General features: G+C 73.3%; 57 protein-coding genes and 1 tRNA gene (1 of these 58 cut by a window edge). 32 read left to right on the top strand and 26 right to left on the bottom strand.

The window, feature by feature from the left end; translation table 11 throughout:
- Positions 1 to 1860: the 3' portion of an RNA polymerase recycling motor ATPase HelR gene (helR, locus tag HH311_RS28450; protein ID WP_169187094.1), read on the top strand. The gene continues 306 nt to the left of window position 1, outside the view; 1860 of the gene's 2166 nt are visible here — the last part of the coding sequence; its start codon lies beyond the left edge, outside the window; it ends in the stop codon at positions 1858 to 1860.
- Here the strand turns inward: helR and HH311_RS28445 are convergent.
- On the bottom strand, positions 1847 to 2311 hold the full coding sequence (locus tag HH311_RS28445; protein WP_211190929.1) for a hypothetical protein: 465 nt from the start codon (positions 2309 to 2311) through the stop codon (positions 1847 to 1849). The genes helR and HH311_RS28445 overlap by 14 nt on opposite strands.
- A gap of 78 nt (positions 2312 to 2389) precedes the next feature.
- Here HH311_RS28445 and HH311_RS28440 point away from each other — a divergent pair, with 78 nt between their 5' ends.
- Positions 2390 to 3034 carry a TetR/AcrR family transcriptional regulator gene (locus tag HH311_RS28440; RefSeq protein WP_169187093.1) on the top strand — a complete coding sequence of 215 codons (645 nt, stop codon included), beginning with the start codon at positions 2390 to 2392 and terminating at the stop codon, positions 3032 to 3034.
- 138 nt (positions 3035 to 3172) lie between these two features.
- Here the strand turns inward: HH311_RS28440 and HH311_RS28435 are convergent, their stop codons facing one another.
- Complete coding sequence (locus HH311_RS28435; RefSeq protein ID WP_169187092.1) at positions 3173 to 3901, bottom strand: transporter substrate-binding domain-containing protein; 729 nt, start codon at positions 3899 to 3901, stop codon at positions 3173 to 3175.
- Between the two features lie 1441 nt (positions 3902 to 5342).
- Between HH311_RS28435 and HH311_RS28430 the strand changes: the two genes are divergently transcribed.
- Positions 5343 to 6974 carry a DUF6777 domain-containing protein gene (locus HH311_RS28430; RefSeq protein WP_169187091.1) on the top strand — a complete coding sequence of 544 codons (1632 nt, stop codon included), beginning with the start codon at positions 5343 to 5345 and terminating at the stop codon, positions 6972 to 6974.
- A gap of 108 nt (positions 6975 to 7082) precedes the next feature.
- Positions 7083 to 9017 (top strand): acetoacetate--CoA ligase, encoded by a 1935-nt coding sequence (locus tag HH311_RS28425; protein ID WP_169187090.1) that lies wholly within the window; start codon positions 7083 to 7085, stop codon positions 9015 to 9017.
- Between the two features lie 273 nt (positions 9018 to 9290).
- Here the strand turns inward: HH311_RS28425 and HH311_RS28420 are convergent, their stop codons facing one another.
- Entirely contained in the window at positions 9291 to 10400 is a 1110-nt protein-coding gene (locus tag HH311_RS28420; protein ID WP_211190928.1) for an LLM class flavin-dependent oxidoreductase, read from the bottom strand.
- Positions 10401 to 11012: 612 nt separating this feature from the next.
- Between HH311_RS28420 and HH311_RS28415 the strand changes: the two genes are divergently transcribed.
- Entirely contained in the window at positions 11013 to 11468 is a 456-nt protein-coding gene (locus tag HH311_RS28415) for a RidA family protein (protein ID WP_169187089.1), read from the top strand.
- A 497-nt stretch (positions 11469 to 11965) separates the two neighbouring features.
- On the opposite strand, the gene HH311_RS28410 is transcribed toward HH311_RS28415, so the two are convergent.
- Positions 11966 to 12820: a polysaccharide deacetylase family protein gene (locus tag HH311_RS28410; protein WP_312030468.1), complete on the bottom strand. Its 855-nt coding sequence runs from the start codon at positions 12818 to 12820 to the stop codon at positions 11966 to 11968.
- Between the two features lie 260 nt (positions 12821 to 13080).
- On the opposite strand from HH311_RS28410, the gene ygiD reads away from it, so the two are divergent.
- Positions 13081 to 13947, top strand: a complete 867-nt coding sequence (gene ygiD / locus HH311_RS28405) for a 4,5-DOPA dioxygenase extradiol (RefSeq protein WP_312030467.1) — start codon at positions 13081 to 13083, stop codon at positions 13945 to 13947.
- A 263-nt stretch (positions 13948 to 14210) separates the two neighbouring features.
- Here ygiD and HH311_RS28400 read toward each other — a convergent pair whose 3' ends face one another.
- Entirely contained in the window at positions 14211 to 14735 is a 525-nt protein-coding gene (locus tag HH311_RS28400; RefSeq protein WP_169187088.1) for a hypothetical protein, read from the bottom strand.
- Positions 14736 to 15498: 763 nt separating this feature from the next.
- Here HH311_RS28400 and HH311_RS32295 point away from each other — a divergent pair.
- Together HH311_RS32295 and HH311_RS32290 are read left to right on the top strand one after the other, a co-directional pair.
- Positions 15499 to 16047 carry a phage integrase central domain-containing protein gene (locus HH311_RS32295; RefSeq protein ID WP_248304321.1) on the top strand — a complete coding sequence of 183 codons (549 nt, stop codon included), beginning with the start codon at positions 15499 to 15501 and terminating at the stop codon, positions 16045 to 16047.
- Entirely contained in the window at positions 15962 to 16642 is a 681-nt protein-coding gene (locus HH311_RS32290) for a site-specific integrase (RefSeq protein WP_312030466.1), read from the top strand. The genes HH311_RS32295 and HH311_RS32290 overlap by 86 nt, the downstream gene beginning before the upstream one ends.
- Positions 16643 to 16699: 57 nt before the next feature.
- On the opposite strand, the gene HH311_RS28390 is transcribed toward HH311_RS32290, so the two are convergent.
- A tRNA-Lys gene (locus HH311_RS28390) sits at positions 16700 to 16772 on the bottom strand.
- Positions 16773 to 17171: 399 nt separating this feature from the next.
- Between HH311_RS28390 and HH311_RS28385 the strand changes: the two genes are divergently transcribed.
- Complete coding sequence (locus HH311_RS28385) at positions 17172 to 17696, top strand: L,D-transpeptidase (protein WP_169187087.1); 525 nt, start codon at positions 17172 to 17174, stop codon at positions 17694 to 17696.
- A gap of 17 nt (positions 17697 to 17713) precedes the next feature.
- On the top strand, positions 17714 to 18163 hold the full coding sequence (locus HH311_RS28380) for a hypothetical protein (RefSeq protein WP_169187086.1): 450 nt from the start codon (positions 17714 to 17716) through the stop codon (positions 18161 to 18163).
- 393 nt (positions 18164 to 18556) lie between these two features.
- Here HH311_RS28380 and HH311_RS28375 read toward each other — a convergent pair whose 3' ends face one another.
- Positions 18557 to 19603 (bottom strand): PHP domain-containing protein, encoded by a 1047-nt coding sequence (locus tag HH311_RS28375; protein ID WP_169187085.1) that lies wholly within the window; start codon positions 19601 to 19603, stop codon positions 18557 to 18559.
- A 77-nt stretch (positions 19604 to 19680) separates the two neighbouring features.
- On the opposite strand from HH311_RS28375, the gene HH311_RS28370 reads away from it, so the two are divergent.
- Positions 19681 to 21282, top strand: coding sequence for a Rieske 2Fe-2S domain-containing protein (locus HH311_RS28370; RefSeq protein WP_169187084.1), 1602 nt, complete (start codon positions 19681 to 19683; stop codon positions 21280 to 21282).
- Here the strand turns inward: HH311_RS28370 and HH311_RS28365 are convergent.
- Entirely contained in the window at positions 21279 to 21884 is a 606-nt protein-coding gene (locus HH311_RS28365; RefSeq protein ID WP_169187083.1) for a maleylpyruvate isomerase family mycothiol-dependent enzyme, read from the bottom strand. The two genes, HH311_RS28370 and HH311_RS28365, sit on opposite strands and share 4 nt — an antisense overlap.
- Before the next feature lie 38 nt (positions 21885 to 21922).
- Positions 21923 to 22921 (bottom strand): RNA polymerase subunit sigma-70, encoded by a 999-nt coding sequence (locus HH311_RS28360; protein ID WP_169187082.1) that lies wholly within the window; start codon positions 22919 to 22921, stop codon positions 21923 to 21925.
- 45 nt (positions 22922 to 22966) lie between these two features.
- On the opposite strand from HH311_RS28360, the gene dusB reads away from it, so the two are divergent.
- From dusB to phoU, 5 genes are all read left to right on the top strand, one after another.
- Positions 22967 to 24091, top strand: coding sequence for a tRNA dihydrouridine synthase DusB (gene dusB, locus HH311_RS28355; RefSeq protein WP_169187081.1), 1125 nt, complete (start codon positions 22967 to 22969; stop codon positions 24089 to 24091).
- A 15-nt stretch (positions 24092 to 24106) separates the two neighbouring features.
- Positions 24107 to 24586, top strand: a complete 480-nt coding sequence (locus HH311_RS28350; RefSeq protein ID WP_169187080.1) for a hypothetical protein — start codon at positions 24107 to 24109, stop codon at positions 24584 to 24586.
- Positions 24587 to 24795: 209 nt separating this feature from the next.
- Complete coding sequence (locus HH311_RS28345) at positions 24796 to 25833, top strand: GGDEF domain-containing protein (protein ID WP_312030465.1); 1038 nt, start codon at positions 24796 to 24798, stop codon at positions 25831 to 25833.
- Positions 25834 to 26010: 177 nt separating this feature from the next.
- Entirely contained in the window at positions 26011 to 28335 is a 2325-nt protein-coding gene (locus HH311_RS28340; protein ID WP_169187079.1) for an LCP family protein, read from the top strand.
- An 80-nt stretch (positions 28336 to 28415) separates the two neighbouring features.
- Positions 28416 to 29072, top strand: coding sequence for a phosphate signaling complex protein PhoU (phoU, locus tag HH311_RS28335; RefSeq protein ID WP_169187078.1), 657 nt, complete (start codon positions 28416 to 28418; stop codon positions 29070 to 29072).
- Between the two features lie 76 nt (positions 29073 to 29148).
- Here the strand turns inward: phoU and pstB are convergent, their stop codons facing one another.
- The 6 genes from pstB to HH311_RS28305 form a co-directional block, all read right to left on the bottom strand.
- Complete coding sequence (pstB, locus tag HH311_RS28330; RefSeq protein ID WP_169187077.1) at positions 29149 to 29925, bottom strand: phosphate ABC transporter ATP-binding protein PstB; 777 nt, start codon at positions 29923 to 29925, stop codon at positions 29149 to 29151.
- 12 nt (positions 29926 to 29937) lie between these two features.
- Positions 29938 to 30849 carry a phosphate ABC transporter permease PstA gene (pstA, locus tag HH311_RS28325; RefSeq protein WP_169187076.1) on the bottom strand — a complete coding sequence of 304 codons (912 nt, stop codon included), beginning with the start codon at positions 30847 to 30849 and terminating at the stop codon, positions 29938 to 29940.
- The gene (gene pstC, locus HH311_RS28320; protein ID WP_169187075.1) at positions 30849 to 31832 is read right to left on the bottom strand and encodes a phosphate ABC transporter permease subunit PstC; all 984 of its coding nucleotides are present in this window, start codon (positions 31830 to 31832) and stop codon (positions 30849 to 30851) included. The genes pstA and pstC overlap by 1 nt, the downstream gene beginning before the upstream one ends.
- 159 nt (positions 31833 to 31991) lie before the next feature.
- On the bottom strand, positions 31992 to 33098 hold the full coding sequence (gene pstS / locus HH311_RS28315) for a phosphate ABC transporter substrate-binding protein PstS (RefSeq protein ID WP_169187074.1): 1107 nt from the start codon (positions 33096 to 33098) through the stop codon (positions 31992 to 31994).
- Positions 33099 to 33331: 233 nt separating this feature from the next.
- Positions 33332 to 34273, bottom strand: a complete 942-nt coding sequence (gene mshD / locus HH311_RS28310) for a mycothiol synthase (protein ID WP_396027470.1) — start codon at positions 34271 to 34273, stop codon at positions 33332 to 33334.
- A 92-nt stretch (positions 34274 to 34365) separates the two neighbouring features.
- Entirely contained in the window at positions 34366 to 35184 is an 819-nt protein-coding gene (locus tag HH311_RS28305) for a response regulator transcription factor (protein ID WP_169187072.1), read from the bottom strand.
- A 152-nt stretch (positions 35185 to 35336) separates the two neighbouring features.
- Here HH311_RS28305 and HH311_RS28300 point away from each other — a divergent pair, with 152 nt between their 5' ends.
- From HH311_RS28300 to HH311_RS28285, 6 genes are all read left to right on the top strand, one after another.
- Positions 35337 to 35798 (top strand): thioredoxin family protein, encoded by a 462-nt coding sequence (locus HH311_RS28300; RefSeq protein ID WP_169187071.1) that lies wholly within the window; start codon positions 35337 to 35339, stop codon positions 35796 to 35798.
- Between the two features lie 40 nt (positions 35799 to 35838).
- A complete protein-coding gene (locus HH311_RS33780; RefSeq protein ID WP_396027468.1) occupies positions 35839 to 35934 on the top strand; it encodes a putative leader peptide in 96 nt (31 codons plus the stop codon).
- Positions 35935 to 36082: 148 nt separating this feature from the next.
- A complete protein-coding gene (locus tag HH311_RS28295; protein WP_169187070.1) occupies positions 36083 to 36925 on the top strand; it encodes a sulfurtransferase in 843 nt (280 codons plus the stop codon).
- Entirely contained in the window at positions 36925 to 37224 is a 300-nt protein-coding gene (locus HH311_RS28290) for a DUF1416 domain-containing protein (protein WP_169187069.1), read from the top strand. The genes HH311_RS28295 and HH311_RS28290 overlap by 1 nt, the downstream gene beginning before the upstream one ends.
- A gap of 130 nt (positions 37225 to 37354) precedes the next feature.
- Complete coding sequence (locus HH311_RS32920) at positions 37355 to 37480, top strand: hypothetical protein (protein WP_282439763.1); 126 nt, start codon at positions 37355 to 37357, stop codon at positions 37478 to 37480.
- 44 nt (positions 37481 to 37524) lie between these two features.
- Complete coding sequence (locus tag HH311_RS28285; RefSeq protein ID WP_169187098.1) at positions 37525 to 38151, top strand: FABP family protein; 627 nt, start codon at positions 37525 to 37527, stop codon at positions 38149 to 38151.
- Between the two features lie 33 nt (positions 38152 to 38184).
- On the opposite strand, the gene HH311_RS28280 is transcribed toward HH311_RS28285, so the two are convergent.
- A complete protein-coding gene (locus HH311_RS28280) occupies positions 38185 to 38751 on the bottom strand; it encodes a hypothetical protein (RefSeq protein WP_169187068.1) in 567 nt (188 codons plus the stop codon).
- Positions 38752 to 38802: 51 nt separating this feature from the next.
- Positions 38803 to 39540, bottom strand: a complete 738-nt coding sequence (locus HH311_RS28275) for a hypothetical protein (protein ID WP_169187067.1) — start codon at positions 39538 to 39540, stop codon at positions 38803 to 38805.
- Between the two features lie 147 nt (positions 39541 to 39687).
- Between HH311_RS28275 and HH311_RS28270 the strand changes: the two genes are divergently transcribed.
- The 4 genes from HH311_RS28270 (at position 39688) to HH311_RS28255 (ending at position 42888) form a co-directional block, all read left to right on the top strand.
- On the top strand, positions 39688 to 40152 hold the full coding sequence (locus HH311_RS28270; RefSeq protein WP_169187066.1) for a Fur family transcriptional regulator: 465 nt from the start codon (positions 39688 to 39690) through the stop codon (positions 40150 to 40152).
- Positions 40149 to 41294 carry a folate-binding protein YgfZ gene (locus HH311_RS28265; protein WP_169187065.1) on the top strand — a complete coding sequence of 382 codons (1146 nt, stop codon included), beginning with the start codon at positions 40149 to 40151 and terminating at the stop codon, positions 41292 to 41294. The genes HH311_RS28270 and HH311_RS28265 overlap by 4 nt, the downstream gene beginning before the upstream one ends.
- The gene (locus tag HH311_RS28260) at positions 41291 to 42238 is read left to right on the top strand and encodes a pyridoxal-phosphate dependent enzyme (RefSeq protein ID WP_312030463.1); all 948 of its coding nucleotides are present in this window, start codon (positions 41291 to 41293) and stop codon (positions 42236 to 42238) included. Before HH311_RS28265 ends, HH311_RS28260 begins: the two co-directional genes overlap by 4 nt.
- An 89-nt stretch (positions 42239 to 42327) precedes the next feature.
- The gene (locus HH311_RS28255; protein WP_169187064.1) at positions 42328 to 42888 is read left to right on the top strand and encodes an aerial mycelium formation protein; all 561 of its coding nucleotides are present in this window, start codon (positions 42328 to 42330) and stop codon (positions 42886 to 42888) included.
- A gap of 143 nt (positions 42889 to 43031) precedes the next feature.
- Here the strand turns inward: HH311_RS28255 and HH311_RS28250 are convergent, their stop codons facing one another.
- Positions 43032 to 43799, bottom strand: coding sequence for a hypothetical protein (locus HH311_RS28250; RefSeq protein ID WP_312030461.1), 768 nt, complete (start codon positions 43797 to 43799; stop codon positions 43032 to 43034).
- Positions 43800 to 44104: 305 nt separating this feature from the next.
- On the opposite strand from HH311_RS28250, the gene HH311_RS28245 reads away from it, so the two are divergent.
- Together HH311_RS28245 and HH311_RS28240 are read left to right on the top strand one after the other, a co-directional pair.
- The gene (locus HH311_RS28245; protein WP_169187062.1) at positions 44105 to 44293 is read left to right on the top strand and encodes a DUF3073 domain-containing protein; all 189 of its coding nucleotides are present in this window, start codon (positions 44105 to 44107) and stop codon (positions 44291 to 44293) included.
- Between the two features lie 146 nt (positions 44294 to 44439).
- Positions 44440 to 44658 (top strand): DUF2945 domain-containing protein, encoded by a 219-nt coding sequence (locus tag HH311_RS28240; RefSeq protein ID WP_169187061.1) that lies wholly within the window; start codon positions 44440 to 44442, stop codon positions 44656 to 44658.
- Positions 44659 to 44726: 68 nt separating this feature from the next.
- Here HH311_RS28240 and purM read toward each other — a convergent pair whose 3' ends face one another.
- From purM to HH311_RS28215, 5 genes are all read right to left on the bottom strand, one after another.
- The gene (purM, locus tag HH311_RS28235) at positions 44727 to 45836 is read right to left on the bottom strand and encodes a phosphoribosylformylglycinamidine cyclo-ligase (RefSeq protein ID WP_169187060.1); all 1110 of its coding nucleotides are present in this window, start codon (positions 45834 to 45836) and stop codon (positions 44727 to 44729) included.
- Entirely contained in the window at positions 45833 to 47458 is a 1626-nt protein-coding gene (purF, locus tag HH311_RS28230; protein WP_169187059.1) for an amidophosphoribosyltransferase, read from the bottom strand. Before purF ends, purM begins: the two co-directional genes overlap by 4 nt.
- Positions 47459 to 47567: 109 nt before the next feature.
- Positions 47568 to 49784: an EAL domain-containing protein gene (locus HH311_RS28225; RefSeq protein ID WP_312030460.1), complete on the bottom strand. Its 2217-nt coding sequence runs from the start codon at positions 49782 to 49784 to the stop codon at positions 47568 to 47570.
- Positions 49777 to 50580 carry an SAM-dependent methyltransferase gene (locus HH311_RS28220; RefSeq protein ID WP_169187058.1) on the bottom strand — a complete coding sequence of 268 codons (804 nt, stop codon included), beginning with the start codon at positions 50578 to 50580 and terminating at the stop codon, positions 49777 to 49779. The genes HH311_RS28225 and HH311_RS28220 overlap by 8 nt, the downstream gene beginning before the upstream one ends.
- A 90-nt stretch (positions 50581 to 50670) precedes the next feature.
- Positions 50671 to 51108 carry a sterol carrier family protein gene (locus tag HH311_RS28215; RefSeq protein ID WP_169187057.1) on the bottom strand — a complete coding sequence of 146 codons (438 nt, stop codon included), beginning with the start codon at positions 51106 to 51108 and terminating at the stop codon, positions 50671 to 50673.
- Positions 51109 to 51186: 78 nt separating this feature from the next.
- On the opposite strand from HH311_RS28215, the gene HH311_RS28210 reads away from it, so the two are divergent.
- On the top strand, positions 51187 to 51873 hold the full coding sequence (locus tag HH311_RS28210) for an SGNH/GDSL hydrolase family protein (RefSeq protein WP_169187056.1): 687 nt from the start codon (positions 51187 to 51189) through the stop codon (positions 51871 to 51873).
- A gap of 169 nt (positions 51874 to 52042) precedes the next feature.
- On the opposite strand, the gene purL is transcribed toward HH311_RS28210, so the two are convergent.
- Positions 52043 to 54346, bottom strand: coding sequence for a phosphoribosylformylglycinamidine synthase subunit PurL (gene purL, locus HH311_RS28205; protein ID WP_169187055.1), 2304 nt, complete (start codon positions 54344 to 54346; stop codon positions 52043 to 52045).
- Positions 54347 to 54618: 272 nt separating this feature from the next.
- On the opposite strand from purL, the gene HH311_RS28200 reads away from it, so the two are divergent.
- The gene (locus tag HH311_RS28200; RefSeq protein WP_169187054.1) at positions 54619 to 55134 is read left to right on the top strand and encodes a hypothetical protein; all 516 of its coding nucleotides are present in this window, start codon (positions 54619 to 54621) and stop codon (positions 55132 to 55134) included.
- Here the strand turns inward: HH311_RS28200 and purQ are convergent.
- Both purQ and purS read right to left on the bottom strand, forming a co-directional pair.
- Positions 55118 to 55798, bottom strand: a complete 681-nt coding sequence (gene purQ, locus HH311_RS28195; RefSeq protein ID WP_169187053.1) for a phosphoribosylformylglycinamidine synthase subunit PurQ — start codon at positions 55796 to 55798, stop codon at positions 55118 to 55120. The two genes, HH311_RS28200 and purQ, sit on opposite strands and share 17 nt — an antisense overlap.
- Complete coding sequence (purS, locus tag HH311_RS28190; protein WP_169187052.1) at positions 55795 to 56055, bottom strand: phosphoribosylformylglycinamidine synthase subunit PurS; 261 nt, start codon at positions 56053 to 56055, stop codon at positions 55795 to 55797. The genes purQ and purS overlap by 4 nt, the downstream gene beginning before the upstream one ends.
- Before the next feature lie 53 nt (positions 56056 to 56108).
- On the opposite strand from purS, the gene HH311_RS28185 reads away from it, so the two are divergent.
- Together HH311_RS28185 and HH311_RS28180 are read left to right on the top strand one after the other, a co-directional pair.
- A complete protein-coding gene (locus tag HH311_RS28185) occupies positions 56109 to 56771 on the top strand; it encodes an MBL fold metallo-hydrolase (protein ID WP_169187051.1) in 663 nt (220 codons plus the stop codon).
- 146 nt (positions 56772 to 56917) lie between these two features.
- A partial coding sequence (locus HH311_RS28180) for a nuclear transport factor 2 family protein (protein WP_169187050.1) occupies positions 56918 to 57337 on the top strand: 420 nt, incomplete at its 3' end.

Below are 57337 nucleotides of genomic sequence, written 5' to 3'. Positions count from 1 at the left end.
TTCTACGTCGCCACCGGCGCGAACCCGGAGGACGTGCGACGCCGACGGCAGTTCCACTCGCGCGGCCGGCGACTCGTCGACTTCACCGACGAGGTGCTCGGGCGCCCGCACGGTGACGGCGAGGGCGACGCCGACGCGGCCCTGCTCGCCGCGGTGAACGCCCCGCGCGGCGAGGGCATGCGCGACATCGTCGCGACGATCCAGGCCGAGCAGGACGAGATCATCCGGCTCGACCATCCCGGCGTCACCGTGATCGAGGGCGGGCCCGGGACGGGGAAGACGGTGGTCGCGCTGCATCGCGTCGCCTACCTGCTCTACACCCGGCGCGAGCGGATCGAGCGGCACGGCGTCCTCGTCGTCGGCCCCAACCCGACCTTCGGAGACCACATCGACCGGGTCCTGCCCTCCCTCGGCGAGTCCGACGTCGTGTTCACGACGACCGGCGGTCTCGTTCCGGGCCTGTCGGTCGCCGCGGAGGACACCCCGCAGGTGGCGCAGCTCAAGGGGTCGCTGAGCGCCCTCGACGTGCTCGCCGCCGCGGTCGCCGACCGGCAGCGGCTCCCCGAGGCGACGCTCCCGATCCGGCTCGGCGACGTCGCGCTGCGCATCGACGCCGAGACCGCGTCGTGGGGCCGGGAGGAGGCGCGCGCGAGCGGGCGGCCGCACAACGAGGCCCGGGAGGTGTTCCGCGAGATCGTCGCGTGGGCGCTCACCGAGCGGGCGATCATGCGGATCGGCCGGGGCTGGCTGACGCGGGAGGACCGCACGGCCTGGGAGGAGCTGCGTGCCGAGCTGCTCGCCGAGCTCGCCGACGACGAGGCCTTCCTCGCCGCCCTCGACCAGCTCTGGCCGGCGCTCACCCCGCAGGAGCTGCTCGCCGCGCTGCTCTCCTCGCCCGAGCGGCTGGCCGCGGCCGGGGCGGACCCGGCGTGGTGGCGGGCGGACGGCGCCGCGTGGACGGTGTCGGACGTCCCGCTGCTCGACGAGCTCGTCGACCTGCTCGGTCGTGATCCGACGGCGGAGCGGGCGGCCGAGCGGGCCGCCGAGGCGGAGCAGCGGGCGCGGGCCGAGTACGCGGCCGGGGTCATGGACGTCCTGAGACTCGACCACGAGGAGATGGACGAGGACCTCCTGGTCAGGGCGGACGACCTGATCCACGCCGAGGGCCTGGCCGACCGGTTCGTCGACCGGGACACCCGCGAGCTCGCCGAACGGGCCGCCGCCGACCGCGACTGGACCTACCGGCACGTCGTCGTCGACGAGGCGCAGGAGCTGTCGGAGATGGACTGGCGGGTGCTGATGCGGCGCTGCCCGGACCGGTCGTTCACCGTCGTCGGCGACCTCGCGCAGCGGCGGTCGGCCGCCGGGGCGAGGTCCTGGGCCGCGGTGCTGGACCCGTATGTGCCCGGCCGCTGGGCGTACCGGTCGTTGTCGGTCAACTACCGCACGCCGGCGGAGATCATGGCCGTGGCGGCCGCGCTGCTCGCCGAGCTCGCCCCGGACGTGACGGCGCCGGAGTCGGTCCGGGCGAGCGGGGTCCGGCCCTGGGCCCGGCCGGTCACCGACGACGACCTGCCGCGCGCGATCGCGGAGTTCGCCGACGACGAGGCCCGGCGCGAGGGGACGAGCGTGGTGATCGGACCGCCCGACGTCCCCGGGGCGGTGCCGCCCGCGGAGACCAAGGGGCTCGAGTTCGACGCCGTGCTCGTCGTCGACCCGGCCCGCATCCTGGACGGGCCCCGCGGCGCAGCGGAGCTCTACGTCGCGCTCACCCGCGCGACGCAGCGGCTCGGCGTCCTGCACCGGGACCCGCTGCCGCGGGCGCTCGCCGGCCTGGAGACGGCGCTCAGCGCGGGGTGAGCCGGAAGGCCCGCGCGCCGTCCACCCAGGCCCGGTGCAGGTCGTCCGCCTTCGGCCGGCCGTCGTCGTCGAACCCGATGCCGTTGAAGTCGGCGAAGCGGCGGTTGTCGCGGGCCATCGTCGTGTAGGCCTCGGTGACGCCGGGCTCGTCGGTGATGGCCTCGACGTCGGCGGGACGGCGTCGCCCCCGCAGCCGGATCGTGACGGGCTCGCCCGTGCGCAGGTTGCGGCCCCACGCGAAGGGCGTGCCGACGAGGAGGTCCGCGCCGGCGCGGGTGTAGGCGACGGGCACGTCGTAGCGGGTGCCGCTGCGCCGGCCCACGACCTCGATGACGACGAGCCGCGCCCCGACCACCCGGGCGAGCAGCGGGACGCGCAGCAGCCCGCGGACCACCCGGTTGACCAGCGACTGCCCGGGCAGCGTGTGCGCGGAGGGACTGGGTGCCGACACCGCGACCACCTCTATCGATACGAGTGCGTTTCGTTGACGATCGATACGCTAGCGGCTCGATCGACGGGAGGGAAGACGGTGACGGAGACGCGCGCGCCGGTCGGCCGCGGGATGCGGGCCCGACGACGGGTGCTCCGGGCGGCCCTCGACGTGCTCGCCGACGACGGGATGCCCGGCTTCACGATCGAGTCGGTCGCCCGCCGGGCCGGTGCGAGCAAGGCGACCGTCTACCGGCACTGGGCGTCGCCGTCGGCGCTGCTCGTCGACGCCATGGACGCCGAGTTCCGGCCCCTGGCGGACGTCGACACCGGCGACCTGCGGGCCGACCTCGTCGCCCTCCTGTCGTTGTTCGCCGCCTCGCTCACCGGGTCGCCGTTCCCGCAGCTCATGGCCGCGTTCACCGACGCGGCCGAGCGCGACCCCGCGCTCGGGGAGATGCACGCCGAGCTCACCCGCCGTCGTCGGGAACCGCTGCTCCGGGTCCTGACGGCGGCCGTCGCCCGCGACGAGCTCCCGCGCGGCACCGACGCCGACCTCGTCGTCGACCTGCTCGCCGCGCCGTTCTTCTACCGGCGGCTCATCGCCCACCAGGACATCCCGGAGGACTTGGCCGGCCGCGTCGTCGACCACGTCCTCGCGGGACTGCGGCCGGGTGAAGCTGTTGTGGTGCGCGCGAAGACGCCGACTTTGGGCGCTCGCCGCAGCGATCGTCAAGGCAACTGAGGCGACTAGCTTGGGATCAAGTTCCAGGCAAGTTAGGCTGCACAACTCTCTGCACGGAAGTACGCCGGACAGACCCTGAGGGATATAGCAGTTCGGCTGAAATTGAGCCGAGGGAAACCCTCGCTCGCCAATACCTCGTCATGAATTGCAAGAGTCGAGCTGATAGGGGTTAGGTCTGAAAGTTGAGGAATCGAGACCCGGAAACTCAGCTGTGAAGAACGTATCCCACTGGCGACTCGTGATAAGCGTTACAAGCGACTGGGTTATTGCCTGACACGCGGCTACATCACCCTTCGGGAGCCCGATGCCATACCGCTCGTACTGCCCGAAGCGAATATTGGGAAGAACGGCAACCGCGGTCGAGGCGTCGAGCTGAAAGCCGTAGAGCACCAATTGATCAGTCGTGACCGCGTCCACCTGCCCTTCCTCTAGGTCCTTTACGCACTCAGCTCCACTGTCCTCAGTGGTTATCGTTGCCCTGCCGTTCAAAGGTGCGAGTTGACGGAAGGAAGTGCTGCCGGTAAGGGTGCATACGGTCTTACCAACAAGGTCGTCCGCGCTAGAAATTCGAGTATCGCCAGCTCGGACCATCACGCCTTGCTGGGTTATCATGTAAGGACCCGCGAACGATACGCGATTCTTCTTTTCGTCGACGATGGAGTAGGCCTCCACAACCATCTGCACGCGACCGCTCTCCAAGGCGTCCTCTCTTTGCTTGATGAGGAGCGGTACCGGGATAGGATAGAACCCGCGTTGCGTATTGTTGGCGAGCCACTGAAACAGGTCCACATCGAAGCCCTTACTCTGATTCGAACCTGGCGCGAACTGAGCGATGTGCGGCAAATCGGTAGCGGTTCCGATATACACGTTCTGCCCCGTGAAAACGGGTGGCACTGGCGGCGGTGCCGCGTTCGAAGAGGGAGCGAGCACCGGCCCGGGAGGCGGCGGTGACCCACAGGCCGACATTAGAATCAGGATTCCGCCGGCGGCAAGAACGCGCCACGCATGCCGCAAATAGAGGTTCATTGTGCCTCCAGGACTATCTATCGAAGAGTGTAGGATTAACCACGATGATGCGAACTTGACATGTTTCCGCTAAGCCACCCGGCAAGGTAACAGCTAGCCGCAATTTCACCCCAGTTTGCACAGAATCTACTCTGAACCTTAGTTCCTCATTATTGCTAGTAGCGGGGAACCCCTCGATCGCTCGCCCATTTACGAGGAGCGTGCTAGCAAGGCGGACATTGTCTTCGCAGTCGCCGGTGGGATTCATATTCTCGACGATAGGCGTGACCGACAGATACCTCCTGTTGGGAGGGCTTTCCGCCACTGACACGTCCGCCAGGTCCCCCGAGTGCAAAATTTCCCCGGGGATTTTCGGGTCTCCACCAACCCGTGTCGCTAGCAAAGGGCTTGGTAGTTGCACGTCCGAACGTACTAAGTTGATCCCAAGCAGCACTAAAGTGGCCACGGCCCCCATGGTCAAGATTGCAGAAGCTATTATCCATCCGAGCCGTCTAAACTTGGCCCTCACGCGGCGCCTCGGCAGGCGGGGAATCAAGTAGATCGAGTACGCGACCAAGATCGAGGCAAAGCCAAGGTATGTAGACGCTCCTTGCAGAATGGCGTTTCCCTTAGCGCCCGCATTAACGCCCCATATGACAAGGATGGCCGATACGATGAGGAGGGAGGGGAAGACGAGGTAAAGCAGCACCTGTGGAGTTCGAGGGTCCGACGGGTCTGTTTCGGACGGCTTTTTTCCTGCCGGGTTCGACACACCGGGTTCATCGTCGCGTTCGACGGTCAAGGGCCCCCCAAGGATCGCGTCGAACGACCATCGCCTCTGAGAGCCCCGACGTTACGGCTTGTGGGTGTTCGTGGGAAGACGACCTACTCAAACTACAACCAGACCCCGTTGTTACCACATAGTAGCATTTGCAGGAAAGATGCACATGCTAGTGAACTCTAAGCCGCCGCCCTCTGGTACCGGGAGAAGAGATCCGTTAGGTAATGATCGCTTCTTTTGCTACACAAACGAGCGGAACAGCCGCACTCCCCCCGAAATACATGGGACAGACTGGCGTGAAACGGCGAATTCCGTATTCGCTCGATCGGATAAGGGCTCCAGCAGATTTTTCCGCAGAACGCTTCCGTGGACATTCGAGTAGGGAGAACCCCCGCGGACCGGAGGGTTCCCCCCGCGGCGGGCGGGGGCGCGCACGATCGTCCCGGCGACGTGGTCGGGACAGGCTTCGAGGCGACACCGAACGGGCCCGGACCGAGGCCCCGGAACTCCGAGGAGCCTCCGATGACCTTCGAGCCCCGCACCGTGCGCCCCCCGACGGCGCCCGGTCCCGTGCCCCCGCCGCCCCCGGTGCGGCGCCCGCGCCGACCCGTCGTCGGGAAGATCGTCGCCGGGGCGGTCGCCGTCGCCCTGGTCGCCGGGGGCGCGGGCGCCTGGGTGGCGTTCTCCGGGGCCGGCGAGGCCGCCGCGGTGCAGTCCACCTCGTTCGCCGGGAGCGACCCGACGACGGTGCCGTTCGGGACCGACGCGCCGCAGGTTGCCACCGTGGCCGCCACCGGCCCGCAGGCCGGGGACACCCCCGCGATGTACGCCGCGACCACCCCGCCGTCCTGCGACACCACCGCGTACATGGCCGCGCTACAGGCCGACCCGGCGAAGCTGGCGGCGTTCGGCGGCGTCTTCGGGCTCGGGCCCGCCGACGTCCCCGCGTTCGTGCGGAGCCTCTCGCCGGTCGTGCTGCGGGCCGCCACCTCGGTGACCGACCACCCCTTCACCGACGGCGCGTTCGTCGAGCGGCCCGCCGTCCTCGCGCCCGGCACCGCGGTGCTGGTCAACAGCTACGGCGAGCCCACGGTCAAGTGCTACAACGGCAACCCGCTCACCGCGGGCGCCACCGTCCCGAACGCCGTCACGGTCACCCCGACCGCGATGACGACCTTCCACTTCACGACGATCGCCGGCAGCGGCACCGTCGACGTGCCCACCCCGCGTGACCCCAAGCCGCACCCGGGCCCGAACCCGGCCCCCAACGCCCGCTACAACTATGACGGGTCCGTGCTGCTCTCCGACGGTCGGATCGTCAAGGCCGACGGCACCGTGGTCATGCCCAAGGCGCCGATCCCGGCGGGCGCGGTGAAGAACCCCGACGGGTCGTTCAGCCTCGGGGGCAAGGTCTTCAACCCCGACGGCACCGAGCGGACGGCCATTGTCATCCCGCCGCAGACGATCCAGCTGCCGGTCGGCGGGACCACCACGGTCCCCGGCTTCACCATCCGGCTCGACGGCGAGGCGGTCGACGCCTCCGGCACGCCGCTCGCGCCGCAGCCCACGATCATCCGCAACTACGACGGCACCGCGACCGTGATCAGCGGCGGCGAGGTCGTCGTCTGGGGGACCGACGGGAACTTCCGCTCCAAGTTCCGGGTCGAGCCGCCGAACAAGGTCAACCCCGACGGCTCGATCACGACGCCGGACGGCGGCATCCTCAACCCCGACGGCTCGACGAAGCGCACCCCGGTGACGCTCCCGGGCGGCGGGACCACGGTGCAGCCGAACGGCGGCGAGGCCCCGCAGGGCAAGGACCACGCGAAGGACCCGGCGCAGGGGACCGCGACCGGGCAGACCGTCCCGGTGTGCCCGAAGGTCGTCACCGACGCCGCGTCCGGGTGCGGAGTTGCGACGGGCTCCGCGGACTCGGCCGCGAAGGGGTCGGGGACCACCGGCACCGGGACCACCGGCACCGGAGCCACCGGCACCGGCGCGACGGGCACGGGTTCCGACAACACCTCGACGTCGACGTCCGGCTCCGACGACTCCTCGAAGGCCTCGGGCTCGGGCTCCACCTCCGGCTCTTCGAGCAGCGGTTCCTCCTCGAGCGGCGCGAAGAACACGTCGAAGGGAGGCTCCGACTACTGATCCGATCCGAACCGACCGACGGACGCCCGGCCCCAGCCCTGGGGCCGGGCGTCCGTCGCGTCCCGGGGGTCTCGCGATGAGACGCCGATCACGGCACCATTCACGACCATGAGCGCCGGCGACGCCCCGACCCTCCTCCGCGCCCCGGGTCCGGTGGACGGCACCGGGATCGGCGCCTACCGCGAGTACCTGGCCTCGGCCCACGGGCTGGAGTTCGAGGACTACCAGGCCATGTGGCGCTGGTCGGTGGCCGACCCGGAGGCGTTCTGGGGCTCGATCTGGGACCACTACGGGGTCCCGGGGACCTACGAGCGGGTGCTCGGGTCCTCGGCGATGCCGGGCGCGGACTGGTTCCCCGGGGCCCGCGTGAACTACGCGGCGCACATGCTGGGGACCGACGAGGACACCGACCGCGTCGCGGTCATCGCCCGCTCGCAGACCCGCGGGCCTCGGGAGCTCACCTTCGGCGAGCTGCGCGAGCAGGTCGGACGCGCCCGCGCCGGCCTGGTGCGCCTCGGCGTCGGGGAGGGCGACCGGGTCGTCGGGTACCTGCCGCACGTCCCGGAGACGCTCGTCGTGTTCCTGGCCGCGGCGAGCCTCGGCGCGATCTGGGCGTCGTGCGCGCCGGAGTTCGGCGCCCGCAGCGTCGTCGACCGGCTCTCCCAGCTCGAGCCGACCGTGCTGCTCGCCGTCGCGTCGTACCGGTACGGCGACAAGGAGATCGACCAGCGCGACGAGCTGGCGCGCATCCGCGAGGGGCTGCCGAGCGTGCGCCACGTCGTCGGGCTGGACTACGGGCCGCACCCGGTGCCGGACGCGACGACCTGGGACGAGCTGCTCGCCGAGCCCGGGCCGCTGGACTTCGTCGAGCTCCCCTTCTCCCACCCGCTCTACGTGCTGTTCTCCTCCGGGACCACCGGGCTGCCGAAGGCGATCGTCCACGGCCACGGCGGCATCCTGCTCGAGCACCTGCGGCTGTTCGGCCTGCACTTCGACATCCGCCCCGGCGACCGCACGCTGTGGTTCACCACCACCGGCTGGGCGATGTGGAACATCACGATCTCGGTGCTGCTGCACCGCGGGGCCCTCGTCATGCTCGACGGCAACCCGCTGTTCCCGGACCTCGAGGAGCAGTGGCGGCTCGCGGCCGAGACCGGCGTCGCGCTGCTCGGCACCAGCCCCGGGTTCCTCACCGCCTGCCGCAAGGAGGGCGTCGTGCCCCCGCGGTGGCCGCAGCTGCGCCAGCTGGGGACGACCGGCGCGCCGCTGCCGCCGGAGGCGTTCGACTGGGTCTACGAGCACCTCGGACCCGACCTCGTCCTCAACCCGTTCAGCGGCGGCACCGACGTGTGCAGCGGCTTCGTCGGCGGCGGGCCCTGGCAGCCGGTGTGGCGCGGTGAGATGGCCGGCGCCGGGCTCGGCCACGACGTCGCCGCATTCGACGAGGACGGCAACTCCGTGGTCGAGCAGCTCGGCGAGCTCGTCGTGCGGGCCCCGATGCCGTCGATGCCGGTCGGGTTCTGGAACGACCCCGACGGCGAGCGCTACCGCGAGGCCTACTTCGACGTCTACCCCGGCATCTGGCGCCACGGCGACTGGGTGCGATTCACCGAGCGGGGCAGCTGCGTGATCACCGGGCGCTCCGACGCGACGCTGAACCGCGGCGGCGTACGGCTGGGCACCGCGGAGTTCTACGACGTCGTGGAGGACATGCCCGAGGTGGCCGACTCGCTCGTCGTGCACCTGGAGGACGACCAGGGCGGGAACGGGGAGCTGCTGCTCTTCGTCGCGCTCGCCGACGGCGCCGAGCTCGACGACGACCTGCGCGCGCGGATCGCCCGCGGGCTGCGGCGGAACCTGTCGCCCCGGCACGTCCCGGACCTCATCGCGGCCGTCCCGGCGGTGCCGCGCACGCTGACCGGCAAGAAGCTGGAGCGCCCGATCAAGCAGGTGCTGCGCGGCCGGCCCGTCGAGGAGGTGATCAGCCCCGACGCCGTGGCCGGGGCCGACGCCGTGCCGGCCTTCCGGGACGCCTACCGCTGACGTGCGGGACCTCGGGTCCAGGGGCGTGCAGCGTCCGGCGGTCACGCTGTCGAGGTGCCGACGGACGAGGTGATCGACCGGGCCCGACGACCTGCTGGAGCCGCTGGCGGTCGACCACGGCTCCGTGCCGTGGCAGGTCGAGGCGCTGCTCATGCTCGACCGCCCGGTCGACTCGCCGTCGACGACACCGGCTTCGCAGTGGACGACCACGTCGGCTAGGTCCGCTCCTCCGGCGTCGCAGCGGCCCGGAAAGGGCCCTCGAGGCGTTCGTCGTCAGCCCCGAGCACCGACTCGAACGGGACCCGCTGCGAGGAGATCGCACAGCTCCCCAAGTTGCGGCCCCCGCGCCAACGCCTCGGTCATGCCGCCCACCAGACCGGTCAGGTTCATCATGACGGGGTGCTCGAGACCGGCGTCGGCATATCGCCCGAGGCGATCGGCCACCTCGCTCGGGTTGCCCATGAAGACGTATTCCTCGAGCAGTTCGAACGGGATGCGAGGTGCGAAGTCCCGCAGGACGTCGGGATCGAGTCGATGCGGGATGATGTCGATGTATGCCCGGCCGCTCTCGCCCGCGGGGCTGGGCAGCCCGTATCTCGCCCACGCGGCGGCCGGCGCCATCCACAGCGCGAAGAGCTTCGCGAGAGGACTGGCTTCGAACATCTCTCGGAGCCGAGCACGGCTCTCACCCAGGACCAGGAAGACGAAAAGGGCAGCCTCCGGATCGGGCCGTCCTGCCCGCCGGGCCTGCTCCAGTACCTCGGCGTTGAGCTGGCCGTACTCCTCGGCGGTGGGCGCGTCGACAGGCAGCCAGCCGTCTCCGTAGCGGCCGACCAGACGGAGCATGCGCGGACGGTGGGCCGCGATCCACACACTTGGCGGCCCGGTCTCGGATTGGAGTGGCAACCCCAGGCGCCCACCATGGCGAGGCATCGTGCCCTGGTCGAGGAGCTCCCGCAGGTCGGCGAGAAACGCTTCGGTCGCCGCCACCGGCCGCTCGAAGGGATATCCGAACGGGACGAGGTTCTCCGCCTCGCCGGCCCCTACCCCTAGGTTGAACCCGCCCTTGCAGAGGTGTTGCAGGCTCAGCGCCGAGCGGGCGACGTCGGCGGCGCCCCGTCTGATCCCGTCCGTGACGGCGATGCCCAACGGTAGATCGGTCGAGCGGGCGGCCCACGCGCAGAGACAGAACGGATCGAACAGACCGTCGGGGTCGGGGGCCAGCTGTGCGAACTCCATCTCCCGGTACAGCGTGGGATGGAAGACGCCCAGCAGGTGGTCGAACGACCACAGCGAGTCGGCATTCACGGATCGGGCGGCGTCGATCGTCATCTCGGCGCCGACCGTCGGAAAGAAGGGTGGGAAAACGAGTCCGAGCTTCATGGTGTGATCACCGATCCTGGGCCGACTTCGCTGGTGGGTCGCCTCGTCGGAATTGATCCACCACGACACCGGGACTATTCCCGCGATACGTACGGCCCACAATCGAGAGTGACAGCCGAAGTGGAGGCCGCAATCGTCCGACTCGGTGACAACGCCACAGCGCTGTCGGCTCTCCGGGCGAAAATCGTCCGAACTACTCGCGGTATGCTCATGATGTGCGGCGGTCCGTGACAATCGTGCACGGCCGGCGCTCCCGCCGGACGATCAGAGCGCCGCGGTCTTGCCCGGCTGCCGAGTGTTTCCACGATCGGATACGACCGTGCTGGTCTGCGCCGGTTCGGCGATCGACGTCGTTGCACAAGAGCCTGGCCTGCCTCGGGGGCCCTAGGCTCCCCGTTCGTGACCTCGGTCTCCAACGACGCCGGGCACTGGCAGCGACGGCGACGGCGGAGGCCACGCAGGCCGCCACAGCGGACAAGCCGGCAGCAGCGGCTGAACCAGCCGACGCGCACGTCGACGCCCTCCAGGCGGCGGCGTCGCCCAGACACGGCCGCTCCGGCGCCCCCGGACGGCAGCAACCACCACCATCGAACACACAGTGCTGGAGGAACAGTGGCGGCCTGGCAGCTCGGAGACCCACTACCGGCCCCGCGGCCCCCGCAGGGCAACTACGTGCCGGCCGTGCACGTCGGGGATCTGCTATTCCTGTCCGGAGCGGGCCCGGCACTACCGGAGGGCGGATGGGTCCTGGGCAAGATCGGACCGGGTGGGCTCGACCTCACCGCCGCGCAGGCCGCGGCCCGGCTGACCGGGCTGCAACTGCTGGCCACGATGCGGGCCGAGCTGGGCGGGCTCGATCGAGTCGAGCGGGTGGTGAAGTTGTTCGGCATGGTGAACTGCGCGCCGGGGTTCACCGCGACTCCCCAGGTCATCGACGGCTGCTCGGACGTGCTCGTCGAGGTCCTCGGGGACCGGGGCCGGGGAGCGCGCTCCGCGGTGGGGCTGGCCGAGCTGCCCATCGGGATCGCCGTCGAGATCGAAGCCGTCGTCCAGGTCAAGGCCCGATAGCGCCTGGCAGGATCGACGATGGTCGCCCTGACCGCGGCCGGCCTCGGCGCTCGTCGCGCCCGGCTCGTCCACGTGTCTTTCAGAGAGCTCGTCGGGGCGGCACGATGACGCCCCACCGTCGTCGGGGTTTGCTCAGATCGGGCTGACCGGTTTGCTGCGCCGGTGGCGACGTGGGCCGGGCAGGCAGGCGAGCCGCGCGGGTACTCAGCGCGGGGCCGCGGCGCGGACGTGCCGTGCAGCACGGTGTCGACACCGGTACCCGACCAGTGCAGCGCGCGGCGTCCCCAGGGCCAGTCGAGCAACCGCGGCGGCTCGAGCTCGGCGACGTCATCCCGATCCGAGCGATGCGGTGAGGCCCCCACCGTCGCCGCGCTGGTCGTGACCCATTCCCCCACCTCGGGACGGTGCGCGAACGCGTCCAGGCCGGCGAGGTCGTCGAACGCGGAGACGTCGTTTCGCACCACACGACCCGCACCGCACCACGGCGCCGGAAGCGGTCAGCGACGGCGGGTCCCGAAGAACTCGTCGAGGGTGACCGGCTGCAGGCCCCGGTCCCTGATGATGCTGCTGATCTGGTCGAACAGCCCGAGGACCGTCGGGTGGTTGGCGTGGCCGAGCACGATCCGCCCGGCGGTCAGGTATCGCCGGGCCTGGTCGAGCAGGAATTGCGGCGTGACGACGGTGGAATCCCCGTAGGAGCCGGTCCACATCACGGGTCTCGTGAAGCCGACGTCCCGGGCGACGGCGTCCACGGCGGCGTTGTGCGCCCCGAACGGCGGGCGCCAGTAGGGCCGCGAGGTGGTCGCGAACGTGGCCGCGATCCACTGCTCGTTGCGCTCGAGCTCCTCCCTGATCCGACCCGCCGGTATCTGCGTCAGCCATCGGTGGCTGAAGGTGTGGTTCATGATCTGCACCTGGCCTGCGTCGATCAGTGGCCGCAGCACTCCTGCCTGCGGGGCCCAGGCGCTCGCGTAGGTCCCGTTGGGGCCGAACGTCAGGTGGACGCCCGTGCGGCGCGCGAACTCGACGTAGCCCGCCACGACCTGGGGCGCGTAGCCGTCGTCGATGGTCAACGCGATCGGCTTGCCGGGCGGGGGCGGCACGACCTGGGTCCTCGCCACCGGGGTCGGGGGCGCCGCGATCGCCGAACCGTCCCGCCCGGGTCCGGCCGCGATCCCCGGGCCGCCTGGCCGGGGTGACGCGGAGACCGTGCCTTCGGCCCATCCGCTCAGCCAGGCCGCCAACCCCACCCCGAGCATCGTCACCACGCTGCGGCGGGACAGGCCGGCCCCGGACGGCATCCGCACCCGCGGGGCTCCGCCCTGCCCCGTCCCCCCTGCGCTGCCGTCCACGTCGTCCCCTCCGACCGTGCCCCACACCGACCCTCTCCCGAGCGTTCCGAGATCGGTCCGGGACGCGCAAGGAGCGCCGGACCCGACTCCGGTCCCGGCCTTGCTCGGCCGCCGTCGCCGACACGGTTGCGGCGTCACGGGAACAGCCGGCGTCGACCAGAGCCATGCCGACCTCGCCGGCGAGCAGGTCAACCACATCTCAGGGCAGATGCTCCGCTCGATGGCGATCCGGAGTCGGCGACGTGGTGCATCCTCAGCCGGTGGACAGCAACGATGCGGTCATGCCTGCGGCCTTCCTCGGGCACGGCAACCCAATGAACGCGTTGGCGGTCAATCGCTACACCACCGCCTGGCACTCACTGGGGACGACGGTTCCCCGTCCCCGGGCGATCCTGGTGATCAGCGCGCACTGGTACGTCAACGCCACCGCGGTGACCGCGATGCCCCGGCCGCGCACCATCCACGACTTCTACGGGTTCCCGCCCGAGCTCTTCGACGTCGACTACCCCGCTCCGGGGCTCCCAGAGCTCGCCGACGAGGTCAGCGAGGCCGTGCACCCCACCTGGGTCGGTGCCGACGTCGACAGCTGGGGCATCGACCACGGCACCTGGTCGGTACTGCTGCACGCGTTCCCCGACGCCTCGATCCCGGTGGTGCAGCTGAGCATCAACGCCGAGAAGCCGCTCGACTACCACCTCGAGCTCGGCGCCAAGCTCGCCCCGCTGCGCCGTCGGGGAGTCCTGATCATCGGTAGCGGCAACGTGGTGCACAACCTCGGGGCGATGAGCTGGGGCCTCGCCGACGACGGCTACGACTGGGCCCAGCGCTTCAGCGAGGCCTCCCGCGAGCGGATGCTCACCGCGCCGACGGAGTTCGCCGCACTCGATGCCCACGCCGACTTCCGGCACGCCGTGCCGACCCCCGATCACTTCATCCCGGCGCTGTACTTCGCGGGGCTGGCCGGCGCCGACGAAGCGCCCGAGATCGACGTCCTGGTCGACGGCTACGCCTACGGGTCGTTGTCGATGACGGCTTACACCCTCGGCGCGCCCTGCTCCGGCAGCTCCGTCGACACCGGGGTTCCGCAACCGCCCGCCGACCTCCCTCCCGACGCGTCCAACATCTGACGTCCGTTCGACCCCGAGGTCGCAGCGCGGACGACCGTCTCCGCAGCTCGACGGCTTGTGGGCCCCGTGGGACTCGAACCCACAACCAGCGGATTGTCGTCCGGCGTTGGTTGGCTCATCGCGTTGATGACAACACAGCCTGGCTGACCTGCGAGAACGCCTACAGAGCGGCCCGGCGGCTCCGTACTCGTGACAGGGGCCGCCGGGCCGTTTCTCATGGGTACCTCATGGGCCGATCTTGGTCCGCCGGGCGACGCCTGGCGTCAGTTCGACCACGCGGAGCACTGTACCTGTGCACCTCGGTCGGTCGCGGTCTGCACGACGGCACCGGATGCGTCCCGGAGGGTGCACGTGATCCACGTGTCGCCCTTGTCGCTGCCCGAGTAGGCCGACACGCGCTGCGCCTTCCCGTTCGGCTCGGGCTCGACGCGGAGACTCCAGGGGGCGGTAACGGCGCTTCCCGCGAGCGTCCCAAGCCGCTCGAGGTCGCCGTTGGACGCGATGTAGTCGAGCCCCGACACGGGATAGTTGCTCGATACCTCGTAGACGTAGGCGGCGGACTGGGCCCGCGTCTCCCGAGCGACCGGGTACGGGAGACCGACGTAGCTTCCTGGGAAGAACGGCAGCTGGGTGGTGATGGGGTAGGTCGGCTCGGACCTGTAGGGCTGTGCCGGTGCCGCCGCGCCGGAGAGCAAGACTGCGGCCCCTGCCACCACGATGAGCGCCAGAACGGCGCTCACCAGCCTCGACGGCTTGCGCGTCCGCACGTGCTGCCCGCCAGCGCTCACGGTCCTAGGTCCCCTCTGGGTGCCACTTCAGATCTCGGTCACCGCTCGATTCGGGATCTCTTGACCCGGTGTTACTCCCTCTTTGGAAGATCACTCGACTCAGACCCGGCGGACGTACGCACCGGCCACGTCGGCCGCACGGTCTATCGCCATGCCGCAGGCCCCGGCCTCGGGGTCTCTCCCTCGGCGGCGCGGTCTCTGACCTGCCGGGCCGCTCGTGCGGGTGCAAGCGCCCCTCACGTCGTCGACCGCCAGCTGTGGTGCCTGGTGGCGCTTGCGGCCGTGCGGGCGGTCTGGCAGCCCTCGGGCGCGTCGTCGTGGGTGAGGCCCCGTCCCGACCACCACTGCTCCCCCACACCCGCGCTGCTCGAGCTCGTCGGGTGCTTTCATCCCTGACCTCCGGCCCCACACTGGCGGCATCTCCGATGAACACTGGCCGCACAGTGACGATGACGGGCGCAGCGTTATGGTGGCGGCCGCCATCGACGCCGACCTTCCTGACGAGGTCGTCTTCGGCTACTACCCCGTCGTCGAGCACGAGGTCGCCCTGGCCGGCGGGGCCTTGCTCTCGGTGTTCGCCGCTCGGCCTGAGACGACGGGGCCTACCGTAAGCGCACCGTCTACGAGTGGCGCCGCACCGGCTACGGCCCGCGTGGTCGCCGAGTCGGCCGCTGGCTGCGCTACGACCCCGGCGAGGTCCGCGCCTGGTTCGCCGACCTCGACGACCGGCCGGCGGCGGGCTGAAGCGATGCCCCGTCCGCCCATGCCCGTTGGTACCTACGGCCACATCCGCGTCCAGGGCACCAAGGGCAAGTACCGGGCCATCGCGCTCTTCCGGGACCTCGACGGCAAGACGCGCCAGGTCGAGCGAGGCGGAACGACCAAGGTGCAGGCCACGGATGCCCTCAAGCTCGCGCTGAGAGACCGCGCCCGCCTCGGCACCGGCATCACCGAGGAGACCCGCCTCGAGGAAGTCGCCTCGCTCTGGTTCGCGTCGGTCGAGCGCGCTGTGGAAGCCGGGGAGCGCTCCCCTGGCACGGCCGAGCTCTACCGCCGCCAGATGGAGTCCGTCGTCGTTCCTGGTGTCGGCTCGCTGCGGGTCCGGGAGGCCACCGTCCCGGTGCTCGACTCCTTCGTCCAGACCGTCCGCGCTCGTCGAGGTCCGGCGGCCGCCAAGCTCGCCCGCTCCGTGCTCTCCGGAGTCATGGGCCTGGCCGTCCGCCACGGTGCCGTCCGCCTCCAACCCGGTCCGCGACCTCAGCCCGGTCCACGCCGGCCGACGGAAGCCGACACGGGCCCTCACCCTCGCTGAGTGCCGGGCCTGGCTCGCCCAGCTCGAGGCCGACGAAGCCGCGCGGGACAAGGACCTCCCGGACCTGTGCCGCTTCATGCTGGCCACCGGAGTCCGCATCGGGGAGGCCCTGGCGGTCGCCTGGCCGGAGGTCGACCTCGAGGCCGCCACCGTCGACGTGTCCCGGACCCTCATCCGCCTCACCGGCGTGGGCCTTGTTCGGAAGTCGACCAAGACCGAGGCCGGAGAGCGCCGACTGATCCTGCCCCGCTTCGCCCTCGAGATGCTTCGCGAGCGGAACCCCGACGGCGACGCCATGGGCCCGGTCTTCCCCGACACCCTCGGCGGCTGGCGCGACCCGTCCAACACCCGCCGCGCCCTCCGGGACGCCCGGGGCTCCAAGGGCTTCGCCTGGGTGACCAGCCACGTGTTCCGCAAGACCTGCGCCACCGTGCTCGACGGCGCCGGCCAGTCGCCCCGCGCGATCGCCGACCAGCTCGGGCACGCGCAGGTCTCGATGACCCAGAACTTCTACTACGGCCGCCGGATCGCGAACCCCGGCGCGGCCTCTGCCCTCGACGCCTGGCACGACCGAGAGGACGAATCCCATGGGTAAGTCATGGATGCCGAACGACCCCGCCACCGTCACACCAACGCTGACCTGCGGAGAGGGTGGGCCCCGTGGGACTCGAACCCACAACCAGCGGATTAAAAGTCCGATGCTCTGCCCATTGAGCTAGAGGCCCGCTGGTCGGGAAGCCTAGCGTCGTCGTCACCTGCTCCACTCGGCGCACTCGGTCCTCCACTCGGCGCGCGACGCCTGCTCGGGAGCGTGCCCGGAAGCGGACAGCTCGGGCACAACCGGTTGCCTCGCTGCCTCCGAGGTCACGCAACGACCATCCCCTCGCCGGGCAACCTCGGACGGTCCGGCGTCCACGCGCCGGCTTGATAGGCCGAAAGTGCAGGTCAACGGCTTGCGACACGCCGCGTCCAGCCGCGCCGGCCACCGGGCGTCACCACCCGGGACACGACCCACCGTGATGCGGCCGATCGCGATCGGTGACCTGACCGAGACGTATCGTCGTCGCCGGTCCTGCTCCACGGCGGGGCCGATCACTGCAGCGTTCGTTCGGGAAGGACTCGAGTTGGGTCGTCACCAGAAGCACTCCGACCGCCGCGTCACGCGCGCCCTGCTCACGGGCAGCGCTGTGGGCGTCGGGGTGCTCCAGGCCGCGGTGCCCGCGCTCGCGGCGCCTGCCGCACCCCCGCCCGCGCCCGCACCGGCCGCCGCCCCGGCGCCCGCCACCGGCCCGGCGAAGGCGCCGTGCGAGGCGGCCGCCAAGGCCTGTGTCTCGATCTCGCAGCAGAAGGCGTGGCTGACCGACGGGAAGGGCAACGTGACCCGCGGCCCCGTCACCGTCACCACGGGCGGTCCCGGCAACGAGACGCCGCAGGGCGTGTTCCACGTGATGTGGAAGGACCAATACCACCACTCGCGGGAGTACAACCAGGCGCCGATGCCGTACTCGGTGTTCTTCGCGCCGGGCGACGCCTTCCACGGCGGCAGCCTGCAGCGCGCCTCGGCCGGCTGCGTGCACCTCGGGGACGAGGACTCCAAGGCGTTCTTCAACTACCTGCAGGTCAATGACGAGGTCCAGGTTCTGCCCTGAGTGAGGAGGCCAGACGCATGTCGATGGCCCTGGTGATGTCCGAGATGCCCGACGTCTACCGCCGCGTGCTCGCCGAGCACGTGCCCGACGCCGCGGGACGCTGCAACGCATGCCGCAACGTCTCGGGCGAGACGGCGTCGTGGCCCTGCCAGACCTACAAGGTCGCGCAGGAGGCCAAGTGGGTCGGCGAGGGCAACCTGCCCGGCACCGGCCCCCACGGTTCGGTCAGCCCGACTCCCTCGTCCGCGCCGGCCGGCCGGTCCGAGGCCCCGTACTCGCTGGACGCCCCGCGCACCGGCGACGTGCCGGGCTTCGGCTTCGCCGACCTGCCCCTCGGGGAACGGCCGGAGGGCGGGCGCCGTCGTCGTCGGGAGGACGACGACGCGGCCCCGTTCGGCTCGCAGTTCGACGCCCCGTACGGCGCGTCGTTCGGGGTCGACGACCGGCCCCGCCACGCCGCTCGCTAGGTCACGACCAGCCCGACGTCGGGCGCGGCGCATGCGTGAGCGGCGCCGTCCTCGCGTCGGATGCCAGGAACGTGCCATTGCCGTCACGAGGCACCGGGGCACCGGCCGGCCGTAGAGACGGGAAACCCCCGGAGCGTGCTTCCCGCGGCGGGATGCCGCGGGGCCCGGGTGGACGAGATCCGGGCGCTCCGGGGGCCTGGTGTCCATCGGGAATTCACCGGTCGACGTGTCCGCCCGCGGGGGGCGGCACCGGCCAATCCACGACCTGACGTCGACTAGCTGACGGACACCTCACGAGTCCTGTCGTTCTTCAACGTCGGACCACCTCCTCTCCCGTGTGCCACCACGCTAAGCCGAGATCGCCCGCCCCGCAAACGACATCGAAGCCGCAGGTCAGAGGCGGGTTCGCCACGCCAGGAGGTCGTCGGCGGAGCGCGTGTTGACGACCTTGTCCGCGGGCACCTCGCACTCCACGGCGCGCTCGCAGCCGTAGGGCTGCCAGTCGAGCTGGCCCGGGGCGTGGGCGTCGGTGTCGACCACGAACTCGCACCCCGCCTCGAGCGCCTGGCGGAGCAGGTCCCGGGGCGGGTCGAGCCGCTCGGGGCGCGAGTTGATCTCGACGGCGACGCCGTTCTCGAGGCACGCGTCGAACACCGCCTCGGCGTCGAACGTCGAGGGCGGCCGGGTCCCGCGCCCGCCGGTGACGAGGCGGCCGGTGCAGTGCCCGAGCACGTCGACCAGCGGGTGCGAGACGCCGCACACCATCCGCGCGGTCATCTCCTCGCTCGGCGAGCGCAGCTTCGAGTGCACCGAGGCCACCACCAGGTCCAGCTCGGAGAGCAGGTCGTCCGGTGCGTCGATCGACCCGTCCTCGAGGATGTCGACCTCGATGCCGCGCAGCAGCCGGAACGGGGCCAGCTCCTCGTTGACCTCGGCGATCACGTCGAACTGCCGCCGGCGCCGGTCCGGGGACAGGCCGTTGGCGACGGTCAGGTTCTCGGAGTGGTCGGTGAGCACCATCCAGGAATGACCCAGGTCGCGGGCCGTGCGCGCCATCTCGAGGATGTCGCTCCCCCCGTCGGACCACATCGAGTGGGTGTGGCAGTCGCCGCGCAGCAGCTCCCGCAGCGCGATCCCGCCCGCGACCGGCTCGGTGTGCCGCGACTCCAGCTCGGCGAGGGTCTCCGGCGTCCGGCCGGCAACGACGTCGGTGACGACGGCCGCGGTCTTCTTGCCGACCCCCTTGAGGTCGGTGAGCGTGCCCGCCGCGGCGCGGGAGGCCACCTCGTCGGGACCCAGCTCCGCCAGCCGTTCGGCCGCCGTGCGGTACGCCCTCACCCGGTAGGTCTCGGCGCGCTCGCGCTCGAGGTAGAAGGCGACGGCGCGCAGGGCGGCGATCGGGTCACCGTCGACGGGCAGAGCGGTCACGCCCACAGACATACCCCACCCGGGCCGGGCGTGGGCTCGGCCACGGCGGACAATCCCCGGGGGACGATGTTCTACGAGGAGGTCTGCTCGTGCGGGTGACCGGAGTCGGGCACGCGGGGATGCGTTTCGAGACCGCGGGCGGCAGCGTGCTGTGCGACCCGTGGGTGAACCCGGCGTTCTTCGCGTCCTGGGTGCCCTTCCCCGACAACACCGGGCTCGACTGGACCGAGCTCGGGAAGACCGACTACCTCTACGTCTCCCACCTGCACCGCGACCACTTCGACGCGGACAACCTGCGCGAGCACGTCTCCAAGGACGCCCGCGTGCTGCTGCCCGACTACCCCACCGACGAGCTCGAGCAGGAGCTGCGCGCGCTGGGGTTCCGGCACTTCGTGCGGACCGAGTCGGGTGTCCCGCAGGAGCTCGACGGCGGCCTCCGGTTCATGATCACCTCGCTGAAGGGACCGGGCGACGGCCCGATCGGCGACTCCGCGCTCTCCCTCGACGACGGCACCGCGCGGATCGTGAACCAGAACGACGCGCACCCGCTCGACATCCCGAAGCTGCTGGAGTTCGGCGCCTACGACGCGCACTTCACCCAGTTCTCCGGCGCGATCTGGTGGCCGATGGTCTACGACCTGCCGAAGGCCGCGAAGCGCGAGTTCGCCCGCCGCAAGCGCATCGGCCAGGAGGACCGGGCGATGCGCTACATCCGCGAGGTCGGCGCGCCGCACGTCTTCCCGACGGCGGGTCCGCCCTGCTTCCTCGACGACGACCTGTTCCGCTGGAACGGCCTGGGCTACGAGGGCGTCGAGGGCGAGTCGATCTTCACCGACCAGTGGGAGTTCCTCGGCCGGATGCGCGAGCTCGGCGCCGAGGACGGCTCCGAGCAGCAGCAGGGCCACCTGCTGCTGCCGGGCACGACCGCCGAGATCGGCCACGGCACCGTCACCGACCTGGCGCACCCGATGCCCGACGACGACGTCGAGCGCATCTTCGTCGACAAGGAGCGCTACCTCCGCGACTTCGCCGAGCGCGCCCGGCCCGTGATCGAGGCCCAGAAGGCACGGTGGGCCGCGCCGCAGCCCGACCTGCTGGTGCGGCTCAAGGAGTGGATCGAGCCGCTGATGAAGCGTGCCGACCACATGTGCGACGGGATCGGCGGCCCGGTCCGGATGGACCTGCACGGCATGCCGGACACCACGCCCGGCGTCGACGACGACGGCACGCTGTCGCTGACGTTCGACTTCCCGGCCCGCGAGATCCGCCTGTACGACGGCGAGCAGGCCCGCTACCGCTGGGGCGTGCCCGCCGAGCTCGTGGCGACCAACGTCGCGACCGGCGAGGTCGACTGGTCGAACTCGCTGTTCCTGTCCGTGCGGTTCACCGCGACCCGGGTCGGCCAGTACAACGAGTACCTCTACACGTTCTTCAAGTGTCTGTCCGAGGAGCGGATGGACTACGTGGAGAACTGGTACGACGCGCAGAACGACGACGGGCGCGACGTCGAGCTCGACGGCTGGCGCGTGCAGGCCCGCTGCCCCCACCTGTCCGCCGACCTCTCGAAGTTCGGCACCGTCGACGGGGACGTGCTGACCTGCACGCTGCACAACTGGAAGTTCAACCTCGCGACCGGGCGCTGCCTGACCAGCGCCGGCCACGAGATCCGCGCGGAGAAGCTCGACCGCTAACGCGCCCCGGCCCGTGCCCGACCGGTGACCCGGAGCAGGAGATCGACCGCGGGCAGCTCGACGACCCGCGGCCCCTCCCCGAGCGACAGGTCGGTGTCGGTCGCGACCAGCCGGGTGCCGGCGAGGTCGCTGCCGAAGTAGGCCAGCATGCGCGGCGTCGCGGAGCCCAGCACGTGCCGCACGCGGTCCGCCGGAGTCCGGGGCAGGCCGAGCGCCTCGGTGACGTCGAGGCCGTGGATGACGTCGTGGCTCAGCGCCCCGGCCTGCCCGCCGCCCGGTGGGCGCCACGGGTGGGCGACGTTGTCGCGCAGCGACGCCAGGAGCTCGGCGTCCGAGTGGTGGGCGGTGTCGGCGCGGGCGATCCGGTCGGCGAACCGGTTGAAGTCCCCCCGCGCCGCCGCGATCCCGCACAGCACCCGGACCGCCGAGTGGCGGTAGGGCATCGTCACGTGGGCGACGACCTCCCGGACCCGCCAGCCCGCGCACAGCGAGGGCGCCGCCCACTGGTCGGGGTCGAGAGCGGCGTAGAGATCGGCGAGCCGCTCGCGTTCGGCGAGGGTCTCGCGGGCGAGCGGATCGGTGGTGTCGAGCTGGCGCGGCACGGCGGTCTCCTGGGGAACGACGACGCTGACGCCACCTCCTACGTCCGCGGCGCCGGAGACTCATCGGTCGCCGGCCGGGAATCCGCGTCGAGCACGGCGGGCAGGCCGAACTCGCCGAAGCGGTCCGCGGTGCCGAGGAACGTCGTCGTGTGCGCGACGCGGCCGCCGCGGGGCTCCACCAGCACCAGCGCGAACGGCCGCAGCAGCCCCTGCCCGTCCGGCCGGTACTGGCCGAACCCCGGGTGACCGCTGATCACGGTCGGCGCGAGCCGGGCGCCCTCGCAGCCGCCGAGCCCGATCAGCCCGGCGATCGTCGCGCCGCCCTCCAGCCACCAGGCGAACGGCGGCATGGACGTGCGGGCGTCCTCGGCCAGCAGGTCGGTCAGGCGGGCGACGTCGTGCGCCTCGAAGGCGTCGACGTAGCGCGCGAGCAGGTGCCGCTGCTCCGGGTCGGCGGCGTCGAACGGGTCCCCCGGGGCCGGCCGGTGCCGGTCGAGCGTCTCGCGGGCGCGCTGCAGGGCGCTGGTGACCGACGCCGTCGTCGTGCCGAGGACCTCGGCGGTCTCCGCGGCCGAGAACGCCAGGACGTCGCGCAGGATCAGCGTCGCGCGCTGCCGCGGCGGGAGGTGCTGCAGGGCGGCGACGAAGGCGAGCCGCACGGTCTCGCGCTGGGTGGTGGCCTCCGCCGGGTCGACGGCCGCGACGAGGCGGGCGTCGGGCATCGGTTCGACGAACCGGTCCGCCGGCAGCGGGACACCGATCTCCGCTCCCGGGACGGCCGCGGGCCCGAGGTCGACGCACAGGGCGCGCCGGCGCGCGGCGCGCAGCAGGTCGAGGCAGACCGTCGTCGCGATCCGGAACACCCACGGGGGCAGGGCGCCGCGGTCCGGGTCGTAGCGCTCCCGGTGGCGGAAGGCCCGCAGCATGGCCTCCTGCACGGCGTCGTCGGTGTCCGCCGCCGACCCGAGCATGCGGTAGCAGTGCGCGGTCAGGGGCACCCGCAGCGCCTCGAGCTCGTCGACGATCGGTACGGCCATGCCGGGAGTCCACCGTGTCCGCGGGCTGGCGCACAATGGAGCGCCATGGAGGCGTTGCGCATCGGTCCGCACGAGCTGGGGACCCCGGTCGTGCTCGCGCCGATGGCGGGCATCACCAACCCGCCCTTCCGCCGGCTGTGCCGCGAGCAGGGCGCGGGCCTCTACGTCTGCGAGATGATCACCGCGCGGGCGCTGGTGGAGCGCCATCCCGGCACCGCCGAGATGATCGCGTTCGACGACGACGAGACGCCCCGCTCGATGCAGCTCTACGGCGTCGACCCGGAGACGATCGGGCGGGCCGTGCAGCGGGTCGTCGACGAGGACCTCGCCGACCACGTGGACCTCAACTTCGGGTGCCCGGTGCCCAAGGTGACCCGCCGCGGCGGCGGGGCGGCGCTGCCCTACAAGCGCCGGCTGTTCGAGCGGATCGTCCGGCGCGCGGTCGAGGAGGCCGCCCGGGGCGGGCTGCCGCTGACGGTGAAGATGCGCGTCGGGATCGACGACGAGCACGAGACCTTCCTCGACGCCGGGCGCATCGCCGCCGCCGAGGGCGCGGCCGCGGTGGCCCTGCATGCCCGCACGGCGGCCCAGCGCTACTCCGGGCACGCCGACTGGACCCGCATCGCCGAGCTGCGCGACGCGGTGCCCGCCGAGGTCCCGGTCCTGGGCAACGGCGACATCTTCGCCGCCGACGACGCCCTCGCGATGGTCGAGAAGACCGGGTGCGACGGCGTGGTGGTCGGCCGGGGCTGCCTGGGCCGCCCCTGGCTCTTCGGCGAGCTCGAGGCCGCCTTCGCCGGCCGCCCGGCACCGACCCCGCCGACGCTGGGCCAGGTCGCGGGCGTGATGCGCCGCCACGTCGAGCTGCTCATCGCCCACCACGGCGAGCGCAAGGGCGTGCGCGACGCCCGCAAGCACATGTCCTGGTACCTCCACGGGTTCGCCGTCGGCTCCGAGGTCCGCCGCGGGCTCGGGATGATCGACGGGCTGGAGGCTCTGGACGCGCTCCTGGCCCGGCTCGAGGCCGACCAGCCGTTCCCGCCGGACGCCGACGGGCCGCGCGGGCGCCAGGGCTCGCCGGGCCACGTCACCCTCCCCGAGGGCTGGCTCGACGACCCCGAGGACGCGACGGTGCCCGCGGGGGCCGACGTCATGAACTCCGGCGGCTGAGCCCTCGTGCGCCGGGTGGCCCTCGTGCGCCGGGTGCCCGCCCTCGCCGTCGGGACCCTCCTCGCCGCCGTGGTGCTGGGCGGGTGCGGGGCCGTCGTCCCCGGGACCGCCCGCGTCGGCCTCGTCCCGTCGTCGGACCGCGTGCTCATCGACTCCTACGTCGCCTCCGCCAACCACGCGGGCGACGCCGGGCCGGCCGCGCAGGCGGCGTTCCTGCGGGCCACCCAGGCCGAGGGGGCGCCGTTCCCGCCCGACCGGTGCTTCACCGACCTGACGCTGCAGACCGACCTCGTCGGCCGCACCCTGCGCCCCGACCCCGGCTGGCGGCCACCGGAGACCGCACCGGGCACCGGGAGGCCGCCGGGGGCGGTGTACGTGGTGGCGGCCGCGGTCTCGGTCCGCCGGGGGCCCGCGGAGATCCGCGAGGACGTCGGGTCGAAGCACTTCGTCGTCCGCGGCGACCGCGTCACCGGCTACGCTCCGTGCGCTGACTAGATCCCGACACCACGGCCCGTCACGAGCCGAGGACTTGAGCGCCCGGTCGGGCAGCGATCCGGGGCCCGGTGGACAGCAGCGCGGATTCTCCACGCAGAGTCACATCGACCGGACGGTTGATTCCGTTGGCGGGCGGGGTGGGGCCATTGCACCGGAGCCGTCACGCGCGACACTGGAGAGGGGACACCACCGGGGAGGGACAGGTGCTGGTGAGGGGTTCACGGCTCGTCGGCCGGCCGGACCGCGCGTCGTCGACGACGCCCGCGGAGCCACCCACGCCGCTGCGCGCGTCCCCCGACGACGTGTCCGAGAACCCCGTGCACGAACCCACTGCCAGCACGTTCGACACCTCCCCGATCGTCGGGATCGACGAGGCGCTGCGGCAGGACGCGGCGGCGGACGATCCGGGAGCCGCGCGCGCGGCGCAGGCCCGGGCCCACGAGGCCGCCGCCGAGGTGCTCGCCGACCGCGGCGAGTGGCGCCGCGCCTACCAGCACCTGCGGGCCGCGATGGCCCTCGTGCACCTCGGCGACACACCGCCGGTGCACGTGCCCGAGCAGTTACGCCGCGAAGTCGACCGTCTCCGCCGCGAACGCGCCGAGGCCCGTGAGCAGAGCCGGCGCGACAGCCTGACGGCCACGTGGAACCGCCGCTACCTCGACGAACGCCTGTCGACGCTGCGTGACGGCATCGACGGCGCCGACGGGACGGCCGGGGCGGTCTGCGTCGCGCTGCTCGACGTCGACCACTTCAAGCAGGTCAACGACACCTACGGCCACGCCGTCGGGGACTCCGTGCTGCGCACCCTCGTGACGCTCATGCGCGAGGGCATCGACGGCCCGGCGCCCGACGGCTTCTGCGCCCGGTACGGCGGCGAGGAGTTCGCCCTCGTGCTCACCGGGGCCACCCCCGACGACGCCGTGCGCACCTGCGAGGGGATCCGCGCCCGCGTCGAGGAGCACGACTGGACCGCCATCGCGCCGGACCTGCGGGTGACCGTCAGCGCCGGCGTCTGCTGCCTCGGGGCGGACGCCCTCGCCGACGCCGGGGACGACCCGACGCCGGGCGCCCTGGACCGGGTCGACGAGCTCCTCTACGTGGCGAAGCGCACGGGCCGCAACGCGGTGGCCTACCGCGACGCCGCCGACCGCGTCCGGCTGGCCGGGCCGGCGGCAGGACGCCGCGGGGTCGAGGCGGTCGTTCGATCGGTGCGCGAGGCACCCCGTCCGGGGCGTTCGGGGCACTGAACGTCCGCTGGTGCTCCGCTGATCGGAGCACCAGCTCACGTTGTGCCGACCACCGTGGTGGCCAGGTCTCGGCGCGATAGCCCTCCGGCCACGTTTTGGTGACCGTCCGAGTACGATGCGTGGGCCCGGCGCCACGGCGAGCGCCCGGTTCCTGTCCGCGGGTACTCCGGGGGTTCCATGACCGACGACCGAGAGCGAGAGGCCGGGTCCGGCGCCGCCCGCTCCCGGTCGGGTCCGCCCTCGGTGCCGACCCGGATCGCCGTCCCCGGACCGGTCGAGCCGCCGCGGCGCGGCGCGGTCGCGCCCACGATGGTCCCGCTGGCCCGCAAGCGCGCCCTGCGCCACGGGCTGCGCCCCGCCGGGGCCGCCGCCACCACCGAGCCGATGCGCGACCTCGTCGGCGCCGCCGCGGGCGCCGGCACCGCACCCCCCGCGACGGCCGCGCCGCCCCGCGCGGTGCCGCCCACAGCACCACCGCCCACGGCCCCACCTCCCACGGCCCCACCTCCCACGGCCCCACCTCCCCGCGGGCCCGCCCGCTCCGCGGTCGGGCCGCCGCGCCCCGCGGTCCCGACGGCGCCCGCGGCACCGGCCTCGCCGTCGACACCGGCCGCGCCCCCGGAGCCGCCTCACCCGGAGCCGGACGAGGACCGCGAGCCCACCGAGCGGATGCCGCACCCGTCGGCCCCCACCCCCGCGGCGGCGCCCGGGGGCGACGAGGTCCCCGCGCTGCGCAGCGTCGTCGTCCCGGCGTCGGGCGAGGCGGACCTGGACTGGGCGGCGACCTCCGCGGAGCTCTCCCGGGAAAGGCTCCGCCGGACGAAGCCACCCCGCGACACCGCCCCCCGCAACGACGCCCCGCGCGAGAAGCCCGTCCGGGAGAAGCCCGTCCGGGAGAAGCCGCCCCGGGAGAAGACCCCCCGCGAGAAGCCCGTCCGGGAGAAGCCCGCCGTCGCCGCGCCGGTGCGCGAGGCGCGGCCGCGCCGCCGGTGGACCTGGGGGCGCACGGTCCGCGTCCTCGCCACGGCGATGTCGGCGCTGGTCGTGCTCGTGAGCGGGCTCGCCTGGGGCGCGACCTCGTGGTTCGAGACCGCGGTCCGCCAGATCGCCGCGCTGGACCCGACGTCGGCCTCGATCGTCGACCCCGCCGCCCAGGCCGGGGACCAGAACTTCCTCGTGGTCGGCTCGGACACCCGGGTCGGGGCCACCCCCACCGAGGACGTCGGGGACCCCAACGACGTTCCGGGCGCCCGGTCGGACACCGTCATGATCGTCCACATCCCGGCGAGCCGGACCGGGATGACCGTCGTCAGCTTCCCGCGCGACCTGGAGATCGACCGGCCCGCCTGCGAGCGCTGGGACTCCGTGAGCGGCGCCTACACCCCGCAGACGATCCCCGACACGCCGCGCGTGAAGCTCAACTCCGCCTACCAGGTCGGCGGCCCGCGCTGCGTCACCAAGGTCGTCCAGCAGCTCTCCGGCCTCGCGGTGAACCACTTCCTCGCGGTGGACTTCTCCGGCTTCAAGGACATGGTCGACGCCGTCGGCGGCGTCCCGGTCTGTCTCGACAAGCCGATGCGCGACACGATCCTCGGCACGGTCATCCCGAGGGCCGGCACGACGGTGATCACCGGCGACCAGGCGCTGGACTTCGTGCGGGCCCGCCACGTGATCGGCGACCCGACGAGCGACTACGGCCGCATCCACCGCCAACAGCTCTTCCTCTCGGCCCTGCTGCGCCAGTCGCTGTCGGCGGGCACGCTGCTCGACCTCGGCAAGCTCGACGCCCTGGTCGGCGCGGTGTCCCGCTCGACCTACGGCGAGAACATCGAGGCCGACCAGATGCTCTCCCTCGGCCAGTCGCTGTCGGCGCTCGACGCGCACCAGGTCACCTTCACGACGGTGCCCACCACGGGCGTGGCGAACGACCGCGGCAACGAGGTGCTGCGCGACGCCGACGACCGGGCGCTCTTCGGCGCGATCATCGACGACCGGCCGCTGCCCGGGCAGCCCGGCGCCGCCCCGCCGCGGGCCGCGGCGCCCGCGGTCCCCGCGGACCGGGTCGCGCTGCGCCTGGTGGACGCGCGCACCGACACCGGCGACGCGGGCTCCGGCTCCGGCTCCGGCGACGACGGCTCCGGCGAGTCCGACGCCTCCGCGTCCGGCTTCCGCAGCGACCGCGGCTCCCAGGCGCCCTCCGAGAGCTCGGTGGCCGGGGCGCTGCGCGGGTACGGGTTCACCGTGGCGGGCGGCTCGGCCCTCTCCTCGGGCTCGGCGGCCCCGCGCACGGTCATCCGCTTCACCCCCGACCAGGCCGGGGCGGCGGCGACGCTGCAGCGGGCCGTCCCGGGAGCCGCGCTCACCCCCGAGGCGGGCGGCTCGGGCGGCCTCGTCCTGCAGCTCGGGGACGACTTCCAGGGCAAGGTCGTCAACCCGGCCGCGCCGCCGCCCGCCGCGCCCGCCGCTCCCCTGGTCAACGCGGCGGACACCGCCTGCGGGTGATCGTCGGGCACCGCCCGCCGTTCACCGCTGGTTCACGTGACGGACGGGTCCAGTCCCCCGCTTCCGCCTACTCTGCGGCCATGCGCACGGCCTACCACGAGAAGCTCTCGGGACTGAACGACGAGCTCGCCCAGATGTCCCAGCTGGCCGGCGAGGCCATGAAGAAGGCGACGACGGCCCTCCTCGAGGGGGATCTCGATCTGGCCGAGGAGGTCATCTCGGGCGACACCGAGATCGACTCGCTCCGCAGCTCCGCCGAGGAGCAGGCGTTCGGCCTGCTCGCCCTGCAGGCCCCGGTCGCCGGGGACCTCCGCTCCGTGATCGCGGCCATCCACTCCGCGGGCGACCTCGAGCGGATGGGCGACCTCGCCCTCCACGTCGCGAAGGCCGCGCGCCGGCGCCACCCCGACCTGGTGCTGCCCCAGGAGGTGGCGCCCTACTTCGCCGAGATGGGCCGCGTCGCGCTCGACCTGGCCCAGGACGCCCGCCGGGTGATCCTCGACCGCGACATCGAGCTCGCGTTCACCATGGAGTCCGACGACGACGCCATGGACGACCTCCACCGGCACCTGTTCACCGTGATGATGAACCGCGACTGGCCCCACGGGGTGGCGCCCGCGGTGGACGTGACCCTGCTCGGCCGGTTCTACGAGCGGTTCGCCGACCACGCCGTGGCCGTCGCCCGCCGCGTGGTCTTCATGGTCACCGGCAAGATGCCCGACCCGCCGCTGGCCTGAGCCTCCCCGGACCGGACGAACGAGTCGTTCGTGGCCTCTACGCGCACGAACGAGTCGTTCGTCCCGAGCGGGTGACTCAGCCGAAGCGGCCGGAGATGTAGTCCTCGGTCTCCCGCTCGGTGGGGTTCGAGAAGATCTTCTCGGTGTCGTCGATCTCGACGAGGTGGCCCGGCTTGCCGGTGGCCTCGAGGTTGAAGAACGCCGTCTGGTCGCTCACCCGGGCCGCCTGCTGCATGTTGTGGGTGACGATGACGATCGTGTACTCCGTCTTGAGGTCCCCGATGAGGTCCTCGATCGCCAGCGTCGAGATCGGGTCCAGCGCGGAGCACGGCTCGTCCATGAGCAGCACGTCGGGCTCGACGGCGATCGCGCGGGCGATGCACAGCCGCTGCTGCTGACCGCCGGAGAGGCCGCCGCCGGGCTTGTCGAGCCGGCCGGAGACCTCCTTCCAGAGGTTCGCGCCGCGCAGCGAGGCCTCGCACACCTCGTCGAGCTTCTTCTTGTCCCGCACGCCCTGCAGCTTCAGCCCGGCGACGACGTTGTCGCGGATGGACATCGTCGGGAACGGGTTGGGGCGCTGGAACACCATCCCGATGGTGCGCCGCACCGCCACGGCGTCGGAGCCGCGGGCGTAGATGTCCTCGCCGTCGAGGAGGACCTCGCCCTCCACGCGCGCGCCCGGGATCTCCTCGTGCATGCGGTTGAGGGTCCGCAGCACGGTGGACTTCCCGCAGCCCGAGGGGCCGATGAACGAGGTGACGGTGCGCGGGGGCACCGAGAGGTTGACGTTCGCCACGGCGTGGAAGTCGCCGTAGTAGATGTCGACGTCCTTGAGGTCGAGACGCTTGGCCACGAGGAGGGTCCCTTACTTGGAGATCGTCGAGAAGCGGGAGATGAGGCTCGCGACGAGCTGGAAGACCATCACGATGAGGATCAGGGTCAGTGCGCCGCCCCAGATGCGCAGCTGGCCGGCCGCCGAGGGGTTCGTCGAGAGCTCGGTGTAGATGAGCAGCGGCAGCGACGCCTGGTTGCCGTTGAACGGGTCGAAGTTGATCGCGCGGGCGTAGCCGACGAGGACCAGCACCGGTGCCGTCTCGCCCATGACGCGGGCGAAGGCCAGCATGATCCCGGTGACGGTGCCCGAGAGCGCGGTCGGGAGCACGATCCGCAGGATCGTCTTCCACTTCGGGATGCCGAGCGCGTAGGAGGCCTCGCGGAGCTCGTCGGGCACCAGCCGCAGCATCTCCTCGGTGTTGCGGATGACCACGGGGAGCATCAGCAGCACGAGGGCCAGGCCGACGAGGAACCCGCTCTGGTCGAGGCCGCCGATCGAGATGAAGAGCGCGAAGATGAACAGCGCCGCGACGATCGAGGGCACGCCGGAGAGGATGTCGACCATGAAGCTGGTGGTCCTCGCGAGCCGGCCGCGGCCGTACTCGGTGAGGTAGACCGCGGCGCCGATGCCGATCGGCACGGCGAAGATCCCGGCGATGACCGCCTGGATCAGGGTGCCGATGATCGCGTGGTAGACGCCGCCCTTGGCCTCGTCCGGCGAGACGCCCGAGAGCGAGTGCGTCCACCAGTCGATCGAGACGATCGCCGGCAGGCCCTTGGCGAGGACGCTGACGATCAGCCACACCAGGGGGACCACGGCGATGAGGAACGCGAGGCTCACCAGCACCGTCGCGACGTGGTTCTTGACCTTGCGCGCCGTCGAGATGCTGCGGAAGGCCTCGGGGACGGCCGGCTGGTCCGGCGCGTCGAGGGCGGTCGACATCAGCCGTTCACCTTCCCGCCGGCCACCACGCGGGCCAGCGCGTTGACGACGAAGGTGAGCACGAACAGCACGAGGCCCGCCGAGATGTAGGCGCCGGTCGGCAGCGGCTGGCTGAACTCCGACGCGGCCGAGGCGATGAGCGAGGCGAACGTGTACCCGCCGTCGAACAGGCTGCCGTGCGACGGGCTCGTCGAGGCGCGGATGACGAGCAGGATCGCGATGGTCTCGCCGAGGGCGCGGCCGAGACCGAGCATCGAGGCCGCGATGAACCCGCTCCGGCCGTAGGGCAGCACGGCCATGCGGATGACCTCCCACCGTGTGGCGCCGAGGGCCTGGGCGGCCTCGATGTGGAAGCGCGGGGTCTGGGCGAACACCTCGCGGGTGGTGGCCGTGATGATCGGCAGGATCATGATCGCGAGGACGATGCCCGCGGTGAAGATCGTGCCCGTGAGGACCGGGGCGATGTTGCCCGGCGCGAACAGGAAGAACCAGCCCAGCCAGGTCTGGAGGAAGCCCGCGCCCGGTTCGATGGCCGGGGCGAGGACCAGGATCCCCCAGAGGCCGTAGACGATCGACGGGACCGCGGCGAGCAGGCCGATCACGTAGGAGAACGGTCGGGCCAGGCGCTCCGGCGTGTACTGCGTGAGGAAGAGCGCGATGCCGAGGCCGACCGGCATCGCGATCACCAGCGCCATGAGCGACGACAGCACCGTGACCACCAGGAGGTCCCGGATGCCGAAGCGCAGGTTGTTCGCGTCGGTGGTGTTGAACTCGGGGCTGGTCAGGAAGTTGTCGTGGTTCGCGATCAGCGACGGGATGGCCTGGACGACCAGGAACAGGCCGATGAGGGCGATCGCGGCGACGACGACGAGGCCGGAGCCGGTGGTGAGCCCGCGGAAGACGCGTTCCCCGGTGCCGCCCGAGCGCGCCCCGCCGGTCCTGGGCGGGGTGGCCTGCTGCTGGGTGTCGGTCACGGATGACATGGTGGCGGAATCTCCCGGGGTGTCCTGGGTCTCAGGCCCCCCCGAACCTGCCCGCTCGGTGGTGCTCTCGCTCACAGCTCTCCGGAACCGCCTCGGGTGTCGGGTTCGTGCCGGGCACGGGCCCGGCCGGGAGGGGAGTCCCGACCGGGCCCGGGTCGATCAGGAGATCGAGTTGACCGACGTCGTCAGACGCTGCTTGAACGCGTCGGGGACCGGGACGTACCCGCCCTGGCTCAGCGTGCCCTGGGCCTGCGGCGACAGGGCGGTCTGCAGGAACGCCTTCACCGCCTGCCCCGTCTGCGGATCGGCGTACTTGCTGCAGACGATCTCGTAGGTGGCCAGCGAGATCGGGTACGCGCCCGGCGTCGTGGTCTTGTAGATGCTCGTCAGGTCGAGGGTCAGGTCGTTGCCCTGCCCGGTGACCTTCACCGCGTCGATCGCCTTGCCGAGGTTGTCGGTCGACAGCGGGACCGGCTGGCCGCCGCCCGCGTTTATGATGTTCGCGGTGGGCAGCTGGGCCTTCTGGGCGAAGGACGCCTCGATGTAGGCGATCGAGTTCGGCGTGTTCTTCGTGGCGTCGGTGACACCCTGGCTGCCCTTGGCGCCCGCCCCGACACCGCCGTTGAACGTCTGCGCCGCCGGCTTGCCGTAGGCGTTGTTCGACGCGGCGTTGAGGTAGTTCTGGAAGTTCTGGGTGGTGCCGGAGTTGTCGGACCGGAAGTTCACGACGATCGGCGCCGCGGGCAGGTTCTTGCCCGGGTTGAGGGCCACGATGGCCGGGTCGTTCCAGGTCTTGACGGTCCCGTTGAAGATCTTGGCGAGCGTCGGGCCGTCGAGCGCGAGGTCGGTGACGCCCGCGACGTTGTAGGCGATCGCGACCGGGCCGAAGACCATCGGGAGGTTGAGCGGGGTGGAGGTGCAGCGCTGCTGCGCCGCCGGGGTCTGCGCCGCGGTCAGCGCGGAGTCCGACCCGGCGAAGTCGGTCTGGTTCCCGGTGAAGTCGTTGACACCGGCCCCCGAACCACTGGCCGTGTAGTTCACGGTCTGGCCGTTGCAGGTCTGCTCGAACGTGTTGACGAAGCCCGTGATGGCGTTCGCCTGCGCGGTCGAGCCGCTGGCCTTGAGCGCCTGCTTGCCGCCACAGGTGACGCCCGACGCCTGCGGCGTGGACCCGCCGCCGGAGTTGTTGTCACTGCCGCACGCGCTGAACAGGAGCGCCCCGGCCGCGATCAGGCCGATCGCCGCTGCGCGCCGCTGGAACCTCACAGGGATCCTCCGTCTCGTCCTCTGGTCCCAGCGCCGGATTCGTCCCGGTCTGGGCGGACGGCCGACACGGGCTGCGCCGACCGCAGCGCAGGCTATGGGCGCCGGGTGGACGAGTGACGCTGGCGAGGTGAACGGGGAATGAACGCGCCCGGCTGCTCACCGCGGGCGTGGGCGGCGACACATCGGGCCAGGTCAGCGGGGGTGTCGGTCGGGCACGGAGGGTAGGCAGGTCCTCACCGACCGGCGTCGTCGTCACCGCCGGATGGCGCAGAGGTGACGTCCGGGAGGCGGAACGAGACGTCGGTCGCATCCACCGCGAACGCCAGCCGGCGGTACGTCGCGACCGCGGCGGCGTTGTCCGCCTCGACGTAGAGGATCACCTCGTCGTGCCCCCGGCCGGCGAGGTGGTGCAGGCCGGCGAGGGTCAGCGCGCCGCCGAGCCCCCGGCCCTGCGCGCCCGGGTCGACCCCCACCACGTAGACCTCGCCCACCGGCCCGCCGTCGCGCGCGCCCTCGGGGTGGACCTTCGTCCAGTGGAAGCCGAGGAGGTCGCCGGTCGCGTCCTCGCGCGCCAGCAGGAACCCCTCGGCGTCGAACCAGGGCTCCTGCTCGCGCCGCCGGACGTCGTCGACGGTCATCGCGCCCTGCTCGGGGTGCCAGGCGAAGGCGCGGGCGTTGACGGCGACGACGTCGGGCTCGTCCTCCCCGACCCGCAGCGGGGAGATCGTGACCCCCTCCACCGGGCGCTGCGCCGGGAGGGGGCCGGCGTCGGCGGGGCGGCGCATCATCCACAGCTCGCGGTCGCGATCGAGGCCGAGCGCGGCGGCGAGCTCGGCCGATCCCGGACGTTCCCCGTGCGCCCAGACCCGCGCCTGGCCGGGCCGGACCGCCGGGTCGGCCAGCAGGGCCCGCGCCAGCGACGTCGCCACCCCGTGCCGCCGCGCGCCGGGCGCGACCCCGAGCTCCACCACGACGTCGTCGGGGTCGGCGGTGTCCACGTGGGCCCAGGCGGCGAGGGACCCGTCGTCGGCTCGCACCACGAGGTGCCGGCCGTGACCGGTCGGGGTCGCGAGGTCGAGCAGCACCGCCTCGGACCACGCGTCGACCCCGTCGGCGTGGCGCACCGCGGTGACGAGGTGCCCGATCGCCTCGCGGTCCTCGGGCGTCGGGTCGATCCACTCGGGCTCGGTCTCGCGGGACGCGGGGATGGTCACGGCGCGACGCTATCCCCCGCGCCCGCCGTGACCGAGCGTCCGGCCGTGTCCCGTCAGGCTCCCCCGGCCCAGGCCGCCGGGCGCACCACGCGCCCGTCCGCGTCCCAGGACCCGGCCCGTCCGGGCTCCTCGTCGTCGGCCGCCTCCGCGTCGTCGAGGGCCAGGCCCGTCGTCGAGCCCGTCTCGGTGGAGGACGCGAGCACCCCGCGCACCGGCCGGACGAACTTGTAGCCGACGTTGCGGACGGTCCCGATCAGCTGCTCGTGCTCCGAGCCGAGCTTCGCGCGGAGCCGCCGGACGTGGACGTCGACGGTGCGCGTGCCGCCGAAGAAGTCGTAGCCCCAGACCTCCTGCAGCAGCTGGGCGCGGGTGAACACCCGGCCTGCGTGCTGGGCGAGGTACTTCAGCAGCTCGAACTCCTTGTAGGTGAGGTCGAGCGGGCGGCCGCGCAGCCGCGCGGTGTAGGTGGCCTCGTCGATGACGAGCTCGCCGAGCACGAGGGCGCCCTCGCCGCTCGAGCTGTCCGACGAGCGGCGGGCACGGAGCAGGCGCAGCCGCGCGTCGACCTCGGCGGGGCCCGCGCCCGGGAGCAGGACCTCGTCCACGCCCCACTCCAGGGAGACGGCCACGAGGCCGCCCTCGGTGAGCACGGCGATCACCGGGACGTCGAGCCCGGTGGAGCCCAGGAGACGGCACAGGCTCCGGGCGGCGGCGAGGTCGTGGCGGGCGTCGACCAGGACGGCGTCGTGCGGTCCGGCGTCGAGCAGGGCGGCCACTTCGGGGGCGGCGGTCCGCAGCCCGTGGGGTAGCAGGGTCAACGACGGCAGCACTGACGTCGGTTCGGGGTCGGCGGTGAGCAGCAGCAGCTCCACGCGATTCTCCCTCCACAGTCGTGCGGATCACCTTAGCCGCGTTCACCGCGCTGTCACGGGGTCGCGCGTTGCACGTCACGTGGCGGCCGCTCTCTACGCTGTCGCAGGTGCGGACGGGCGGGTCCGCACGGCGATCCCTGGGAGTGGTGCGTGTGACGGCGGCCGTGGTCACCCTCGCGGTCATCGTCGTGGCGGGGGCGGTGGTGCTCGCCGTCGGTCTGCGGCGGCGACGCCCGGCGTCGGGACCCGGCGCGGGCGGGGACAGCGAGCCGGAGACACCACCGACGGGCACCCCCGCGGCCGGACTGTTGCCGACCGACCTGGCCGCCCGCGACGGCCGCCTCGTCCTGCTCCAGTTCTCCTCGGCGTTCTCGCGCTCCTGCCGGGACACCCACAGCGTGCTCGACGACGTCGCGGCCGAGCTCCCCGGCCTCGTCCACCGCGACGTCGACCTGGCCACGCGCCCCGAGCTCGTGCGCCTGCTCGGCCTGCAGGGCACGCCGACGACGCTGCTGGTGGACGGGCGCGGGCGCGAGCTGCTGCGGGTGAGCGGCGTGCCCCGGCGGGCGGCGCTGGTGAGCGCGATCGAGCCGCACCTCCCCGCGGGGGATTGATCCGGCTCACGGATGACCTCGGCGGGTCCGTCCCGGTAGCGTGACCGCCGTGGACGAGGGCCTGACACGGCGGCGCGCGGTGGACCTGTGCCGCGTCGACAGCTGCCTGTGTCCGGGTGTCGCTCGCGCGGCCTGACCCCCGCCGCCCCGGATCGTTCCCGGGCCACCGGCACCGCGCGACCGACACCCCGGGTCGCTCGCGGCCGCGGGGACCGCACCCCGACGTCCCTTCCAGGCATCCGTCCACGCGGCGGATCGCCGTCCATCCCGATGAGGAGTCACGCATGAGCCGCCAGGACGCCCTGGTCACCGCCGACTGGGCCGAGGAGAACCTGGACGCACCCGGAGTGGTGTTCGTCGAGGTCGACGAGGACACCACGGCCTACGACGGCGGGCACATCCCCGGTGCCGTCAAGATCGACTGGAAGACCGAGCTGCAGGACCAGGTCCGCCGCGACTTCGTCGACAAGGCCGGCTTCGAGAAGCTGCTGTCGTCGAAGGGCATCGCCAACGACGACACCGTCGTGCTCTACGGCGGCAACAACAACTGGTTCGCCGCCTACGCGTACTGGTACTTCAAGCTGTACGGGCACTCCGACGTGAAGCTGCTCGACGGCGGGCGCAAGAAGTGGGAGCTCGACGGCCGCAAGCTGGACTCGGCGGTGCCGGAGCGCAAGGCCACCGACTACACCGCGAAGGAGCAGGACCTCTCGATCCGCGCGTTCCGCGACGAGGTCGTCGACGCGATCGGGTCGAAGAACCTGGTCGACGTCCGCTCGCCCGACGAGTTCTCGGGCAAGCTGCTCGCCCCGGCGCACCTCCCGCAGGAGCAGGCGCAGCGCGGCGGCCACATCCCCTCGGCGCTCAACGTGCCGTGGTCGAAGGCCGCGAACGAGGACGGCACCTTCCGCTCCGACGAGGAGCTCCGCGAGCTCTACGGCGCCGAGGGCCTCGACTCCTCGCGGTCGACCATCGCGTACTGCCGCATCGGCGAGCGCTCCTCGCACACCTGGTTCGCCCTGCACGAGCTGCTGGGGGAGCCCGACGTCAAGAACTACGACGGTTCGTGGACCGAGTACGGCTCGCTGGTCGGCGTGCCGGTGGAGACGGGAGACGGCAAGTCCTGATGTGTGGATCCCCTGACCAGAACGCGGACCTGCCCGCCGGCACCGACCTCACCAAGGAGTCGGTGCTCGTCGGGAAGGTGACCAACAGCGGCTCGCCGGTCGGCGGCGCCTTCGTGCGCCTGCTCGACTCGACCGGGGAGTTCACCGCCGAGGTCGTCTCCTCCGCGACCGGCGACTACCGGTTCTTCGCGGCCCCGGGCAGCTGGACCGTGCGGGCGCTGTCGCGCTCGGGCAACGGCCAGGCCGACGTCTCCGTCGGCGGCCCGGGCCTGTACACCACCGAGGTGCCGGTGGGCTAGTCACCCCCGAGATGCCAGCGAAGCGTCGTTGCTGGCATCCAGTGGCAGGAAAGCCACATCGTCGACGCGCTCGAGGACCCGTCCCGCCCCGTTCCCGGGTGGGGCGGGTCCTCGTCGTTAGGGTGGCCGGGTGGCCTGGGTCTACACGGTCCTCCTCGCCGCGTGCAGCGCCGGGATCCTCTCCTACGCGCTGGTGCTGACGAGGCGGCTCTTCCGCGACGAAACCGACGCCGGCACGCCGGGGCGGTCCTCGTGACCGGGCCCGAGGAGGTCGGCCCGGCGGACGCGACCGTCCCCGACCTGCCCGAGGGCCTCTCCGGCAACGAGGCCATCCGCGCCGCCGAGGAGCGCGCCGAGCACACCCGCGCCCGCAACCTGCCGGCGTGGGGGGACCTGCCGGTCGCCGACGACACCGCGAACCTGCGGCTCGGCCCGGACCTGAACGACGCGCTGCTGCCGCTGCTCCCGCTCATCGGGGTCTGGCGCGGCGAGGGCGAGGTCGTCTACCCGACGATCGACGGCCCGTTCCACTTCGGCCAGCAGATCACCGTGGCCCACGACGGGCGCCCGTTCCTGTCCTGGGAGGCGCGCTCCTGGCTGCTCGACGGACCCGGCGGCGCCGTCGTCCGGCCGGCGGCGCGCGAGGTCGGCTGGTGGCGGCCCCAGGCCGACGGCACCCTCGAGCTGCTCCTCGCCCACCAGACCGGCGTCGTCGAGATCTTCTACGGCACCGCGCGGACGCAGACGTCGTGGGAGCTGCAGACCGACGCCGTCGTGCGGACCGCCAGCGCCAAGGAGGTCACGGCGGCGACGCGGCTCTACGGCATCGTCGACGGCGGCGACCTCGCCTACGTCGACGAGCGCGCGATGATGGGCCAGGAGCTGCAGCCGCACACGTCGGCGCGGCTCACCCGCGTCGTGGGCTAGGTGCGCCGGCGCGCTCGTGAGCAGAAAGTGCCGTTATAGCGACACTTTCTGCTCACGAGCCGAAGGCACCTCGTGGGGCAGGACGCCGAGGGCGTTCGCGACGAGGCCGCCCAGGTCGTCGGCGTCCACCCCGCACAGCGTCGCGGCGGCGGGCGCGGGCACGCCGCTGCGCAGCAGCGTCACCGCCACCCGGCCCGGCTCCTCGCCCCGCTCGAGCGCGGCGACGCCCGCGAGCGCGGCCCGCGGGTCGCCGACGAGGGCGCCGAGCAGGCGCTCGACGGCCGCGTCCGGCGTGGGCGCCCCGGCCCGGGGCGCGGCCGGCTCGGTGACCGGGTCCTCCTCGGCGTCCGCGGTGGTGACGGCCGGGGCCCGACGAGGCACCGCCGGTTCGGTGACCGGGTCCTCGTCGGGCGCGGCCACCGCGCCGGGCGCGGCCACCTCGGCGGCCCGTGTCTCGTCGCGCTGCGCGCGCGCCGCCCGCCGCCCGGCCCGTGCGCCCGCGAGGAGCAGCACCACCGCGACCACGAACAGCACCGCCGCGACGACGATCCACGTCGTCGGCGTGTGCAGCAGACGCTCCCACGTCGTTCCCGCGTCCATGGCCGGAGAACCTACGCGCCCGGCCACTCGACGCCGTCCGCGATCGACCCGTCAGGCGCCCGCCGCGTCGTCCTGACCGGTCGAACGGCTCTCCGGGGCCGGCTGCGGCGGCGGCCCGGGGCGCAGCGGCACCGGGGCGCCGGGCGGCGGCGGACCGTAGGGCGGGCCGTACGGACCCCGCGGACCCCGCTGGGGGCCGGGGCCCCACGGCCGGGGCTGCGGGCTCGGGCGCCCGGAGTTCGCGACCAGCTCGTCGAGGTGGTTCTTCACCCGCACCAGCTCGTCGAACACCGAGTCCCGCTGCGAGCGGAGGTCGGCCAGCGCGGCCCGCGACTCGGCGTGCTCGGCGAGCAGCGACTCCGCGGCCTTGCTGCGGACCAGCTGGGCCTCCTGCTCGGCCGCCTGCAGGATGCCGCGCAGCCGCTCGTTGAACGCGTCCACGCCGCCCGGCTCCTCCGGGCCGGACCCGGCCGCGGGGGCCGGCGACGCGGCCGACGCGTCGACCGGCGGCGGCGTGGTCGGCGATCCCTCCTGCAGCGTGGCGGCGAGTTCACCCCGCGCCGGTGGGGCCTCGGGCGGCTCGGACCGGCGCCGTTCGCGGACGGCGAGCTGGGCCCGCAGCTGCGCCACCATGCGGCGCAGGCCGGCCACGTGCTCGTCGACCTGGGTGCGGTCGTACCCCCGCAGGACGACGTCGAAGTGCGGCCCTTCGGCCTCCTCCGGCGCGTCCGGCAGGTCCAGGTAGTGCTCGGCGTCGGGGGGAGTGCGGCCCCGCTCACCCGTCGTCATACATCACCTCGTCGGGGCCCGGGCTGGGGTGCCGGGCGCGGTGTCGATGGTAGGGAGGGGGTTCCCGGCGACGCGAGACGCCGAACGGCCGTTCCCGACGTCGTGCGGACACCCGGGGGTGCGCACGACGCGCCTACGATCGGTGGGGTGGACACCGAACTGCGACAGACGCTGCACCGTCGCGGCCTGCGCATGACGCCGCAGCGCCAGCTGGTGCTCGACGCGGTCTCCGATCTGGGGCACGCCACCCCCGAGGCGATCTGCGCCAAGGTGCAGGAGATCGCCCCCGCCGTGAACATCACCACCGTCTACCGGACGCTCGACCTGCTCGAGCAGCTCGGCATCGTGCGCCACACCCACCTCGGCCACGGTGCCCCCACCTACGCCACCGGCGAGCACGAGCACGTCCACCTCGTGTGCCACCGGTGCGGCACCGTGGACGAGGTGGACGCCTCGCTGCTCGACGACCTGGCCGGGACGCTGGCCGCGCGGGCCGGCTTCACGCTCGACCCGACACACGTCGCGCTGTCCGGGCTGTGCACCCGCTGCGACGCCGAGAGCGACGAGGAACCGGTCGCCCACGCCGCCTCGTCGGGGGAAGGACCCGCATGACCCGCTCACCGCTGCTGGATCTGCCCGGGGCGATCGGCCACCCCGACGGTCCCGACGCCGGCCCGGACGCCGGCGTCGCGTCCCACCACGGCGACCCGTTCGCCGACCAGCGCGCCGCGACGCGCCGCGCGGCCGTCGTCGACCGCTCGCACCGCGGCCTCGTCGTCGTCACCGGGCCCGACCGCACGACGTGGCTGCACCTGCTGGTCTCCCAGCAGGTGGCCGACCTGCCCGAGGGCGCGGGGACCGAGGGCCTCGTCCTCGACGTCCAGGGCCGCGTCGAGCACCACGCGGTCATCAGCCACGTCGACGGCGCGATCTGGCTGTCCGTGGAACCGGGCGCCGCCCCCGGGCTGGCGGCCTACCTGGAGTCGATGAAGTTCTGGTCCGACGTCTCCGTGCGGGACGCGACGGACGAGTTCGCCCAGCTCTCGGTGCTCGGGCCGCAGGTCACCGACGTGCTGACCACCGCCGGCGTCGAGGTCCCGGCCGGTCCCGAGGGTGCCGGCCCGCTGCCCGGCGGCGGGGTCGTGCGACGCGTGCCGTGGCCGCTGGAGGAGACGTCGGTCGACCTGCTCGTGCCGCGGGCCGGGCTCGTCGACTGGTGGGAGCGGCTGCGCGGCGCCGGGGCGGCCGCGGCGGGCCTGGACGCCTTCGAGGCGCTGCGCGTGGCCGCGCTGCGCCCGCGTCTGGGGGTCGACACCGACGAGCGGACGATCCCGCACGAGGTGGGCTGGATCGGCGCCGCGGTGCACCTGACCAAGGGCTGCTACCGCGGGCAGGAGACCGTGTCACGGGTCGCCAACCTCGGCCGGCCCCCGCGGCAGATGGTGCTGCTGCACCTCGCGTCCGGCGACGACGCGCTCCCGCCCCCCGGGACCCCGGTCCTGAGCGCGGAGGGCGGGCGCGCGGTCGGGCGCGTCGGGACCGCGGTGCGCCACCACGAGCTCGGCTCGGTCGCCCTCGCGCTGGTGAAGCGGTCCGCGGTGGCCGGGACGAGCGAGTCGGGCCCGACGACGCTGTGGGTCGCCGACGACCGCGACGAGGGCGTGCCCGGCCCGGCGACCATCGACCCGGACTCGGTGCCGCCCGACACCGGCGAGCCGCCCGGGCGGGCCGCGGTGCGCCGGCTGCAGGGGTGACCACCGGCCCGGCGCTGGTCACCCGCGCGGACGTCGACGCCGCGGCCGCCGTGCTCGACGGGGTCGCGGTCCGCACCGCCGTCGATCCCCTGCCCGGCGTCCCGGGCCTGCTGCTCAAGCGCGAGGACACCCAGCCGATCGGGGCCTTCAAGCTGCGCGGCGCCTTCCACGCGGCGGCGCGGCTCTCGCCGGCGGTGCGGGCGGCGGGCCTGGTGACGCACTCGTCGGGCAACCACGGCCGGGCGCTGGCCTGGGCCGCGGCGCGCCTCGGGGTCCCGTGCACCGTGGTCGTCCCCGACGACGCCGTCGCGGCCAAGGTCGAGGCGATGGCGGCCCTCGGGGCCCGGCTGGTCCGGGTGCCCGCCGACGAGCGCGAGTCCGCCGCCGACGCCGTGGTGGCCGAGACGGGCGGCGCGCTGGTGCCGCCGTACGACCACCCCGACGTCATCGCCGGCCAGGGCACGGTCGGCGCCGAGATCGCCTCGCAGATCCCCGACGTCGACCGCGTCCTCGTCCCCGTGGGAGGTGGCGGCCTGATCTCGGGGATCGCGGCCGCGCTGGCCGGGACCGGGGTGTCGGTGGTGGGTGTCGAACCGGAGCTGGCCGGGGACGCCGCCGAGTCGAAGCGGGCCGGGAGGCCGGTGCGGTGGGAGCGGGCCCGGGTGGCCCGCACCGCCGCCGACGGGCTGCGGGCGGCGCGGCTCGGGGACCTCACGTGGCCCCACGTGCAGGCGCTGGTGGACGACGTCGTCACGGTGCCCGAGGCCGCCATCGCACGGGCCGCCCGGCTGCTGCACGCCGCGGGCGTGCCGGCCGAGGCGAGCGGGGCCGTGGCGACGGCGGGGGCCCTCGAGCACCCGGCGCTCGCCGGGCGCCGGACGGTCGCCGTCGTCAGTGGCCGGAACGCCGACCCCGCCTGGGTGGCGCAGGTCCTCGCCGCGTGACGACCGGCGCCCGCTCGGGGTCGTCCGGTCGACGCGCGCCCCGCTCGGGTGGGTGACAGCGCGGGGTGCCGTCCCGCACCATGGACGCCATGATCGAGTTCCGACAGGGTGGTCGGCGGCGCATCGACCGCGTCCTCGACCCCGGTTTCCTGGCGGCGATCGGGGACCGGTCGATGGAGGAGCTCCGGGCGATGCGCGACGACGCCGCCCAGGAGGAGACCGATCTCTCCTACCTGCGCCGCCTGCTGCACGCGCGCATGGACATCGTGCGCTTCGAGGAGCACCGCCGCGCCGGTGACGACGGCGGCTCGGTGATGGACGCGCTGCCGCGGATCCTGGCCGACAACGCGCTCGGCCCGGCCGCAGGTCGCGGCCGGCACCAGACGGTGGAGCCCTCGCGCGCCGAGTCGCACCGGCGCCACGTCGAGGCGCTGCTGGCCGACACCGGGCTCTCCGACGTCGCCACGCTCTCCGACGCCGAGCTCACCGAGTGCACCGAGGCGTACGCCGCCGAGGAGTCCTCGGTGTCCGACCACCGCATCCGGGTCCAGCAGGTCATGGACGCCTGCAACGACGAGATCGCCCGCCGGTACCGCGAGGGCTCGGCCTCGGTGGACGACCTGCTGCGCCGGGAGCGCGAAGGAGCCTGACGGCATGTGAGTGCTTTTCGTCGCTGGGACGACCAAGAGCACTCACACACGCTGTTGCGCACGGCACTCGACTCGCTGCCGACAGGAGCTTGTGAGCGCACTTGGTCGTCCCAGCGACGAAAAGCACTCACATGGCCTCCGGCCTAATTGGCCCGCTCCCGGATCGCGCGGCCGGCCCAGAAGTCCCGCAGCCGCCGGTAGCTCGCCATCGCCTTCTCCGCGTCGCCCTCGCGCAGCGCGTCGAGGGCCTCGCCGACGTCCTCGGCGGAGGTGTCGGCGGCCAGCGTCTCGTCATCGAGCAGCTGGACCAGGCCGCCGTAGTCGAGCTCGACGAGCGACCCGGCGTCGAAGTGGCGCAGCCATCGCGCGGTGTCGCGGAGGACCTCGGCCGGGCCGCCGTCGCCGAGCGCGGAGCTGAGGAGCTCGGCGGCGGAGTCGGCCCGGGCGAGCGCGTCCGCCATCGCCACCCGCCAGTAGCAGCGCCGGCGGACCCCGGAGCCGGCCGGGGCGTCGGCGGTCGCCGGGTCGTCGCGGCCGAGCACGAGCACGCGGTCGGCGGCCTCCACGAGGACGAACCACGGCAGCGGCACCGTCCAGGTCGCCGACACGACGTGGGTCGCGCTCTCCCCCAGCTCGGCCACCACGGCCTCCGCCCGCGACCGGGCAGCGGACTCCTCGTAGTGCAGCGCCGCGGCCCGCAGCACCGGGGACTCGGTGGAGAGGAACCCGACGAGGGCCGCCGCGGCCCGCGGCCGGGTGTCCAGCGGGCAGACGAGGGTGGTGGGCCCGAACCGGGGCGGCGCGGGCGAGGCCTCGCCCGGCGGCGGAGCGTCCGCCCCGTCGGCCAGCAGGACGTCGACGGGACCGTCGGTCGCCGTCCCGTCGATGCGCTCCCCGGGCAGCAGACGCACCGGAGCACCCAGCTGTGCTCGGAGACACACGTCGCGTTCGCGGACCCCCGCCTGGGTGACGGGGACGGCGCCCCGAGCCAGTCCGGCCCGCACACGCTGGGCCAACGGCCCCGGCAGCGCCCCCAACGGTTCGTAGACGCGGAGGTAGCAGGCGAAGGGGGCTGGCACGGGCGCGATGGTGCCATGTCACGTCGCACGCCCGTTCGGACACACGGTATGGTGGAGCCACGAGCATTGCTATGAGATGAGGGGGGCCGCCGGGACCGTCCGGCCGCCCCCCGCCCTGTTCGAGGGGGTCATTGCCCATGGGACGCGGACGAGCCAAGGCGAAGCAGACGAAGGTCGCTCGCGAGCTCAAGTACAGCTCCCCGACCACCGACTTCGACGCCCTCCAGCGGGAGCTGGCATCGGGAGACCCGTTCTCCCGGCACGCGGGCGACGAGGACGACCACGTCGACTCCCGCTACTCCGAGTACAGCTACGAGGAGCGCTGACCCTCCCGGGTCACGCCTCCCGGGCTTCACCTCACTGATCGCCGGGCACCCCGCCCCGTCCACCGGCCCGTACCGGGCCAGGGGACGGGGCGGACTTCGGTGCGCCCTCTCCGGGACACACCGCGGCGAGACAGGGACGGGGAGCGATGGCGAAGGCGTTCAGCGAGGGTGACCAGGTCCAATGGAACTGGGGGAACGGCACGGGTGAGGCCACCGTGAAGGAGGTCCACACCGAGCGGGTCGAGCGGAAGATCGCCGGTAAGAACCAGACCCGCAACGGCAGCGACGACAATCCGGCCTACGTGCTGGAGCAGTCCGACGGCCGTCAGGTCCTGAAGCTCCACAGCGAGCTCGGGAAAGCGTAGGTGCCTCCGGCTCGTGAGCAGAAAGTGCCGGTATACCGACACTTTCTGCTCACGAGGCCGAAGGCCACCTAGAAGCGCGGGTGGTCGCCGTGCAGGACGGCCGACGCCGGGGTGCCGGCGCCGCCGTCGGCGTGGCGGATCGCGCCGAGGACCCACGCCGGCACGTGCTTCGCGGTGAGCACCGCGAGGGCCCGGTCGACGTCCTCGGCGGGAACGATCGCCACCATCCCGACGCCCATGTTGAAGGTCGTCTCCATCTCGGCGCGGTCGACCCGACCGCGGCCGGCGATGAGCTTGAACACCGGGTCCGGGGTCCACGTCGAGCGGTCGAGGTCGGCCCGCAGGCCGTCGGGCAGCACCCGCGCCAGGTTGGCGCACAGGCCGCCGCCGGTGACGTGGGCGAACGTCCGGACGTCGGTCTCCGCGGCGAGGGCGAGGCAGTCGCGGGCGTAGATGCGCGTGGGCCGCAGCAGCTCCTCGCCGAGGGTGTGGCCGAACTCCTCGACGTGCCCGTCGAGCGACATCCGCCCGATCTCGAGCAGCACCCGCCGGGCCAGCGAGTAGCCGTTGGAGTGCAGCCCGGACGCGGCCATGGCGATGACCTGGTCGCCGGCCCGGACGCGGTCGGGGCCCAGCACCGCGTCGGCCTCCACGACCCCGACGCCGGTGGCCGAGAGGTCGTAGTGGTGGGGCTCCATCACCCCGGGGTGCTCGGCGGTCTCCCCGCCGAGCAGCGCGCACCCGGCGATCCGGCACCCCTCGGCGATCCCGGAGACGATGGCCTCGACCTTCGCCGGGTCGAGCCGGCCGATGGCCAGGTAGTCCTGGAGGAACAGCGGCTCGGCGCCGCACACGACGAGGTCGTCGACGACCATCGCGACGAGGTCGAGCCCGACGGTGTCGTGCTTGTCCGCCGCCTGCGCGACCGCGATCTTGGTGCCGACGCCGTCGGTGGAGGCGGCCAGCAGCGGCTCGGTGTACTTCGAGGTCCGCAGCGCGAACAGTCCGGCGAAGCCGCCGATGCCGCCCATCACCTCGGGTCGCGACGTCGAGGCCGCGAGGGGCTTGATGCGCTCGACGGCCCGTTCCCCGGCGGCCACGTCGACGCCCGCGGCGGCGTAGCTGGCCGCGCCGGAGCCGCGGCCCGGGCCCTCGACGTGCGCGTCGAGGCCGGTCACGGGCGCGAGAGGGCGTCCTCGGCGCCGTAGCCGGGGCTCGAGCGGGTGGTCGGGACGGTCTGCACCGCCGCGGCGTTCACCGGCACCGGCACGCCGGACCGGGTGCCCGTCCCCTCGTGCACGACGTTGCCCGAGTCACCGCACGGGGTCCCGGTCACGTCCTCGAGCATGTGCTTGCCGACCATCGCCTCGTCGGGCAGCGCGATGGGGTACTCGCCGGAGAAGCAGGCGGTGCACAGCCGCGAGCGGGGCTGCTCCGTGGCCGCGACCAGGCCGTCCTGGGAGATGTAGCCCAGGCTGTCGGCCCCGACCGAGCGGCGGATGCCCTCGTTGTCCAGGCCGTTGGCCACGAGCTCGGCGCGCGAGGCGAAGTCGATGCCGTAGAAGCAGGGCCAGCGCACCGGCGGGCTCGCGATCCGCACGTGGACTTCGACCGCCCCGGCCTCGCGCAGCATGCGCACCAGGGAGCGCTGGGTGTTGCCGCGGACGATGGAGTCGTCCACCACCACCAGCCGCTTGCCCCGGATGACCTCGCGCAGCGGGTTGAGCTTGAGCCGGATGCCCAGCTGCCGGATGGTCTGCGAGGGCTGGATGAAGGTGCGGCCGACGTAGGCGTTCTTGACCAGGCCCATGCCGTAGGGGATGCCGGAGGCCTCGGCGTAGCCGACGGCCGCGGGCGTCCCCGACTCCGGCACCGGGATGACGAGGTCCGCCTCGGCCGGGTGCTCGGCGGCGAGCCGCCGGCCGATCTCGACGCGGGCGGAGTGGACGCCGCGACCGGCGATCGAGGTGTCCGGGCGGGCCAGGTAGACGTACTCGAAGATGCAGCCCTTGGGCTCGGGGGCGGCGAAGCGGGAGGACCGCAGGCCGTCGGCGTCGATCGCGAGCAGCTCGCCGGGCTCGACCTCGCGCACGAAGGACGCGCCGACGATGTCGAGCGCGGCGGTCTCGGAGGCCACCACCCAGCCGCGGTCGAGGCGCCCCAGGACCAGCGGGCGTACGCCGTGGCGGTCGCGGGCGGCGTAGAGGGTGGTCTCGTCGCAGAAGGCCAGGCTGAACGCGCCGCGCAGGTCGGGCAGCAGCCGCAGCGCCGCCTCCTCCACCCCGAGGTCGGCGGCGGACTCCGCGAGCAGCCCGGTGACCACGTCGGAGTCGGTGGTGGCGGCCATCCGGGCCCGCCCGTCGGGGACACCGTCGGGGAGCTTGCGGCCCACCAGCTCGGCGGTGTTGACGAGGTTGCCGTTGTGGCCCAGGGCGATGCCGGTGCCCGCCGTCGTCGTCCGGAACGTGGGTTGCGCGTTCTCCCACGTCGGCGAGCCGGTCGTCGAGTAGCGGGTGTGCCCGACGGCGAGGTGGCCGCGCAGCGAGGAGAGGGTCTGCTCGTCGAAGACCTGGCTCACGAGGCCGAGGTCCTTGAACACCACGATCTGGCGCCCGTCCGACACCGCGATCCCGGCGGCCTCCTGGCCGCGGTGCTGCAGCGCGAACAGACCGAAGTACGTGAGCTTCGACACCTCCTCCCCGGGGGCCCAGACCCCGAAGACCCCGCACTCCTCGTGGGGGACGTCGTCGGTGCTGGTGTCGGGACGGGACGGCTCCGGACCGGGACCGGCTGCGACCACCGAGGGGCTCCTCGAGACGGGGGTGGGAGGCACCTCCCAGGGTACGTGCGCGGCCCGCCGCGGTCGCGGGTCACGGCCGTCACGCCTGCCGACCCGTCGTCGGGAATCCTCAGGAAACGGACGGACCGGTCACCGCGTCGCGCGCGGGTCCGGGCCAGGGCGGTCCGGCCGGGTCGCGCAGCACGTCCCCGATGTCCTCGCGCGGCAGCGCGGCGGCGAAGTGCCAGCCCTGGCCCTCGTCGCACCCGAGCCGGCGCAGCCGCGCCGCCTGCGCCGCCGTCTCGACGCCCTCCGCGCACACCGTCATGCCGAGGGCGTGGCCGAGCTCGACGAGGGTGCCGAGGATGCGCTCGTCGACCGGGTCGGCCGCGTCGGCCTCGCGGAGGCCCTCCCCGAACGACCCGTCGAGCTTGATGACGTCGACCGGGAGCTTGCGCAGGTAGGACAGGTTCGAGTAGCCGGTGCCGAAGTCGTCGATGGCGATGCGCACCCCGAGCGCGCGCAGCCCGTCGAGAGCCTTGAGCGGGGCACCCTCGTCACTGGTCAGCGCCCGTTCGGTGAGCTCGATCTGCAGCAGGTGCGGCGGCAGGCCGGTCTCGGCGAGCACCACCTCGACGTCGCCGAGCAGGTTCGGCTCGTGCAGCTGCCGCGGCGCGACGTTGACCGAGACGAACGGGGCGGCGTCGCCGAACTCGTCGTACCAGCGCCGGGCGTCGCGGCAGGCCCGGACCAGCACCCAGTGCCCGAGGGCCACGATCGCGCCGGTCTCCTCGGCCAGCCCGATGAAACGGCCCGGCCCGAGCACCCCCAGCTGCGGGTGGTGCCAGCGGACGAGGGCCTCGACGCCGCGCATCCCGTGGTCGGACATCGCGACCAGCGGCTGGTAGAGCGCGAAGAACTCCTCGCGCTCGATCGCGACCGGCATCGCCGCGGACAGCGCGAAGCGGGTGACCTCGGCCTCGTCGCGGCTCGGGTCGTGCAGCGCCCACCGGCCGCGGCCGTCGGCCTTGGCGGAGTAGAGGGTGATGTCGGCCGCGCGCATGAGGTCGGAGGTGTCGCCGTCGGCGACGGGCCGTTCGACGATGCCGATGCTGGCGGTGACGGAGAGCTCCTGGCCGGCCAGGACGAGCGGGCGGCCGAGGGCGTCGAGGAGCCGCTCGGCCAGCGCCACGAGCTGGGCGACGCCGCGGGAGTTCTCCACGAGGACGACGAACTCGTCGCCGCCCATCCGCGCCACCAGCTCGCCGTCGGTGGCCTGCTCGGCCAGCCGCGTCGCGACGGCCTGGAGCATGAGGTCGCCGACCTCGTGGCCGAGGCTGTCGTTGACCGCCTTGAACCCGTCGAGGTCGAGGAAGCAGATGCCGATGCGCCGGGCCGAGTGCGGCGGGGTGCTGTCGAAGATGCGCTCGATGCGCGCGGAGAAGAGCGCGCGGTTGGGCAGCGTCGTCAGGGTGTCGTGATAGGCCTGGTACTCGAGGTGGGACTGGAGCAGGTGCCGCTCGGTGACGTCCTCGAGCATCGCGACCTGGTAGGCGGGGTCACCGTGCTCGTCGCGGACCAGCGAGAGCGTCAGGTTGCAGATGATCTCCTCGCCGTCCTTGCGGTAGAACCGCTTCTCCACCCCGAAGTTGTCCAGCTCCCCGGCGAGCAGCCGCTCGTACTGCACCCACACCGACGGCAGGTCGTCCGGGTGCGCGAGCTCCCCGACGGTGCGGCGGCGCATCTCCTGCGCGGTGTAGCCGAACAGCTCGGTGAGCTTCGGGTTGACCTCGACGATGCGGCCCTGCAGGTCGCCGAGGCCGATGCCGATCGCGGCCTCGTAGAACATCGCGCGGAACCGGGCCTCGCTGGCGTGCAGGGCCTGCTCGGTCTGGTGCCGCGCGACGATCACCGCCCGCCGGATGGCCTCCTGCTCGTCGAGGGTGCGGTCGCGCAGCGTCGTCGAGTAGCCCGCGGCCAGCGCGCCGATCAGCACGGTGACGTCCGCGCGGACCTCGTCGCCGAGCAGCTCGGGCAGCCGGGTGGCGAGCAGGACGATCGTGCGCTCCACCGTCGACGGGCCGGTGAAGTGGGCGGCGACGAGGCGGCGGCCCGCCTCCAGGCCCACCCCGGTGTCGGCGGGGCGGGCGCGGAGGGCCGCCACGAGGTCGGCGCTGATCTCGGTGAGGTACTCGACGAGCTCGTCGGACCCCATCGGGACGTAGCTGGTGCCCTCGACCTCGGCGGCCCAGTCGCGCGCGAGCGCGTGGACGGCGTCCCCGTCACGACGGGCGTCGTCCTGGTCCGGCGGGCGTGGTCGCAGCCCGGCGCGCCCCGGCTCAGTCACGGCGCCCGACGCCCGCGTACCCGGGGTTGCGGTCGGCCCCCGCGGGGACCGGGCCGTCCGGGCGCCAGAACGGGAGCCCGACGACGCCGGGGTCGAGCAGGGTGAAGCCGTCGAAGAAGCCGACGACCTCGTCGTGCGGGCGCATCGACATCGGCGTGGCCGTGCGGCGGTAGAGCGCCACGTGCTCGTCGGCCTGCTCCGGCGGCATGATGTCCGCCGACGCGTGGCTCAGCACCAGGTGGCTGCCGGGGGCGAGCGCGTCGCGGTAGCGGGCGAGCGCGTCCGCCGGCCGGCGCTCGTCGCCGACGAAGTGCAGCAGCGCCACGACGAGCAGGGCCACCGGCCGGTCGAGGTCGAGCACCGCCCGCGTCATCGGGTCGCCCAGCACGGCGTCGACGTCGAGGAAGTCGGCGTGCACGACGCCGGTGCGGGTGTCGTCGGCGAGCAGGGCCCGGGCGTGCGCGACGGCCACGGGGTCGATGTCGACGTAGACGACCCGCGCCGTGGGGTCCTCGGCCTGGGCGACCTCGTGGACGTTGCCCACGGTGGGGATGCCCGACCCGACGTCGAGGAACTGGTCGATGCCCTGCGCGGCGCAGTACCGGACGGCGCGGCGCATGAAGGCCCGGTTGGCCTGCATGACGCGGGGCAGGTCGGGCCAGTCGGCGATCGCCGCGCGGGCCATCTCGCGGTCGACCGCGAAGTTGTGGCTGCCGCCGAGGTAGTAGTCGTAGACGCGCGCCGCACTCGGACGGTCGATGTCGACCTCCTGCGGAGCCCAGGCCGGTCGCGTCACTGGCTCCCCTTCCCCCCGGTCACCGTGAGCATACGACCGACCCCCGCCGGTGGGTGCGGTCTCGGACGGATGACCCGTCACGGTCGGCGATCACCACGGCGCGTCCCCGGTCGACGTCGTCGCGTCGACGAGGGGCAGCCAGTGGCCGACCTGCGGGGCGCGGTGGCCCGACGCGCGGACGGCGCCGGCCGCGACGGCCGCGTCGAACTCCGTCCGCCCGAGCGCGAGGGCGCACCAGGTGCGGGGATCGGTCTCGACGACGTTGGGCGGCGTGCCCCGGGTGTGGCGAGGCCCATCGATGCAGTGTACTGCGCCGAACGGCGGAACTCGCATCTCGACGCTGCGGCCCGGGGCGAGGTGCTCGAGCGCGGCGAGCGACGTGCGGACCGCCGCCGCGCGGACCGCCCGGGGCGGGGCGGGCACGGTGTCGTCGGGGGTCGGGCCGTCGGGGCGCGCGTCCACCCAGGCGGCGACCGCGGCCAGGGCGTCGCGCACCTCGTCGGGGGCGGGGGCGCGTCGGTTCGGCATGGTTCCCCCGAATCTAGGCCGTCGGGCGGGGAGCCCGCCGGTGCCGCCCGCCGTCGGGGCACCTGCCAGGCTGGCACCGTGCTGCGACGCGCGCTCGGGGTGCTGGTGCTGGCCGTCCTCGCGGTGTGGGCGCGGGGGCTCGCGGCCGCGCAGACGATGGAGGCCGACCACGCGGCCTACTGGCGCCGCCGCGGGCGCTCCCCCGGGGACGTGCTGCTCGTCGCGCTCGGCGACTCGCTCGCCCAGGGCATGGGCTCGATCCACCCCGAGCGTTCCTGGGCCGGGCGGCTGGCCGACGCGATGGAGGCCCGGACCGGGCGCCGGGTGCGCGTGCTCTGCCTCGGCGTCGTCGGCGCCGGCGTGGCGGACGTCCTCGCCGACCAGCTCCCCCGGGTCCCCGGGGCCGCGCTGCGCGGCGAGCCGGGCACCCTCGTCGCGGTCGAGGTCGGCACCAACGACGCCTCGGGCGGCACCGAGCCCGAGGAGTTCCGCCGGCTGCTGGGCGAGCTCTGCGCGGCGCTGCCGAGCGGGTCGCTGGTGGGCGACGTGCCCGACCTCAAGTACGGCCGCACCCGGGCCGCGGGCGCCCGGCTGTCCGCCGTGGCCCGGGAGGTCGTCGGGGCGCGGTCCGACCTGCGGCTGGCGCGGGTCGAGGCCGCCACCCGGGGGCTGATCCCGTGGGAGTGCGGCCCGGACCTCGCGCACCCGAACGCGCTGGGCTACCGGCGGATGGCGCGGGCGTTCACGGCGGCGCTGGGGAGCTGAGGTCCCGCCCCGGCCCTGGGATGAGCGAACGGCGCCGTCCTCGCGTCCAACGCCAGGAATGTGCCATTGCCGGCGTCGGGCGGCCCCGGAACCCGATGAGCGAACGGCGCCGTCCTCGCGTCCAACGCCAGGAATGTGCCATTGCCACCGGCCCGGGGACGGTCCGACGTCAGGCGTCGAGCACCGCGGGCAGGGTGGCCCGGGAGAGGGTGCCCAGCTCGGCGACGTCCAGCGGGTCCACGCCCTCGATCGCCAGGACGTCGCCCCCGACCCGGCCGAGCCGCGCGGCGGGCTGGCCGAGCTCGACGCAGAGCCGCGCGAGGTCGGCCTCGGCGACGGCCGGGACGCTCACCAGCATCCGGCCGGCCGACTCGGAGAAGAGCGCGGCCGCGGCGTCGAGCCCGCCGGGCGGCGGCGTCACCGTCGCGCCGCGCCCCGAGACCACCGCGGCCTCCACCAGGGCCTGCGCGAGGCCGCCGTCGGAGACGTCGTGCGCCCCGGAGAGGAGCCCGGCGGCGGCGCCGCGGGCCATCACCTCGACCAGCCGGGCCTCCGCGGCCAGGTCGCAGGCGGGCGGGCGGCCACCGAGGTGGTCGTGCACGACGCCGGCCCAGGCCGAGCCGTCGAGCTCGTCGCGGGTCTCGCCGAGCAGCCACACCGCGTCGCCGTCGGGCCCGAACCCGGACGGCACCGCCCGGCGCACGTCCTCGACGAGCCCCAGCACCCCGACGACGGGCGTCGGGAGGATCGCCGTCGTCCCGGTCTGGTTGTAGAAGCTGACGTTGCCGCCGGTCACGGGGACGCCGAGCTCGGCGCACCCCTGCGCGAGGCCCTCGACCGCCTCGGCGAACTGCCACATCACGCCCGGGTCCTCGGGGGAGCCGAAGTTGAGGCAGTCGCTGACCGCGACCGGACGCGCCCCGGTCGCCGCGACGTTCCGCACCGCCTCGGCGAGCGCGAGCCGCGCGCCCTCGCGGGGGTCGAGCAGGCAGAAGCGGGCGTTGCAGTCGACCGACAGCGCGATGCCGCGGTCGGCGGCGTCGTCGAGGCGCAGCACGCCGGCGTCGGTCGGGGTGGCGGCGGTCGTGTTACCGCGGACGTAGCGGTCGTACTGGTCGGTGACCCACTCCCGCGACGCCAGCTGGGGGGACGCGGCGAGCCGGGCGACGGTCTCGGCCAGCTCGGCGGGCGTGGCCGGGCGGGCCAGGCCCGCCGTGGTGTCGGCCTGCAGCGCGTCCTGGCTCTCCGGGCGGGCCAGCGGCCGGTGGTAGACGGGGCCGTCGTGGGCGACGGTGCGCGGCGGCACGTCGACGACGGTCTCGCCGCCCGCGGTGATCCGCAGGTGCTCGCCGTCGGTGACCTCGCCGATGACGGTCGCCGTGACGTCCCAGCGCTCGCAGACGGCCATGAAGGCGTCGACGTTCTCCGGGGTCACCACCGCGCACATCCGCTCCTGCGACTCCGAGGAGAGGATCTCGGCGGGCGTCATGTCCTTCGCCCGCAGCGGCACGGCGTCGAGGTCGATGGCCATCCCGCCGTCGCCGGCGCTCGCGAGCTCGCTGGTCGCGCAGGACAGCCCGGCGCCGCCGAGGTCCTGGATCCCGACGACGAGGCCCGCGCGGTAGAGCTCGAGGCAGCACTCGATGAGGACCTTCTCGGCGAACGGGTCGCCGACCTGCACGCTCGGCAGCTTCTTGTGCCCGCCGCCGCCCGCCGACCCGGTGAACGTCTCCGAGGCCAGCACCGACACCCCGCCGATGCCGTCGAGCCCGGTGCGCGCGCCGAAGAGCACGATCTTGTTGCCGACCCCGGAGGCGAACGCGAGGTGGAGGTCCTCGGAGCGCAGCACCCCGACGCAGAGCGCATTGACCAGGGGGTTGCCCGCGTAGGTGGGGTCGAAGACGACCTCGCCGCCGAGGTTGGGCAGCCCCAGGCAGTTGCCGTAGAACCCGACGCCGGAGACGACGCCGGGCAGCACGCGTGCGGTGTCCGGCGCGTCGAGCGGGCCGACCCGCAGGCCGTCCATGACGGCGACCGGCCGTGCGCCCATCGCCATGATGTCGCGGACGATCCCGCCGACGCCGGTGGCGGCCCCCTGGTGGGGCTCGACGTAGGACGGGTGGTTGTGCGACTCGATCTTGAAGGTGACCGCCCAGCCGTCGCCGACGTCGACCACCCCGGCGTTCTCGCCGATGCCGGCGAGCAGGTGGCGGCGCATCTCGTCGGTCGTCGTCTCGCCGAAGCGGCGCAGGTGGACCTTGCTCGACTTGTAGGAGCAGTGCTCGGACCACATCACCGAGTACATGGCGAGCTCGGCGTCGGTCGGCCGGCGGCCGAGGATCTCGCGGATGCGCGCGTACTCCTCGTCGCGCAGCCCCAGGGCGGCGTAGGGCTGCTCGCGCCCGGGGGTGGCGGCGGCGGTCTCGACGGTGTCAGCGGGCTCGGCGGAGGTGGGGGCGGCCTGCGCGGTCACGTCATCGACCCTACGCACGCGAGCGAGCGGGGACGCCGTACGTGCTCCTCCCCACGACGAGCGTGATCCAAACGACCCGAACGGTTGACGAGAGCGCCGCAGCGTGTTCGACAGGTCACTCGTCGTGCGTCACCGACCGCACATCTCACTCACTGCGCGTGTCGATCGATCGGGTGGCCGCTCGCGGTGCGACCACGACGTCTCGGCGAGTCCCCGCATGGCGTGTCGTGTCGATCCGCGTGACTGTCGGACCCCGGATCCATGATGACGCCATGACCGCAGCATCCGTCCGCGCACAGAGGGTCGGCACCGCGTCGGCGGCGGCCTCCTCGTCCGCCGAGCGCGCCGCCGCCGCGCGGCCCGATCCGCTGGCCGCCCTCTCCCTCGTCCTCGACCGTGAGCTCACCGAGGTCCGCCGTCACCGTCTCGACACCGAAGGACGCGTGCCGGCGAGCGTCGCGCCGTACGTCGACCCCTCCCGGGGCATGCTCGAGCTGGTCTTCGACGGTGCCTCCGGGCCGGTGGTCCTCGCCATCGCGCCGGGCGCCCGGGGCGACACCATCGTCCCGGTGCTCCCCGCCCCGGCGCCCGAGGGCGACGACGGGACGGACGTCGGCGGCGAGGCACCGTTCGACGAGGTGGTGGGCGACGCGCTGGAGGACGTCGACCGGGTCGTCGGGCACGTCGAGCGGCCCGACGAGATGCGGGGCCTGGTCCTGCACCTCGGCGGCCGGATGGTGATGGTCTACGCCGACCTGTGGGAGCTGCGGGTCACGCTGCTGCCGTGAGGCGGGCGAGCACCGAGCTGAAGAGCCCGAGCCCGTCGGTGCTCGGCCCGGTGAGCGCGTCGATGGCGTGCTCCGGGTGGGGCATGAGGCCGACCACGCGGCCGTCGGCCGAGCTCACCCCCGCGATGTCGTGCAGCGCACCGTTGGGGGCCGGCTCGGCGTAGCGGAACACCACCTGGCCCTCGCCCTCGAGGCGAGCCAGGGCCTCGTCGTCGGCGACGAAGCGGCCCTCACCGGACTTCAGCGGCACCGTGATCTCGGCGCCGTCGGTGAAGTCGGCCGTCCAGGCGGTACCGGCGTTCTCCACCCGCAGCCGGATCTCGCGGCAGATGAAGCGCAGCCCGGAGTTGCGCACGAGGGCGCCGGGCAGCAGGCCCGCCTCGCAGAGGATCTGGAAGCCGTTGCAGATCCCGAGGACCGGCAGCCCCCGGTCCGCGGCCTCGACGACCGGGCCCATGACGGGCGAGCGCGCGGCGATCGCGCCGGCGCGCAGGTAGTCGCCGTAGGAGAAGCCGCCCGGGACGACGACCGCGTCGACGCCCTGCAGGTCGGTGTCCCGGTGCCACAGCGACACCGCCTCGCCGCCGGCGTAGCGGACCGCCCGGGCCGCGTCGACGTCGTCGAGCGTGCCGGGGAAGGTGATCACCCCGACGCGCGCGCTCACGCCTGCGCCCCGTCGGACACCGTCGACCCCCGCCGCACGACCCACTCCTCCATCACCGGGTTCGCGAGCAGCGTGCCCGCGATCCGCTCCAGCTCGGCGTCGGACACGTCGTCGTCCACCTCGAGGACGAAGTGCTTGCCCTGGCGGACGTCGGCCACGCCGGTGACACCCAGGCGCCCCATCGCGCGGGCCACGGCCTGGCCCTGGGGGTCGAGGATCTCGGCCTTCGGCAGGACGTCGACGATCACGCGTGCCACGCCGACCACGGTACCGGGTTGCGCGGCGCCCCCGACGGGGAAGAGCCGTGACCATGAGCGCCACCGAACTCGTGCACCTCGGACACGCCTGCCTGGTCGTCGACACCGGCGACGCCCACGTCCTGTTCGACCCGGGCGCCTTCTCCGACGGCTGGCAGACCCTCGAGGGGCTCGACGCGATCCTCGTCACCCACCAGCACTTCGACCACCTCGACGTGGAGCGGCTGCCCGCGCTGCTCGAGCAGAACCCCGACGCCGAGCTCGTCGTCGACCCCGGGACCGCGGACGTCCTGCGCGAGCGCGGCATCCCGCACACCCGCCGCGAGCCGGGCGAGGAGTTCACCGTCGCGGGGACCCGGGTCGAGGTCGTGGGCGCGGACCGCGGCGAGCACGCGGTGATCCACCCGGACATCCCGACGATCGCCAACAACGGCTACGTGCTGCGCGCCGAGGGCGGCACCGTCATGCACCCGGGCGACGCCTACGTCCCGGCCCCGGCCGGCGTCGACGTCCTGCTGCTGCCGACCGGGGCGCCGTGGCTGAAGGTGTCCGAGGCGGTGGACTACCTGCGGGCCGTCGCCCCGCCGGTCGCGGTGCCGATCCACGAGGCGGTGCTCGCGAACCCCGACCTGCACTACGGCCTGTTCGACTCGCTGTCGCCGGAGGGCACCGACGTGCGCGTGCTCGCCCGGGGGGTGGGGACGCCGATGCGGTAGGTGCGCGCCCGACGACGGTGCGCGCGCACCCTCGCCGTCGGGACGCAACCTCCGCGAACCCTCCACCCGTCGGTGACCCGGCGCCCTGACACTCGCCCGCCCACGTCGCCGGTCGAGGAGTCCGGCGACCTCGACGAGGAGGGGCCGTGGACACCCGCGAGCTGATCGAGCACATGCTGGACACCTGGAACGCCAAGGACGAGGCCGCCTGGACCGCCCTGTTCACCGACGACGCGACGCTGACCGCGCCGGGCGGGGTGAGCGGGTCGGGGACGGAGATGGCCTCGATGTTCTTCCGCCTGTGGCAGGAGTCCTTCCCCGACAACCGGTGCCGTGCCGTACGGGCCGTCGGTGGCGAGTCCGGCGGCCTCATGGAGGCGGTGTTCGAGGGCACCCACACCGAGACGCTGCACGCCCCGAGCGGCGACGTCCCCGCCACGGGCCGCCGGGTCAGCGTCCCGTTCGTGAACGTCTGCGAGTTCTCCGGGGAACGGATGACCTACTTCGCCCTCTACTTCGACCAGGTCGAGCTGCTGACCCAGCTCGGGCTCGTCGCCGCGCCGGTC

This window comes from Actinomycetospora sp. TBRC 11914 (assembly GCF_012933465.1).
Taxonomy (GTDB): Bacteria; Actinomycetota; Actinomycetes; order Mycobacteriales; family Pseudonocardiaceae; genus Actinomycetospora.
Note: the sequence above shows the minus strand (reverse complement) of the source record. Positions and strands in the feature narration are given on the sequence as shown.

Coding starts and splice junctions, on each gene's coding strand:
- HH311_RS28380 (WP_169187086.1), top strand. CDS start 17,714: ATGTCGATGGCCCTGGTGATGTCCGAGATGCCCGACGTCTACCGCCGC.
- HH311_RS28360 (WP_169187082.1), bottom strand. CDS start 22,921: ATGGCCGTACCGATCGTCGACGAGCTCGAGGCGCTGCGGGTGCCCCTG.
- HH311_RS28280 (WP_169187068.1), bottom strand. CDS start 38,751: ATGGACGCGGGAACGACGTGGGAGCGTCTGCTGCACACGCCGACGACG.
- dusB (WP_169187081.1), top strand. CDS start 22,967: ATGGAGGCGTTGCGCATCGGTCCGCACGAGCTGGGGACCCCGGTCGTG.
- HH311_RS28375 (WP_169187085.1), bottom strand. CDS start 19,603: ATGTCTGTGGGCGTGACCGCTCTGCCCGTCGACGGTGACCCGATCGCC.
- HH311_RS28295 (WP_169187070.1), top strand. CDS start 36,083: ATGAGCCGCCAGGACGCCCTGGTCACCGCCGACTGGGCCGAGGAGAAC.
- HH311_RS28200 (WP_169187054.1), top strand. CDS start 54,619: ATGACCGCAGCATCCGTCCGCGCACAGAGGGTCGGCACCGCGTCGGCG.
- HH311_RS28275 (WP_169187067.1), bottom strand. CDS start 39,540: ATGACGACGGGTGAGCGGGGCCGCACTCCCCCCGACGCCGAGCACTAC.
- HH311_RS28240 (WP_169187061.1), top strand. CDS start 44,440: ATGGCGAAGGCGTTCAGCGAGGGTGACCAGGTCCAATGGAACTGGGGG.
- HH311_RS28340 (WP_169187079.1), top strand. CDS start 26,011: ATGACCGACGACCGAGAGCGAGAGGCCGGGTCCGGCGCCGCCCGCTCC.
- HH311_RS32295 (WP_248304321.1), top strand. CDS start 15,499: ATGCCCGTTGGTACCTACGGCCACATCCGCGTCCAGGGCACCAAGGGC.
- HH311_RS28290 (WP_169187069.1), top strand. CDS start 36,925: ATGTGTGGATCCCCTGACCAGAACGCGGACCTGCCCGCCGGCACCGAC.
- HH311_RS28245 (WP_169187062.1), top strand. CDS start 44,105: ATGGGACGCGGACGAGCCAAGGCGAAGCAGACGAAGGTCGCTCGCGAG.
- HH311_RS28425 (WP_169187090.1), top strand. CDS start 7,083: ATGAGCGCCGGCGACGCCCCGACCCTCCTCCGCGCCCCGGGTCCGGTG.
- HH311_RS28185 (WP_169187051.1), top strand. CDS start 56,109: ATGAGCGCCACCGAACTCGTGCACCTCGGACACGCCTGCCTGGTCGTC.
- phoU (WP_169187078.1), top strand. CDS start 28,416: ATGCGCACGGCCTACCACGAGAAGCTCTCGGGACTGAACGACGAGCTC.
- HH311_RS28430 (WP_169187091.1), top strand. CDS start 5,343: ATGACCTTCGAGCCCCGCACCGTGCGCCCCCCGACGGCGCCCGGTCCC.
- pstA (WP_169187076.1), bottom strand. CDS start 30,849: ATGTCGACCGCCCTCGACGCGCCGGACCAGCCGGCCGTCCCCGAGGCC.
- HH311_RS28215 (WP_169187057.1), bottom strand. CDS start 51,108: ATGCCGAACCGACGCGCCCCCGCCCCCGACGAGGTGCGCGACGCCCTG.
- HH311_RS28255 (WP_169187064.1), top strand. CDS start 42,328: ATGATCGAGTTCCGACAGGGTGGTCGGCGGCGCATCGACCGCGTCCTC.
- pstC (WP_169187075.1), bottom strand. CDS start 31,832: ATGTCATCCGTGACCGACACCCAGCAGCAGGCCACCCCGCCCAGGACC.
- HH311_RS28420 (WP_211190928.1), bottom strand. CDS start 10,400: ATGAAGCTCGGACTCGTTTTCCCACCCTTCTTTCCGACGGTCGGCGCC.
- HH311_RS28265 (WP_169187065.1), top strand. CDS start 40,149: ATGACCCGCTCACCGCTGCTGGATCTGCCCGGGGCGATCGGCCACCCC.